Below are 57,671 nucleotides of genomic sequence, written 5' to 3'. Positions count from 1 at the left end.
TACAGTCCCTGTCCATGGCAGCCTGCCGACATTTTTCCTGCGCATCAGAAATGGCCTGCTGCCCGACAGGGAGCCAACGACTGAATGCTTCCACTGCTCCATCGTCAGCCGCTGGATCAGAAGCCAGCTTTTGCTCCGTCAGAAGGTGCTGGTGCCTCTGTCCCAGAAGCGTTTCTGCGGCTGCCTCGCGGGCAACAGCCTCTCCAAAAGCCTTCTCCACATCTGCCAGTTCATGGCATCTCAGGCGACGAAGAGCCTCAAGCGGCATCTGCCTCATTATCTTTTCTCCGATAGCGGTCAGGCTGCGGAAGCCATGATGGTTCCAAGCTGCTCAAAGGCCTCCAGGCACTTTGAGCGTTCATTTTTTCCCTGAGACAGAAACGCATCCAGTTGAGGCATCAGGCGAATAGCCTCATCCACGTCTTTCTCTGTCCCGGATTTGTAAGCACCCAGCCGGATCATATCGGCCATGCGTTCATAGGTTGCCATGATCGCCCGCGCTTGGCGGGTTAATCGGTTTTCTTCCGCCGAATTACATCCGGGAACAGCTCGGGACAGGGAGCGAAGAACGTCGATTGCCGGATACCGCCCCTGCTCTCCGATCTTCCGATCAAGAATGATATGACCATCGAGAATGCCGCGCACAGCATCAGCAACTGGCTCGTTATGGTCATCCCCCTCCACCAGGACCGTGAACAGAGCCGTAATCATGCCCTGTCCGGGATAGCCGGGGCCCGCCCTCTCCAGCAATTTCGGTAATTCGGCAAAAACAGAAGGTGGGTAACCCCGTGTCGCGGGGGGTTCTCCGGCTGACAAACCGATTTCTCGCAAAGCCATGCAATAGCGGGTTACGCTGTCCATCAGAAGCAGAACCGATTTGCTCTGATCACGAAAATACTCGGCGATGGCCATGGCAGAAACAGCTGCATCCCGGCGCATCAAGGGAGGCGTGTCCGATGTCGCAATGACAACGACGCTCCGTGCAAGCCCTTCCGGACCAAGGTCGTCTTCGATGAATTCCCGGACTTCCCGGCCTCGCTCTCCCACGAGTGCAATGACCGCGACATCAAAGTCCGCGCCTCGGGCCAGCATAGACAGCAGCGTTGATTTACCAACACCAGATCCTGCAAACAGGCCTAACCTTTGCCCGCGCCGACATGTTGTAAATGCATCAAGCGCCCTGACTCCCAGATCAATTCTGTCTCCAAGTCTGGCGCGTGTCGCAGCATTTGGAGGCGAACTGAGGACAGGCTGGCGAGTCAGAGCAGGAGTCAGGGGCCCCTTGCCGTCCATCGGTACACCAAGCGGATCAATAACACGCCCCAACCAGCTCTCATTCACGCCAAGAGAGGCACAGGACTGTCGACTTAGAGGAATTCGTGCCTGACAACCGGGGCCAATACCTTCAAGGCTTCCAAACGCCATCACTCTGGCTTGCGCATCATGAAACCCTACAACCTCTGACTGTATGGTGTTTCCAGAACGTGCATGAATTGCGATTCGATCCCCGATTGAAACGAGTCCTTCCAGACCACGGATTGTCACACACAGCCCTGTCACGTCCTGAACGGTTCCCACTGCACCGTCAGGTTGCAAATTAGCCACCTTCTCCAGAAGCTTCTCAAGGAAGCTTGGAGACGAGTGTTTCTGCTGCTTTTCCATGACTTCTAGCATCTTTAGAACGCTAAGCTGAAAGGGTTAACAAAAGCTGAAGCCCCATCGCCACATGACGGAATAATGAAAAATTTACGATTTTCCGTTTCTATCTATCGACATTTACAACCTTGGGTAGTAACCATTGCTTTACCAATCCTGGAGTTGAAAACATGCGTATCCTTCTTGTTGAGAGCGATCTTCAAGCCGCAGCGACCCTGTCCCAGATTCTGCGAACCGCGGCTTTCACCGTAGATCACACAGCCTCCGGCGAAGAAGCCATCGAGATGCTTCGTCATTACGATTACGATGTGATGGTTCTCGAACTTCTGCTGAACGACATCGAAGGATATGACGTCATTCGCCGGATACGCTCCTCCCGGATCACGACCCCCATTCTCGTTCTTTCTGCCCTGCTGCGCCCTCAGGCCAAGATCCGTGCATTTTCGATGGGTGCAGATGATTATATGGCCAAGCCCTACGACCCCGGTGAACTCATCGCTCGCCTTCAGGCTGTCATGCGTCGGTCCCGCGGGTTTGCTGAACCCTGTCTGCGAGTTGGAAATCTGGAACTCGATCTGAATGGCAAGAACGTCACCGTCGACGGAACGGCCCTGCATCTTACAGGCAAGGAATATGCCATTCTGGAACTTCTGATCATCCGTAAGGGGTCAGTACTGACGAAAGATGCCTTCCTGAACCACCTCTATGGCGGCATCGACGAGCCGGAAATGAAGATCATTGACGTCTTCATCTGCAAACTTCGCCGCAAACTGCAGAAAGCCGGAGCAGAAAACCTGATCGCAACAGTATGGGGGCGCGGCTACATTCTGCGCGACGAACCAGCGACCGAAACCGGCTCTGTTGTACCGGATCATCAGATACGTACGCCTCAGCCCGTCACAACATTCGCCTGAAAACAGCTTTCAGGATTGGTGCCATTCAGGCCGGATCGTTACCCCATGATCGACCGGCCCGTGCCCCTGCCCCAATCGGGGAGCATGTGACAGCGCCAGTCTGAGATATTGGCTTCCCCGCCGAACGGCAGAGTCCAAATCCATACCTTGTGCAATCCCAGTCGCAATTGCACTGGCCAGAGTGCATCCCGTTCCATGCGTATGGAGGGTTTTTAGTCTCTCGCCACGAAGAACAACTTCGTCTCCATCAGGAAACACTAGCAAATCCTCTAAGTCATCGCTCCGCAGATGCCCTCCTTTCAGGAGAACGGCCTGCGCACCCTGCTTCTGCAACTGATGCGCTGCAACACGCATTTCCTCCAGATCCGTAATGACCAGTCCGGTCATGACTTCAGCTTCAGGAATATTGGGTGTCACAACCAGAGCGCGAGGAAGTAGGCGGTTCATCACGGCATCCACTGCTTCCGCGTCCAGCAGAACCGAGCCGCTCGTAGACACCATGACAGGATCCAGAACCAGCGGCAGTTCTGAGCGAAGCGACAGTTCGTCTGCTACCGCATGAACGATTGCAGCATTGGCCAACATTCCTGTTTTGCAGCAATCCGCTCCCAGATCATCCAGAACAACCTGCATCTGCTGACGAACAAAGGCAGGCGAGACACCCTCGACCCCGAACACACCTAACGTGTTCTGAGCCGTCAAAGCTGTAATGGCACTCATGCCAAACCCACCCAGCGCCATGATGGTTTTGAGATCGGCCTGAATTCCGGCTCCCCCGCCCGAATCACTCCCAGCAACGGTCAGAACCCGACCGATCATCGTTTAATGTCCCGTAATGGCGCGGATCGCATCGCAAACATGATCCACGACTTCTACCACAAGAGTTTCCTCTTCCGCTTCCGCCATAACGCGGATCAAGGGCTCAGTTCCACTCGCGCGCAGAACCAGACGCCCCCGACCGGCAAGGCGTTCTTCGGCCCAGGATTTTGCAGCAGCCAGTTCTGGACTACTTAAAGGGCTGACACCCGAATAACGCACATTCTTCAGAAGCTGGGGAAAAGGCTCGAAAACCTTACAGATTTCACTGGCGGGCTTCTTGGTTTCGACCGACACAGCCAGAACCTGCAATGCTGCAATCAGGCCATCGCCTGTCGTGGCATAATCGGACAGCACCATATGCCCGGACTGCTCACCACCGAGATTTCCACCAATTTCGCGCATCCGCTCAACAACATAGCGATCACCAACGGCGGTCCGCTGGAGTTCCAGACCTACTTCTGAAAGTGCCTTCTCCAGGCCCATGTTGGACATGACGGTCGCCACAACAGTCGTGCTGCGGAGGCGATCATGCTGCTTCCAGAATTTGGCAATCAGACCGAGGATCTGGTCTCCATCGACCAGGGTACCGTTCTCATCGGCGATCAGTACGCGGTCGGCATCACCATCCAGGGCAATTCCGAAGTCTGCCTTGTGCTCCTTTACGGCCGCACAAAGCTGCTCTGGATGGGTTGAACCCACACCGTCATTGATGTTCAGTCCGTCTGGAGAACATCCAATTTTAATAACTTCCGCTCCCAGCTCCCACAGAGCCGTCGGCGCTACACGATAAGCCGAGCCATTCGCACAATCGAGAACGATCTTCAGGCCATCCAGACGCAATCCGCGAGGGAAAGAGGCCTTGGCATTCTCAATGTATCGCCCCGCTGCATCATTCAGACGCGAGGCCCTGCCGATCTGCTCTGGAGACGCCAGACGCCCGGACAGGTCCTCACCCATCAGCGTCTCAATCTCACCTTCAACGTCATCAGATAGCTTGAAGCCATCCGGCCCAAACAGCTTGATACCGTTGTCTGTGAAAGGGTTATGGGAGGCTGAGATCATGACACCGAGATCAGCCCGGAGGGAACGTGTCAGCATAGCGATGGCAGGTGTCGGCAACGGGCCAACAAGAATGACATCCATGCCCGCAGACAGGAACCCGGCCACAAGCGCACATTCAATCATGTAACCCGACAGACGTGTGTCCTTGCCCAGCACCACACTATGCCGACGGCTTGGATTGCGCATGAAGTACAGCCCGGCTGCCTGTCCGAGTTTCTGGGCAACTTCTACCGTCATCGGCGCGGTATTGGCTGTTCCCCTGATCCCGTCTGTCCCGAACAGTGCCCTCTTGCTGGCCATGGTCATGAAATCCTGCGTGTCTCGATAGATAAGAAAAAGGCGCGACACCGAGGGGAAAGCCCCCTCAATGACGCGCCTGATGGTGCGGTTAACGGTCTGATTAGCCTGCCTGCGGGGCCGGATCAAACGCGCCTGGACGCGTTGTTGGCACAGAAGCACGGCGATTATCGGGCAACTGCTCATCATCCGAAGCGCGCTCGATGGCTTCCCCGCGCATAATGCGACCAACATCGTCACCAGTCAGCGTCTCATACTCAAGAAGCGCTGCCGTCAGGCGATGCAGATCATCAATATGCGTCAGCAGCAGCTCGCGCGCCTGCTTATAAGCCGTGTCGATGAGTGCCTTGATCTCCGTGTCGATCTCACGAGCCGTCTGCTCGGACAGGTTCTTGTTCTGCGTCACAGAATGACCCAGGAACACTTCCTGACCGTTATCGCCGTAAGAGATCATACCGAGCTTGTCGCTCATGCCCCATTCGGTCACCATCCGACGTGCCAGATCAGTGGCACTCTTGATGTCACCAGACGCACCGGCACTCACCTCTTCCGGGCCAAAGATGATTTCTTCCGCCACACGACCGCCCATGGCGATCACCAGACGGGCAAGGCACCATTTCCGGCTGTAGGAAATATTATCCTTCTCCGGCAACGTCATAACCAGACCCAGAGCACGCCCACGCGGCACAATCGTTGCCTTGTGAATCGGATCGCTACCCGGCGTAAAGATGGCGCAGATGGCGTGACCGGACTCATGATAAGCCGTGGAACGCTTTTCATCCTCGGTCATGACCATGGAGCGGCGTTCCGCCCCCATCATCACCTTGTCCTTGGCTTCCTCGAACTGAGCCATACCAACCGTCCGGCGTCCCTGACGGGCCGACATCAGGGCAGCTTCATTCACAAGATTGGACAGATCCGCACCTGAGAAACCCGGCGTTCCGCGAGCAATGACCTTCGGGTCCACATCAGAAGACAGCGGCACCTTTTTCATGTGAACACGCAGGATCTTCTCACGACCCGCCACATCGGGGTTCGGAACCACAACCTGACGGTCAAAGCGACCTGGACGCAACAGAGCTGGATCCAGAACGTCCGGACGGTTTGTCGCAGCAATGAGGATCACGCCCTCGTTGCTTTCAAAACCATCCATCTCAACCAGCATCTGGTTCAGCGTCTGCTCGCGCTCATCATTGCCACCGCCGAGGCCAGCGCCACGATGGCGACCCACCGCGTCAATTTCATCGATGAAGATGATGCAAGGTGCAGCCTTCTTGCCCTGTTCGAACATGTCACGCACACGGGATGCACCGACACCGACGAACATCTCCACAAAATCCGAACCGGAAATCGTGAAGAACGGAACATTGGCTTCACCAGCAATCGCGCGAGCCAGAAGCGTCTTACCCGTACCCGGAGGCCCAACGAGGAGAGCACCTTTGGGGATCTTGCCGCCCAGCCGCGTGAACTTCTGCGGGTCTTTGAGGAATTCTACGATTTCCTCAAGCTCAGCCTTGGCTTCGTCGATACCCGCAACATCCTCGAACGTCACACGACCGGTTTTTTCCGTTAGCAGACGGGCCTTGGACTTGCCAAAGCCCATGGCACGGCCACCACCAGCCTGCATCTGGCGAAACACCATAAAGCACAGACCAACCAGCAGCAAAACCGGCAGGTAAGCCCCCACATAGCGCAGGATCGGGCTTTCGCCGCTATCCATTGGCTTGGCGGTGACTTCCACACCCGCACTCGTCAGACGCGCCGGAAGACCCGGATCAATCGGCGCATACGTCTCGAAAGATGTGCCGTTCGTCAGTGTACCGGAAACATTCTGCTCCTGGATCACAACTGAGCGAACCTGATGTTCATCCACATCATGAATGAAGTCGGAATAAGCGATCTGCTGGGCAGCGTGCTGGCTTCCACCGGGCTGGAAGGCGGTCAGCACTGCCATTCCGACCATGATGATGACCACCCAGATCGCAACGTTACGGCCTAAATTGTTCATCTCGTTCTCTGTCGTCCTTCAGACTGTCTAACCGATGCAGCGTGGCTTCACCGTCTCAAACAGACCGACGTCATAGTCTGCGTTGACTTCATAACATAGGCGGTCCTGCCCGTGTTCCTACCCCATAGGGGAAAGGAAAACGCATTTCAGGGCATTTTGGTGCGCTTTTCATGTCATTGAACCCCTTTCTCCCGTCACAGGCACTCCTCCTGCCCAGACAAAAGGGACTGTCCCAATGCCCTCGAGAACATCAGGCAAACCGATAACCTGTCCATTCCTCCACAGAGCCGGGAGCGTTCTCAAAGCCGACACAGGCAGACGCAGACGTCTGGCATCCAACTGGAAAGCTCCCTCTCCCAGAGCGCCAATCATGCCGTCAGCAGGAAGAGCGTCTGCAGCGCCGCGCCATCGACCATCCCATAGCGCTCCGGCTTTTGCCGCGACCAAGCCTTCGACTGCCCGCTCCTCACGGACGAGCATCACACCGTCTCCGAAACGCCCTACCGGACTCACCATGACGCCTCCCAGCGTCCCCTGCCCACGCGACACAAGAGCCTGAACCTGCTCCCGAGACGGACGATATCTCCGCCCGGACACCAGGCGGATCAACGCTGCAATCGTGCTGTCCTTTATCCCGTCAGGCCTTAGATGAACCCAGCCTGCCGAATGCCAGACTGCACTTTCCGCCAACACGCGCGCCAGTTTCCTGTCTTCGGAACACCGCAACATCTGTGCCGCGACCTGCCATTCCCGCGCTTGATTCCGCTGAGCCGGTGACAGATCCTGTCGCCAGCGAACACGCTCAAAGCGCCTGTTCTGATTGGAAGGATCTTCAATCCATGCAAGACCGGCCGCACGCAATGTCGCGCGTAGCCGCTCTGGCGCCAGCATGAGGCAAGGTCGGACAATTCTGATCCGTCCCCGAAGAGCCACAGCCTCCATCCCGGCCAACCCGCTCGGACCACTGCCAGCATTCTGGCGCATCCAGACTGTCTCATCCTGATCATGCAGATGGTGGGCAACCAGCAGATCAAGACACCCCGCCTCAACGCAGGCCTCTTCCAAAGCTTCAAAACGCGCATCCCGCGCACGCTCCTGAAGCCGCCCTTCAGGAAAAGGCGCCAGCTTTAAAACATGCGCGTCAATGCCCATCACCTGGAGGCGGCTGGCTGTCAGGCGTGCCTCAGCAGCAGATTCGACGCGTAAAGCATGATCTACAACAAAAGCCACAACATGGTGTCGCCACCGTTTTGCCAACCACGCCAAGGCGAGGGAATCGCCCCCACCGGAAACAGCCAGCCCGACAGGAGCCTCTGCAACGTCGGGCAACCAAGGCCCGACATTTTCCATCAAGGCGGAAAACTCGTCCGCCCCGACAGGACTGTTCAGATCAGTGACAGGCAGCACGTCCACGGAACGTCGCAGCGGCAGACTTCACTCGAGGAGTTGGGGTTGGAAACTCGTCCTTCAGCTTGTCGAGCGCCTGACAAGCGGAGTTTTTGTCGCCCATTGCCAGAAGAGAGGCTGCAACACCCAACAAAGAGTCCTGAGCCTTGGGGGACTTCGGAGCTTTGTTATAGGCATCGTAGTAAGCAACAGCCGACTCACGATACTGCTTCTGCCCCGCAAGAGACTGGGCTAGCAGGAACTGGGAATCCATTTTCCCGGAAGCGCTTTTGGCCGTCTTGATGGCAAAGCGCGCATTCGTTTCAGCGTCGTCGTATTTGCCAGCCTTCAGTGCGGCGTTCCCAAGCTTCAGAGCTTCAAGAGCAGTCTTCGGTGCGGCATCCCCGGCAGCAGGCGCGTCAGATTCAACAGCTTTTGCACTCGGCGCAGCAGATACTGCGGCCGCCGGTGCCCCGCCCCCGCCGTTCTGAGACGCAAACTGCATGTCTGAAATCTGTTTGGACAGATTAGCCTGCGTTTCCTTCTGCGCGTTGGTCAACTGATCCAGTTCTCCACGCATCTGGCGGTTCTGTTCTTCAAGAGCCGAAACACGCTCCAGAAGCTGAGCCACCATATTTCCGTCTGCACTGTTTCCAGACGATCCTCGTGATGCTGAAGAACTCGGCGCAGGCAAAGGCCCACTGTTCTGAATCTGCGAAACCTGCTGCCGCAAAGAGGCAATTTCATCCTGAAGAGCAATCGCCTCACGGGAAGAAATCCCCCCGCCATCCGATGCGTCCTGCGCCAGAGCCGGCAGGACAGGGCAAAGCACAGAAAACGCCGTTCCGAGCATCAGTGCGCGGAGGGGACGGGACAGGGCCATGCAAGATCTCCTGAAACAGTTCAGCGCCCGGCCAGGGCGCCCTCTCGCAGTCGCCGGCGAGCACGGCAGTAGAGACAGTCATAAAACAGAAACGGCCGGGGGATAAGCTCCCCCGGCCGTTCAAACTGTCAGTCCGTCAAACGGATGACCCGGGTTCAGCGAACCGAGGTGATCGCGTTACGGTTCTGAGCCCATGAGGCTTCGTCATCACCATCAGCGGTCGGACGATCCTTACCGTAGGAGATCGTCGTGATGCGGGAAGCGCTCACGCCCTTGGCGACCAGATAGTCGCGAGCAGCGTTTGCACGACGCTGGCCAAGAGCAATGTTGTACTCTTCCGTGCCGCGGTCATCGCAGTTACCAGCAATCTGGATGCTGACCTGCGGATACTTCGCGAGCCATGCAGCCTGCTTGTCCAGCGTCGCGCGGGCTTCTTCGGAGAGCTGGGAAACATTCAGCTCATAGAAGATACGATCGCCAACATTGGCAACCAGATCAGCTTCGCTGCCCGGCGTCGGGCCAGCTTCCTGCGTAGCTGCGCCAGCACCGGTGCTGTTGCCCGTATCGGTTTTGCCATCGGAGCAGGCTGCGAGAACGAGCGCCAGACCAAGCGCACCAAACACCTTGAACTTCATGTGTCTCAACCCTGAGAACGGTTCCGTATCAGGAACCGAAATGCGGCATAATGCCGCGTTGTTCCGGACCCACACCTTTCATTCGGAACCGCTCAAGAGTCGCGTTGCAACTCCCAGCATGCCCCCTGAAAAGCACTAGCCACTAGCGCCCATACTCATGACTTAAATCCGGGGTCAAGCATCCTGTGAGGCATACCCCAGACGCCGGAGAACGATTCTGATTCGAAACCAGAAAACGCAACATAAATGTCACAGCTCTTAAATACGAATGTGGCGGAATTCTGCCAGTTGCTTTGCTGGACATCCTTTAAGCTCTTTATCACCATGCAGATGACGCACATCAGCCCAGCGCCGAATGCGGGACAGAATTTTCCCATCTTCTGGTGTGGCTTCTTCGATTTACAGAACATGCGATGGAACCATGTTGCCCGTGACAAGCGATCCCGGCTCAATCGACTCCATTTGACGGTCTGTCATCCGTCTTGATCAGGTCTGTAAACCTGCTCTGCATACCGAGCTTCTGCTCAAGACATTCGCGAGGAAAAACCTCCACGTCAGAAACCTGTCTGACGTAGAGGAAGCCTGTTCAGCCGTTCAGCGGAGACCAGGCTGGATCAGACGCGCCAGTTGCCGTCCGGATTGGGCGCTCATTGAAGCCCGTGATGTCGATTGTCCCAATACCCGACGCAAAGCCCGCACCACCCGCGCCCGAAGCGCTCTGACGGCAGAAAGCCAGCACACGACCATTCGGGCAGAACGTCGGCGACTCAACCGTGAAGCCCTGCGTCAGGATACGCTCACCCGTGCCGTCCGGATTCATGACACCCAGCGAGAAGCCACCATGACCAATGCGGGTGAACGCAATCAGATCCCCACGTGGCGACCAGACCGGTGAGCCGTACTGACCGGAACCATAGGAGATCCGGCGCGCACCGCCACCTGAAGCACCCATGATGTAAAGCTGCGGGCTACCGCCACGATCGGAGTTGAAGACGATCTGGCTACCATCCGGGCTGAAGCACGGGCTGGTATCAATCGCGCCACCAGAGCTGGTGATCTGGTGCTTGCTGCGAGATCCAAGATCGACAACGAAGATGTCTGACCCACCCCCACGCGTGGCAGACAGAACAACTCGGCTGCCATCAGGCGAGAAACGCGGCGCGAATGAGATGCCATCGAACTCACCCAGCATCTGCTGCCGACCAGAGCCAAGGTCGAACAGATACACACGCGGGCGGTTGTTCGCGTAAGACATGAACGCGACCTGATCGCGTGCCGGGTTGAAGCGCGGCGTCAGCGTCAGCCACTGGCCACCAGTCAGCATACGGGAGTTGAACCCGTCCTGATCCATCAGCGCCAGACGCGTAATCTGATGACGACGTGGGCCTGTCCGGGCGATGTAAGCGATACGGGTATCGAAATACCCCTTCTCCCCCAGCATCCGCTCATAAATCACATCAGCAATGATGTGAGCGATACGACGCCAGTTGGACGGAGACGCCGTATAAGCCGTGCCCTGAAGCTGCTCACCAGCCACAACGTTCCACAGCCGCATCTCAACGCGCACACTGCCAGAACCGACTGCGCGCCCAGCTACAGCAGCACGGGCACCCTGCGCCTTGAGGGCACTGAAGTCGGGCGTGGAACCCGGAGGCACATCACCGCTCATGACTTTGAAGAGACCCGTGCTCTCCAGATCAGAAGAAATGACGCCAGAGATCTGCTCGCCCATCCCGGCACCGAAGCTCGGGATTACGATGGGGATCGGCGCCTGACGGGCCTGATCCACGGTAATTTCCGCCTCACCTCCACCAGATGCCGCGGCACCCTGTGCAAAAGCAGACAATGGCGTTGCCAGAAGGCCACCAGCCGCAGCCGTGGCACCAAGAACAGAACGGCGCGACAGCAGCGCGCTCAGAGCATCAGCTTCGGAATCGGAAATGAAGGTCATGATGATTCCTCTAGGGTTACGGCCTGAAGACAAAACGCAGCTGATGCGTCTGGCCTAGCAGGTTGGAAGGAATGGGCAGATGGGCACAGGTCGGGCTCAGCACTGCATCGCGCGCACGCTCCGCCAGCACACGATAGGATGGGTCTGACGCCATCTTCGCTGCTGTATCTGGAGCATACTTCACAAGACGTGCCTCACCCGTTGCATCCACCGTCACAATCAGATGCGCGACAAAGCTCGCATAGTTCCGCGCTTCCGTGTCTTCCGTGTAGCAACGACGCACGGAACCACCGATCGCTTTCTGATCGGCCATGGACAGGGACTTGGTAATATCCCCGTTGGGAACACCACCGCCATCCGGCGCTCCACCCTGCGGCGGATTGGCTTTCGCCTTGGGCGCATGCGTCTGCTTCTGGTCTGACCGGAAGCTGTCCAGCGTCGCCAGCAGGGAATGACTGTCCGCCTGCGTATTCTTGGACGCATTCGGCTGGGTCATATGCGAGAACTTCGGCGTATCCGGCAGCTTGTCAGCCTTCTGCGTCTGCGGGCTCGGCGGGGCCACCATCGTCGACTTGGTCGGCGGGGATGGCTTCGGCGGTGACGCAGGCACAGGCTCTGGCGACGGCTCCGTGATCTTGGGCGGAAGCTTCGTCGGCGGCAGAGGCTGAGGCTTGGTCTCAGGCGCTGGCGGAACCGGCTGCGGCGGCGGTGGAGGCGGAGGTGGTTCTTCCGTCGGCGCCTTCAGAGGAGGCGTCGGGGACGGAGGAGCTTCGTTCTTCACGGGCGCAGGCGCAGGTGCCGGCTTGGGAGCCGGATGGTCAGCCTTGATAGGATGAGTGGGAGGACCAGCCTCCTCGAACTCCATCTGCACCGCCGGAGGTTCCGGCGGCTCAGGAGGTTTCTCGAACGGGATCCGCACCACCAGGTACAGGATCAGTGCCGCATGGACACCAACCGAACCCAGCAGCGCGTTGCGAAAGCGACGCCTGTCCGAACGACGTGGACGCACCACTGGCGAAGTCCTTTACTGGCCGCTCTGAGGCTGCTGAGCGAGCAGCGCCACATGCGTAAAGCCGCCAGACGTGATCTGACCCATGACCTGCATCACGCGGCCATAGTCGATATGCGCATCGGCACGAACGAAGATCCGATGATTCGGATCATTCTGGGACTGGACCTTGAGCTGGTCCACAAGCTGTTCCGGCGTGATCGGATCTTCGCCCAGATACAGCGAACCGTCATTGCGCAGCGAAACCGTGATCGGCTTCGTATCAGCATTGACCGGACTGGCATCCGTTTTGGGCAGATCAACATTGACGCCACTGGTCATCATCGGCGCCGTCACCATGAAAATGATGAGCAGCACCAGCATGACGTCCACCAGCGGTGTGACGTTGATCTCGGATGCCGGACGCCGACGACGGCCCCCTGCGCGCCCTCCTCCTCCAGCGGACATCCCCATGGATCAGGCCTTCCCGCTGGTCGTCTCGTCCGCACGCTCTTCGGACTGGCGGGACAAGATGGCGGCGAATTCGGTTCCGAAAGCCTCCATACGGTCCGCAAACTTGTCCGTGGAGTTGCTGAGAACGTTATAGGCAACATAGGCGGGAATAGCCGTCACAAGGCCGATAGCCGTTGCGAACAGGGCTTCGGAAATACCCGGAGCCACGACGGAAAGATTGGTATTGTGCATGGCAGCGATCGAACCGAACGCATGCATGATACCCCAGACCGTACCGAACAGACCCACGAACGGTGCTACCGGACCAATCGTTGCCAGAAAGATCAGGCGACGGCCCAGACGATCATTCTCGCGGGAAACGGTAATATTGATGGCACGGTCGATACGGTCCCGCACGCCGCCGCGCGCAAGATCGATCCCAACGATCCGTGCCGAACGACGCCATTCGCCCATGGCAGCCCCAAACACGGCGGCCATAGGGTGCGTCGGACGGGCACCATCGGATTCGTAAAGGTCGTCCAGCGAACCGCCGGACCAGAAACGGTCTTCAAATTCCGTCGCTTCACGATTTACGCGACGCATCAGAATGATTTTTTCCGCGATGATCGCCCACACGCCTGCACTGCACAGGACGAGCCCGATCATGACCAGCTTTACGACGATGGACGCGTGCAGGAACAGGTCCAGAGGCGACAGACCGGCCGCACCGACCGCCCCAAGCGCACTCGAACTTACCTCATGATCCACTGTTCTCTCCTGTCCAGATCCTGTCCCTTACGGGTCAGGTCTCTCCATTGCACTTCGTGAGGAAACAGGAAAGTGGGTCAGACCTCTCCAGCCTCGAGTTTTCGAACAGCATCACACCAGCGAGGCGGAATTTTGGCAGGTTTCATTGTTTCTGCAGAAAGGCACGCCAGTTCCACATCAATGACAACGGCGGTTTCGTTATCCTTTGAGAAATTCCGCACCGTCTGCTGAAGTTTCAGCCGTGTCGGCGTCATAGCCTCCAGCGCAGTCTCAATTTCCATTTCATCATCGAGTCGCAACGGAGAGCGATACCGGATGCTGGCCTGTCGGACGACGAAGGCCAGACCAAAATCATTCAGAAGTTCCGTGACGGACGCCTCCGCATCCCGCATGGCCTCGCTGCGTGCACGTTCGGCAAAGCCGAGATAGCGCGCATGATAGACAATCCCCCCGGCATCCGTGTCTTCATAATAAACCCGGAACCGGATTTTATGCGTTGCCATCAGATCCTCCGCTCATGTGCCCGGCTTCAGGCCGTCGTATCGTCATCGAGCGCAGAAAGGAGATCTACCTGGCTCGCTGGCGGGTTCAGCCCCAGATGGCGCCACCCCGCTTCACCCAGCATGCGACCGCGTGCCGTCCGAAGCACCATGCCTTCCTGGATCAGGTAAGGCTCAATGACATCTTCCAGCGTATCACGAGCTTCCGCCAGACCGGCTGCGAGCGTTTCAACACCCACCGGGCCGCCATGATGGTGTTCCGCAATCCGCACCAGATAGCGCCGGTCCATCGCATCCAGACCGCGCTCATCAACTTCAAGACGGGACAGCGCCGCATCCGCCGTGGCGCGATCAATGATTGGCTTCTTCGCCACCAAAGCAAAATCGCGCACCCGACGCAGAAGACGCCCGGCAATACGCGGTGTCCCGCGGGAACGACGAGCAATTTCCTCCGCGCCATCGTCATTCAGATGCACACCGAGCTTGGTCGCTCCCCGAGAGACGATGGCCCGCAGTTCATCTGGTGTATAAAAAACAAGTCGCAGAGGAATGCCGAAGCGATCCCGCAAAGGCGTGGCCAGCAGACCGGCACGCGTCGTCGCGGCAACAAGCGTGAATGGCGCAAGATCAATCCGGACAGATCGAGCCGCTGGCCCTTCCCCGATAATCAGATCGAGCTGAAAATCCTCCATCGCAGGATAAAGAATTTCCTCAATCGCAGGCTGAAGCCGATGGATTTCGTCAATGAACAGCACATCGCGTGGCTGGAGATTCGTCAGGATCGCCGCCAGATCCCCTGCCCGTTGAATAACCGGCCCAGACGTTGCCCGGAAACCAACACCCAGTTCACGAGACACAATCTGCGCCAGCGTTGTCTTGCCCAGACCCGGAGGGCCATGCAGCAAAACGTGATCCAAAGCTTCACCACGAGCCTTGGCAGCCTCGATAAAGATGGCAAGATTTTCCCGGCTGGCTTTCTGGCCCGTAAAATCAGCAAGGCTCTCCGGCCTTAATCCGCTCTCTGCAATATCTTCCGGCAGACGAGCCGGGTCCGTTTCCCGAAATTCGCTCATCGGGCCAGTTCCTTCAGGCAAAGACGGATGGCCAGATCAAGGCTGGCATTCTCGTTTTCAGCCAGAACACGACTCAGCACCGGCCATGCTTCGGTCCGACGGAAGCCGAGACCCGCCAGCGCCAGCAGCGCATCGTTTTCAACGCTTGGTCCGGTCACGATCCCCGGCATTGGTGCAGTAGCCCCGCCACCCGGCATCTTGGCAACCTTGTTGCGCAGTTCACTCAGAATACGGTCTGCAAGGCGCGGGCCGACACCAGCAGCCCGCGTCAAAGACCCACGGTCTCCGGCATTGATGGCCAGTAGAATTTCACCTGGCGAGTTGGCCGATAAAATGGTCAGGGCAACCTTAGCGCCCACGCCCTGAACCGTCGTCAGCAGACGGAACCACTCGCGCTCATCAGCGGTCCCGAACCCGTACAGCAGGATCGCATCTTCCCGGACGACTGTTTCAATCAGCAGACGTGCCACTTCAGGCGGATGCGGAACATTTCCCAGCGTGCGCGTCGAGGCGGACACCACATAGCCGACGCCATTGACGTCCACGATGCAGCGCTCGCCTTCAACCTGCCCGACAAGACCCGTCAATTGTCCGATCATGCCATTCGCTTCCCAAGAGCCACATGCGCCGCACTGGCTCGATGATGCGCGTGGCAGATCGCCACGGCCAGAGCATCGGAGGCATCTGCTTTATGAATAGCCACGCCGGGTAGCAGACGCTTCACCATCATCGTAACCTGCTCTTTCGTCGCCGCCCCGGTGCCGACCACGGATTTCTTGACCATCATGGCCCCATATTCCGCGACGGGCAGCCCTTCATAGGCAGGCGTCAGAAGAGCCACACCACGAGCATAACCAAGCTTGAGCGTCGAAGAACCGTTGCGGTTTACGTAAGTTTCCTCAACCGCAGCTTCAGCGGGAGCATACTCACGGATCAGAGTCTGGAGCTTCCCATGCAGCTCACAGAGCCGCAGGGGAACCGATTCCTGGCCATCCGTTGCGATTACACCGGAAGCCACATGCTTCAGGCGGTTGCCATCCACATCAATAATCCCCCAACCCATGAAACGCAGGCCGGGGTCTATGCCCATCAGACGGATCAAGCGGCGAGCGCCTGAGCCACGTCATCCGGAAGGTCGAAGTTGGCATAAACAGCCTGAACGTCGTCGTTGTCTTCCAGAACGTCGATCAGCTTCAGAACCGTCCGGGCCTTTTCCTCATCCAGCGAAACGCTGTTTTCCGGGCGCCAGTCCAGCTTTGCGGACTGCGGCTCGCCAAAGCGGCTTTCAAGGGCGTCACGAACCGCGAAGAAATTTTCCATCTCGCAAGTGATCTCGTGACCTTCCTCGGTCAGCACAGCATTGTCAGCACCTGCCTCAATGGCGGCTTCGAGCATCTCGTCTTCGGACGCGGCATCGACCGGATAGGTCACGACACCCAGACGCTGGAACATGAAGGACACCGAGTTCGATTCACCCAGCGAACCGCCATGCTTGGAGAACGCAGCGCGGACTTCTCCAGCCGTACGGTTGCGATTGTCCGTCAGGCCTTCGACAATGATCGCCACGCCAGCCGGGCCGTAGCCCTCGTAACGGACTTCCACATAATCTTCGCCGCCGGCAGCACCGGAGGCCTTCTTGATGGCGCGCTCGACGTTGTCCTTTGGCATGTTCGCTTCACGTGCGGCCGTAACAGCAGCACGAAGGCGCGGGTTGGATGCCGGGTCCGGCAGACCGGATCGCGCGGCAACCGTGATTTCACGCAGGATCTTGGCAAACTGCTTGGCGCGCTTGGCATCCTGCGCGCCCTTGCGATGCATGATGTTCTTAAATTGCGAATGACCGGCCATCGGTCGCTCCTTCCTCTACGGGTGTCAGAGGCTCAGGCGAGCCTGCCATGACAGTGTTTGAACTTATGGCCCGATCCGCACGGGCAAAGCGCATTGCGCGGGGTTTCTTCATACCACCGGTGAAGCGTAGCTGCATCTGGCTCTTCCACCGAACCCTGCGCAGCAAACTGCGACTGCGGGGCGGCAAAGCTCATAACCGGCTGCGAAGCCTGCTCAAGAGATGCCGGAGCAGACGGCGGAGCCTCGAACGTCTCATGCTGGGCGGATGTATCCACAACCGGATAAGGCGGCGGCTCGCTCACGGCCTGAATGCGGCACATGGTCTGCGTCACGCGCATCCGCATGTCATCCAGCATGGCCGTGAACATCTGGAAAGCTTCCTGCTTGTACTCGTTCAGCGGATCACGCTGACCATAAGCACGCAGGCCAATGCCCTGACGCAGCTGGTCCAGCCCATGCAGATGCTCTTTCCACACAGCATCGAACGTCGTGAGCACAACCTGCTTCTCAATCATGCGCATGAGTTCAGGACCCATGTTCGCCGTCCGGGCGGCCTGAGCCTTCTGGGCTTCGGCTTCCACACGCTCGATCACGCCTTCTGCATCCATGCCATCTTCCTTTGCCCATTCGGCAATCGGAAGATCGAGGTTCAGAATATCAGTCAGGCTCTTGGAAAGGCCCGCTGTATCCCACGCTTCGGCAAAAGACTTCTCGGGGATATGGGCATGAACCAGATCCTCGATGGTGTGCAAACGCAGTTCTGCGATCACGCCAGACAGATCTTCAGACGACATGTACTCCTTGCGCTGGGAATAGACTTCCTTGCGCTGGTCATTCATGACGTCGTCGTATTTCAGCGTGTTCTTGCGCATGTCGAAGTTGCGGGCTTCAACGCGCTTCTGAGCCTTTTCGACGGCCTTGTTCAGCCAGGGGTGAACAATCGCCTCCCCTTCCTTCAGGCCCATCTTCTGCATCATAGCGCCCATACGGTCGCCAGAGAAAATGCGGATCAGATCGTCTTCAAGTGACAGGAAGAAACGGGAATTTCCCGGATCACCCTGACGTCCCGAACGGCCACGCAGCTGGTTATCAACACGACGGCTCTCATGACGCTCCGTCCCGATGACATACAGACCACCGGATTCATGAACCGCGCCATGGTTGACTTCAACCGTCTTGCGGATTTCTTCGGCAATACGCTCGCGCTCGGCTTCATCCTCGATACCATCCGTATAGGCATGGATGAGCATCTCGATGTTGCCACCAAGTTTGATGTCCGTGCCACGGCCAGCCATGTTCGTGGCGATCGTGATGGCTCCCGGCGCACCAGCCTGCGCAATGATGCTGGCTTCTTTTTCATGATGCCGGGCATTGAGCACGTTATGCTTGATGTTTCGTCCCGCCAAAATACTGGAGAGATACTCACTCTTCTCAATGGACGTCGTGCCCACAAGAATCGGCTGACCCTTGGCCGTAATTTCCTGAATCAGATCGGCAACGGCGTTAAATTTCTCGCCCGCTGTCAAATAAACTTCATCATCCGTATCAATCCGCTTCACCTGACGGTTCGTCGGAATTTCCACAACCGTCAGATTGTAGATTTCCGCGAACTCGTCGGCCTCGGTCATGGCCGTACCAGTCATGCCGGACAGCTTCGGATACAGGCGGAAGTAATTCTGGAACGTTATAGAGGCGAGCGTCTGGTTTTCCTGTTGGATCTCGACGTGCTCTTTCGCTTCCAGCGCCTGATGCAGACCATCCGAATAACGGCGGCCATCCATCATACGGCCGGTGAATTCATCAATGATGATCACCTTGCCATCACGGACGATGTAATCAACGTCCCGCGTGAACAGCGTATAGGCCCGCAAAGATTGCTGAACGTGATGCACCACAGCCACGTTATGGATGTCGTACAGACCGCCTTCCTGCAGAACCCCGGCTTCATTCAGAAGCTCTTCAATCCGGTGCGAGCCAGCTTCGGTCAGCGTCACGCTGCGCTGCTTCTCATCCTTGTCGAAGGTTTCGGGTTCCAGCACCAGCTTCGCCACGACCGCATCAACCGTCCGGTAAAGCTCTGAACTATCGTCGGCGGGACCGGAAATGATCAGCGGTGTCCGGGCTTCGTCGATCAGGATGCTGTCCACCTCATCCACGATGGCGTGGTTGAACGGACGCTGCACCATATCGGCGAGCGAATATTTCATATTGTCGCGCAAATAGTCGAAACCAAACTCGTTGTTCGTTCCATAGGTAATATCTGCGGCATAGGCTTCACGACGCTCTTCATCCGCCAGATTGGGGATAATCACGCCTGTCGTCAGACCAAGGAAGCTGTAAAGAACAGACATTTCCTCAGCATCACGACGGGCCAGATAGTCGTTCACCGTCACGACATGCACGCCCTTGCCGGACAGCGCGTTCAGGTAAACGGCCAGCGTCGCGACAAGGGTTTTACCCTCACCAGTCCGCATTTCAGCAATCCGACCATCATGCAGAACCATTGCGCCGATCAATTGCACATCGAAATGGCGCTTACCCAGCACACGCTTCGACGCTTCACGGCAGACGGCAAAGGCTTCCGGCAGCATCGCATCCAGCGTTTCGCCTTTGGCGACGCGTTCTTTGAACTCTACCGTCTTGTGCTGAAGCTGCTCGTCACTGAGCGCCTGAACTGTGGGCTCCAGAGCGTTGATCTCGGGCACACGGCGCTGATACGCCTTGAGCGAACGATCATTGGCGGAACCGAAGAGGGCGCGTGCGAGGCGTGCGAACATGCTGAACCTTGAGATGCCGAGCACCCGATCAGAAGCTCTTTCCATCAGCGGAAAGACCTCCCAAACCGGGCAATCACGATTTTCACGTCACGTGGAGATAGGACCCGCGTGCCCACGGGTCAATGGAGAGGCACCCGGGAGGTCCACTAAAATGCCCATTTCCGGAGTGTGACGGAATGGTAAGGGGCCGTGCTCTTGCAGGGTTGAGCGCGCTTTGTCATGGTGCTGCCCATTCGTTTTCCTCCTTCTTTATGGTCCGAGGTATTTTCATGCGGCTTTCCCGCTCCACTCTCGCCTGTGCAGCACTTCTGGCTGGCACGTCGGTTTCAGCTCCTCTTGCTTTCGCGGCTCCTGCTGCCCCGGCTGCTGCTCCAGCACCGGCCGCTGCACCTGCCCCAAAGCCGGACATGGTGATCGCAACCGTTAATGGCGAAAAGATTACCCTCGGTGATGTTCAGCAGGCTGCTGGCAACCTGCCGCCGCAGGCCCGTCAGCTTCAGCCGTCCATGCTGATCCCGCTGCTGGTCAACCAGCTCGTCGATCAGAAGGCGATCCAGATCGCTGCTGGCAAGGAAGGTCTGACCAACAAGCCGGAAGTCAAGGCTGCCATGCAGAACGCTGCCAACAGCGCCCTGCAGAATGCCTATCTGGAAGAGAAGGTCGCTCCGCTCGTGACCGATGCGGCTCTGCACGACTACTACCAGACGCACTACGCCAACCAGAAGCCTGAGCAGGAAGTTCATGCTCGCCACATCCTCGTGGAGACGGAAGCACAGGCCAAGGACATCATTGCCCAGCTCAACAAGGGTGCTGACTTCGCGAAGCTTGCTGGCCAGCTGTCCAAGGACAAGGGTTCCGCTGGTGCAAACGGTGGCGATCTTGGCTGGTTCAAGAAGGGTGACATGCTGCCGGCTTTCTCTGAGGCCGCGTTCGCCATGAAGCCGAACACGATCTCCCAGACGCCGGTGCACACGCAGTACGGCTACCATGTGATCCAGGTTCTGGGCACGCGGACCGCTCCGATCCCGAGCTTCGACCAGATCCACGATCAGGTTCGTCAGGAACTGATCCGTGACAAGGTTCGCCAGATCGTTCAGCAGGCTGAATCTCAGGTGAAGGTTGTTCACTTCGACGCACAGGGCAAGCCGGTCGCTGATGCCCCGGCTGCAGCTCCAGCCAAGAAGTAAGACCATGGGAAAGCCGATCGCTGTGTCTCCGCTGTCCCGTCCCCTTCCGGACCTTTCAACGGTTGCCGGCGTACGGCTTTCCGCCGTTGCCGCGGGCGTCCGCTATCAGGGCCGAACGGACCTGATGCTGGCGGAATTTGCCCCCGGCACGGTTGTTGCAGGCGTTTACACGCGTAACGCCTGCCCTGGCGCACCCATCCTGTGGTGCCGTCAGGCTCAGACAACCCCTTATGCCCGCGCTCTTCTGGTCAACGCCGGAAACGCCAACGTCTTCACCGGACGTGCAGGCATTCAAGCCTGCGAAGACTGTGCTGATGCTGTCAGCGCCATGTTCGACTGCCCGCCGCAGGACGTGTTCCTCGCCTCAACAGGCGTTATTGGCGAGAAACTTCCCCAGCAGCGCATTATTGACGCCCTTCCCGCCGCTCAGGCTGGACTGGACGAGAACAACTGGGAACAGGCTGCCCGCGCCATTATGACGACGGACACCTTCCCGAAGGCTGCCCGCCGTGACGTGACCATCAACGGAACACCCGTTCGCCTTCAGGGCATCGCCAAGGGCTCCGGCATGGTCGCCCCAGACATGGCCACGATGCTGGCTTACGTCGCGACCGACGCCAAAATTCCGCAGAACATTCTCCAGTCCCTGCTGTCAGCCGGTTGCGCCAAGAGCTTCAACGCCATCACGGTCGATTCGGATACGTCCACATCCGACATGCTGGTGTTGTTCGCTACGGGTCTTGCAGACAACGAACCTGTGACCGGCCCACACGATCCCGCTCTCGCCGAATTTACCGAAGCCCTGAACGACCTGCTTCTGGAGCTTGCCATTCTCGTCGTCCGTGACGGCGAAGGCGCAACGAAGCAGATCCGCGTGGATGTCACAGGGGCTGATTCCGATGTGTCCGCCCACCGCATCGCCCTCTCGATTGCCAACTCGCCTCTGGTCAAAACGGCTATCGCTGGCGAAGACGCAAACTGGGGCCGCGTGGTGATGGCTGTAGGCAAAAGCGGCGAACCCGCAGATCGGGACCGCCTCTCTGTCGCCATGGGGGGCACCTGGATCGCACGTGAAGGTGGCGTTGTCGAAAACTACGACGAAGCCCCTGTTGTGGCTCACATGAAGGGTCAGGACATCGAAATCACCGTCGATCTCGGACTGGGTGACGGACAGGCCCGCGTGTGGACCTGTGACCTCACGCATGGCTACATCGACATCAACGGGTCCTATCGCAGCTAAAACGCTCAACACGAGAGCGGGAGCAGGGCTTGTGCAGCCCTTCCGCTCCCGTTAGCACAGTGATCGGCCCAATTGGCGGGCGCCCGGTAAGAGGAAACTGTCCATGTCTGCTGCAACTCGTGTCGTTGTTCTCGGTGGCGGAGTCGGAGGTCTGGAGGCCGCGACGGCCCTTGGTCGCCGCAGCAACATTTCCCTGACACTCGTTGATCGCAGCCCGGTCCATTACTGGAAGCCATCCCTGCATGAATTTGCAGCCGGCACGATGCAGCACGACGGCAACTGCATTCCCTTTACGGAAACTGCCGCAAAATTCGGTTTCAACTTCATTCAGAGCGTTCCCACAGCCGTTGATCGCACAGCCCAAACGGTCACGCTCGAGAACGGCTCGACTCTCCCATACGATTATCTTGTCGTAGCCCTTGGATCGCGCGCCAACGATTTTGGTATTCCCGGAATTGTCGAGCATTGCCGTTTCATCGACAGCCTCAATGACGCGGACACGCTGTATTCCGAGTTCCGCAAGGCGCTTCAGACGGCCCGCGCAGCCGGTCAGAAACTGAGCCTCGGTATTGTCGGTGGTGGCGCTACAGGCGTGCAGCTTGCTGCTGAGCTCTGCAAGGCCATTGATGAAGCTCCTGGTTTGGGTGTCTCTGTTCGCAAGAACGGAATGGATGCGGTTCTGATCGAAACCGGCCCGCGTATTCTTCCCGCATTTCCTGAAGCCGTCTCCGAAGCCGCTGCGGCACAACTGGAAAAGCTGGGCATTTCCGTTCGCACGGGAGCGATGGTCGTTGGAGCCGATGAAAACGGCTTCAACCTGAAATCGGGCGAGCAGATCCCTGCAACGCTCCGCATCTGGGCAGCCGGTGTTCGCGCTTCTGATGCAACAACACTGTTCGATGGACTTGAGCGTGGTCGTGCAGGACAGCTTGGCGTGACCCAGACCCTCCAGACCACCGAAGACCCCAAGATTTTTGCTATTGGGGACTGTGCCCGCATCGATGCGGCTCCTGTCGCTCCTACAGCACAGGCAGCCCGTCAGCAGGGTCAGTATATCGGTCGTGTACTGCCACAGGTTATCGCCGGGCAGACACCCGCTCCGTTCGTTTACAATGATCGCGGCGCTGTCGTGGCACTTGGTGATTACAATGGCTGGGGTATGCTGGATGCCAACCGCAGCTTTGGCGGTGGCTTGCTCTCCGGTCTTTTTGCCCGGCTGATCCATGAAGGACTGTACCGCCAGCATCAGGCTGGTATCGTAGGTCTGGCGAAAACAGCGTCCACGACGGTTCGGGAACATCTCTCGCCCGTCAAACCAGACCTCGGAGCCTGAACCAGCCCGGCAGGCGTAATTGTCGGGCATGGCATCACCAAGTGAGCAGACATGACCGACACACCTCTGCCTTCAGCCCTCGACCAGACCGTGCAGCGGGTCGAAACCATCCTTGAGGAAAAAGGCTTCAAGTTCCTGCAAGCGGACACAATGCGTCCGCTGCTTGAACATGAGGGTTTGACGGACTGGGATACGTTTGCCTCAAGCTGGAACGATCTTGGCCTTGATCTCTACATGGCCGATGGGGGACGTTACCGGCGCCGACGTTATGCGACGTTTTCCGTCAGTAATGGTCTCATTACCCGCAAGCCCCATCAGCCGCACTATCAGAGCCGGGATCACAACCTGCTGAATGGCGGGATCGAGCGCTGGTTTGGTGCGATTGAAGACAATATCGCTTCTCACCCCGCAATGCTTGCCGCGATCCGGACTATTAGCCGATTCGCCGATGCCCTGACGCCTTGCCAGGAAAAGCCGGAGACCTGGCACACGGAGGTTCACCAGTTCCGCATCGAAGCCAATCCTGACAGCGAAGGGCGCCCAACTCCGGAAGGGATGCACCGTGACGGCGTTGACTGGGTTCTGGTTCTGATGATCGGACGGCACAATGTCGAACAGGGCGTGACGACCATTCATGACAACCAGAAAGACCTTCTGGGGTCTTTCACCCTGACCGAACCGCTCGACGCCGCCATTGTGGATGATCATCGTGTCTATCACGGCGTCACGGCTGTCACACCGCAGAACCCCAACGAGCCAGCCTATCGGGACGTTCTGGTCATCACGCTTCGACACGAATAACGTTCGAATCTTTCAAAGCTGGGAATCTGTCATGGATCGTCCGGCTTAATTCCGTGTTAAGAATCATATTATGACGATCCAGCAGATTCTTTCCCGCACCCGGCCTCGCCATCTGGCGCTGCTGGCAGTCTCCTCCCTCGCGATTGCCGCCACGGTAAGCGCCGCGACAACGCATCATCGGGCAAAGCACCATACGCAGCACTCTTCTGCTGCGCTAGCAGGCCCAGCCCCCGTCATTCTGTCCGCCCACCCTGGCACACAGCTTGATATCGATGCCCGCAAGCTGAATTCCGATGATTTGGAAGATGCCGCCAAGCATCACGACCACCCGGTTGTGCTGGTCGGCTCTGCGCCCCTGTCGTCTGGCAAGAATGACGAAGCCCTGTTCGTTCAGCTTCAGTCAGCCCGTCTCTGCGGGTCTGCAGGCTGCACGACGTCTGTCTATCTGCGTCATAACGATAGCTGGAACACCGTTCTGGATTCAGTGAACGGTGATATTTCCGTTCTCCCGACGCGCCATAAAGGCATGCATGACCTGCTGGTCGGCAAAAATGACAAGTGGATCTGGGACGGCAACGAATATCAGGACACGCTGAGTGCACCACCCATGCCCAAGATGAACGGATCGAACTGACAATTTTTCAGGGAAATCTGGAGCGGGTGAAGGGAATCGAACCCTCGTATGCAGCTTGGGAAGCTGCCGTTCTACCATTGAACTACACCCGCAATGTCGTCGCTTATATCCTCCCCTCCGCCCCTCTGCAATCCATGCCGAGGGGTGTTGACGCAAAACCACTCCTCGTTTCATAGTCTTGCCCGTCAGGCGGCCCTAAAGACCGTTTGGCCCTCGTGATTTGAGCGGCCGGCTTGCGGCGAGGATAAATAATTGCGCTAAAGAGGCCCTGCGGTTTTCCACCTACGGTTTCCCCAGGACTTCCACGGCCCGCCACATGCTTTTCACCTAAGCGGTGAAAACCTTTGGAGGGACTGATCTTATGTCTTCAGAAAACTGGCGCACAGCCACGCGTCTCCTGCACGACGCCCCGAACCGTACCGAGTTCGGTGAAACGTCCGAAGCGCTCTTTCTGACATCCGGCTTCGTTTATGACAGCGCCGAGCAGGCTGCCGCCACTTTCACGGGCGATGTCGAGCATTTCCAGTATTCGCGTTTCGGCAATCCGACGGTGGACACACTTCAGGAACGCCTTGCGCTTCTGGAAGGTGCAGACGCCTGTATCGCCACGTCTACAGGCATGGGTGCCGTCTCGTCAGCTCTGCTGGCGCATGTCAAAACCGGTGAGCGCGTCGTTGCCTCTCGTGCGATCTTTGGCTCCTGCTACTGGATCGTCACGGTACTTCTGCCGCGCTACGGCATCGAGACCGAACTGGTCGACGGCGACGATTACGACGCCTGGGAAAAGGCTCTTTCGCGCCCAACCGCAGCCGTTCTGATCGAAAGCCCGTCAAACCCGATGCTGGATGTTCTTGATATCCAGCGTATTGCGGACCTCGCCCACAAGGCGGGTGCCCTGCTGATGGTGGACAACGTCTTCGCCTCCCCGATCGGTCAGTCCCCGCTCAAGCTGGGTGCAGACGTCGTTCTGTATTCCTGTACCAAGCATATCGATGGTCAGGGACGCGTTCTGGGCGGTGCTGTTCTGGGCAACGACAAATGGATCAAGGAGACGCTCCAGCCGTTCACCCGGAACACGGGTAACGCCCTGTCTCCGTTCAATGCCTGGGTGCTTCTCAAGGGCCTTGAAACCCTCAAGCTTCGAACCGAAGCCATGGCACGCAATGCGGCTGCCGTTGCCGATGCGCTGGCGGCACTTCCGGGCGTCGTAAACGTCCGTTATCCGGGCCGTGCCGACCATCCCCAGCATGACCTTGCCCAGAAGCAGATGAATAACGGTGGCTCTCTGGTGGCCTTTGAAGTCGAGAACGGCAAGGCCGGAGCCTTTGCCTGCCTCAACGCTTTCGGTCTGATTGCAATTTCCAACAATCTTGGTGATGCCCGCAGCCTCGCGACCCATCCGGCCACAACGACCCATATGCGCGTCAGTGAAGAAGAACGGGCACGTCTGGGCATTACGGATGGCGTGATCCGTCTGTCCGTCGGACTTGAAGACGCAGCCGACCTGATTGCAGACGTCACGGCCGGTGCTGCCGCGGCTCACGCTGCAAAATAAGTTTCCTGACAAAAATGCGGGATGACATTAGAATGGCCTCATGCCTGACAAGTCATCCCATCCTCACCTCCTGTCGGACCCGGAAACGGCGCTGGCCGAAGCCATGGATAATGCGCCCCGTTTCAGCCAGATAACAGACGACGTGACCGTCACGGTCCGGACGTTCTGGCTGGACGACCAATCCCATCCGGAAGACCACCGCTTTGCGTGGGCCTACCATATTTGCATCGAAAATGGCCGGAAGGAGACCTTCCAGCTCATTTCCCGCAGTTGGGAAATCGTGGACGGGCTTGGGCGTATCGAACACGTTCATGGCGATGGAGTGGTGGGAGAACAGCCTATCATTCCGGCGAAAGACCAGTTCGACTACACGTCAGGCGCCATGCTCACGACGCCGGGTGGCTTCATGCGGGGCACGTATCATATGCTTGAACCCGTCTCCGGACAGCGTTTCGACGTGCAGATTCCCACATTCAGCCTCGACAGCCCTCATGGCGAAGGACTTCTGCACTGATGCGGCCTGACGCGCGGGCTTGACGTTCAGCCCCCCACGGCCCATTCCTGCGCCCATGCGTATCGCCGCCCTTCTTCTCGCCGCCGGTCGTGGTCGGCGATTTGCCGCCGCTTCACCCGAGGGTGAAGGTTCCTGCAAGCAGTTCCGGATGCTACGGGGCAAACCCGTCATCCGCCGCGCTGCAGAAGCTCTCCTGCCACATGTGGATGTGCTTCTGCCGGTTGGAGACGATCCCCTGCTGGCTGAGAGCCTTGCCGGGCTGAATGTTCTTCCGCCGGTTGCGGGCGGCGCAGAACGTCACGACAGCGTGCGAAACGGGCTGGAAACACTCGCTAACCTGCCGGAACCACCGGACCTTGTGCTGGTTCATGATGGCGCCCGTCCCTGCGTCCCGGCAGAAGTGGTTCAGAACGTCATTGAGGCGCTAAAGACCCATGCAGGCGTCATTCCCGCCGTTGCGGTCAGCGATACCATCAAGAAAGTCCGGGACGGCATCATCATCGACACAGTCCCGCGTGAAAACCTGTGGCGCGCACAGACGCCGCAGGGCTTCCATTTCCCGACCCTGCTCGACCTGCATCGCACTCATCGCGATGCCCGCACCGACGATGCAGCCCTGCTTGAACAGGGTGGCCATCCGGTCGCGATCGTTCAGGGATCGGACAACAATATCAAACTGACAGTTGCGGAGGATCTGATGCGTCTTGAAGGTGTAATCGACGGCAACCTGCTGCCCCGCGTCGGGCTTGGCTACGACGTTCACGCATTCGAGGAAGGCCGCAAGCTGATCCTCTGCGGGATTGAAATTCCGCACACAAAGGGCCTCGCTGGCCATTCGGACGCCGATGTCGGCATCCACACGCTTTGTGATGCCATTTATGGTGCACTGGCTGAGGGTGACATTGGCCGCCACTTCCCGCCGACAGACAACGAGTGGAAGGACATGGATTCGGCCCGTTTCCTCGTCCATGCCGGTGAGCGCATTCGTGCCCGTGGTGGCTTCCTCGTGAACGCGGACATTACGCTAATCTGCGAGCGCCCCAAGATCGGCCCGCATGCCCAGGCCATGCAGGAGCGTCTGGCAGAACTGCTTCAGGTCAATGTCAGCCGCATTTCCGTGAAAGCCACAACATCCGAGCGTCTGGGCTTCACGGGCCGTGAAGAAGGAATTGCGGCCACGGCTACTGTCAGCATCATGGTACCGGACAACGGAGACGCCTGAGCGTCTTCAGTTATTTCTGTTTTGAAGAGAGCCCGCTTCCCCGTGGAAGTGGGCTTTTTTTATGCCCTCACACTCAGGAGGACATGTCAGACAAATAAACTGCGAGGCTACGGGCGCCTCAGCCGTGAATAGCGCAGACAACAACAATAATCGGCGTTGCTGCCAGAAGTAGCCATGCTCCCATAGAACACTTCGCTACAAGGCGTGTACCCATGTGGCGCATGGGGCGACTGACGGATACCGACATATCTTCCTCGACTCTGACGTTACAGGACAGATCGGAAATTGCGTCATAACTTCCCTCAGAAGCCAGTCACTAATCATCTCGTTCTGTCACAGCGCCAGATGCGCCCCGAATATGGCAACATCATGCCTCACACGGAAAATTCAGCCCTCTCGCGCAAAACCAAGAAACGTCAGGGCCTCAGCCGTGTCCTGCTCCCGTGTCATCATGACGCGGAACAGCTCATCGTCCCGGCCCCAGACTTCAAGCTGGCGGCGCTCATCGGCGTTGGCAACGGAGATGGCCTCCTCTTTGCTGATCATCCCGGAAACAAGGGCCAGAGCAAGAAGAAGGCTTCCAAAGCTCTGCGTCAGGACACCCAGCACCGCCAGTTCGGCCTCATTCTGTTGGGCTAGAAGGCGCTCCAGCCCCGTAATGTAATCGCCTGACTGCGTGATCGGCATCAGACCGGCTGTAACAATTGGTCGGATACCTTCCTTGGCGAGCCATTCCAAAACACGCTCTACGGTCGAGTCGGGCTTCTCTTTGCGATAGCAGAGACCATCATCGAGTCCATGGCGGAGCAGCGTTTCCTGGGCCTCGACCAGATCGGGGCGAATCCGTTCGATCATGGTGCCTGCGATGCGGGTCAGAGGCAGCTGCTCTGGCGTGAATGCCTCATTGTCCGGGATACGACTCCATTCGGCGACCAGCGCCTGCCCCAATGACCGTGAAAGAACAGCCAGTACGGTGCCTTGCGGCAACCGGATTGGAAGACCGTCCAGTTCCGGCCCGAACAGACCGTCCTGCTCCCCGAGTGTCACGCTTTTCCAGAAACGCTTGCGACTGCTCAATGGAGGACTCCCAATGCACGCAGGATGTCGCCTGCCTTGTTATGATGATGAGGTTGCTCGGAAACAGGTGGTCCCGCCTGCCCTTCGCGGGCAGCAGCCAGCGCGGATGTGCAGGGATCTGCGACCGGGCCATCCCCGATCGACAGCTGGAACCGCCCGTTTCCATCCCGATCCTGCTGGGCCTGAGGCTCAGAAATGGTTCCCGTGACGATCACCGGCGTTGAGGCTCCAGCGCCTTCGAAATCAAGGCTTGGAACCAGATGCAGCGTCATCTCCTGTGAGCCGAGATGAACCTCGCCATGTCCCTGTGTCGAAAAGCGCCCCGATTGCAAACCAATCGTGTCCAACGTGGCGACATCTTCCGCAAACGTCATGTGCAGCCCCAGACAGCGGAGCGGGCGCGCACCGCTGCCCAGCAGAGAACCTGCCCCTGACCCGGCAATCCGTCCCAGAATCTGGCTGTCCACCTTTCCGTCCACCATGGAAACTCCCAGATGGCCGGTCAGGGACTGACGGAGTGTCTCCAGCGTTTCACCCTGCCCCCTGACATCCCCTGCGATCTGAACCGGTCCCTGAAGCAGCAGAGGCAGCTTCAGGCTGTCCTCCAGCAATCCGACCGGCAGCACCAGAGGTTGGAACGTGAAATGTGCCGTGACTGGCCGCTTCGAGGCATCAAGATCGACCTGACCGGACAAGGTCAGCCCCTGTCCCTGCCCCGAAATCGGGTCAAGACGCAGATGGCCGTCGGACACTGTCAGGTGGGTCGCAAGATTGGTGTAATCGTGGCTGTAGAAGACGACCCGGTCCAGCGTCAGGTGGAGATCAAGATCCTGCGCCCGCAAACGCTTGACCCATGCTGGTACCATGACCTGCGGGCCAGCGGACGCCTCCGGCGCAGCAGGCACGGCAGATTGGTCCTGTGTCTGTACAGGATGGGTGGCGACAGTCTTTGCTGCCTCTGTCGGTAACGGGACGGCAGGAGATTGCGGAGACACAGGAACAGATTTTCGGTCCTGCTCTGCCTGGGTCTGGGCAATCCAGAGACCACGGATGGCATCCAGATCAAGCTGCGTAGCATGGAGATGGCCGTTCAGCAGGGGCGTTGTATCGTCCCCTGTCAGAAGATGCAGCGCGCCATCCACATCCACTTCGTGGCTCTTGAACGCAAATCCGTCCAGCGTTGCTTCGCTCAGGCCCTTGCTGTCCAGCGTCCCCTGAAGAGACACATCATGCAGCACTGTCTTGGGTAGATGCAGGGTCCGGGCACCACCTTGCACGCCAAAATGGCTTGCCTCCGCACCAAGCGTTCCGGAGATCGTAACCCGGGCTTCATCCTGCGCGTTAACCGGCGGCGCCTTTTCAGTCCCACTGACAGCCGCAGTCAGAGACAGCGGAAGCGAGCGCAGTTCAGCCTCAACGGGAACTGTGGTCTGCCCATGATCGCGCCAGGCATGAACCGCCTGTTCCAGCGTTCCGGCCTTCCCCGCCAGACGCCAGCCCATGTCGCGCCAGACCACATCTGCTGCGACTGAAAGCGGCGCTGTCGGTGCGTCAGCATCAAGGCGCAGGTTGCTGATTGTTGCGCCTCGGACAGTTAGCCCAGCGGCATGAAGGTGCATCCGCCCTGGAACAAGGCTCTGGAGCAGAGCCTGCCCCTTATCCGCCCAGTCCGCATCCGTCAGTTCTCCGGCATCGCCCTGAACAGAAAATTCGCCTCCCAGACCACGCACATCCGGCAGATTGGCATGTGGGAACAGACGATGCGCGTCCTGCAGGTTTGGCCACTCGCCCTGAGCGGTCAATGCCAGACCGCGCAGATGGGGAACATCATGAATCTGGCCATCCACGTTCAGCCAGTCCCGCTTTGCATCCGTGCCGAGCGTCGACCCTAGACTGAACGTCCATGGCTTTGACGCGGAGCGCAGCAGCGACAGATCACCTACATGACCCTGAAGCGTGAAGGGTGTTGGGCCATGGCTTCCTTGCAGATTAATCCATGGACTGGGACTACGAAGCCCGGCGAGATCCATCGTTCCGATCAGGAAAGATCCGCTCATGCCTTTCAGGTCGTCCCGCCATTGGACGCTGCTGTTCGTCAGATGCAGGGCATCCAGCGACAGGTTCCAGTGAACCTGAACGCGCTCCCCAATATGCCTGCGGACAGGAAGCGGAGCATTTTCATCGCTACTGCCAGTCTGGACAGTTCGGTTGAGAGACCAGTTGGCCCTGCCGTCCCGATCACGCTCCAGCGAAAGTGTGGCGCCATCAACGACAAAGTCCTGAAAACGGACCTCCCGATGCAGAAGCGCCAGAACCGAAAGCCCCGCATGAACGGTTCTGGCCTGGAAAACAGGCTTCTGCCCCGGACGCTGCAGAACAAGGTTCCGGGCTTCAAAGGACGGCCATGGCAGGATCTGGATGGATGATCCCTCAACGGCCATGGACAGGCCCGTCTCTTTCTTCAGGGCGTCAGCCACACGCTGGCGCAGCACATCCTGGTCGATCAGTTCATGTGCGGCAATGCTGGCGCCCACAAAGGCAACGATGACCCCGATGAGCGCGCCAGTGAGTTTCCTCATTATTTTGCAGGCCCTTTATTTCCCTTGATTCGCTTGGGTGCCGGTGTCTCCCCGGGCACAAACCCAAGCGAACGGAACGTCTCACGCATATGCGGCGGCAACGGGGCCGTGACGATCAGGCGCCCTCCGGCCGGATGCGGAATATCGAGCTGGCGGGCATGGAGATGCAGCCGGTCGATGAACCCTTCCGGATGGGCGGCCTTCCCGCCATAGCGTGGATCACCCACGATGGGCGTGCCGAGGGATTCGCAGTGGACACGAAGCTGATGCGTACGCCCCGTCAGCGGAGACAGGGCCAGCCAGGAAAACTTCTTTCCGGCCGCATCAATCGTCTCGTACTCGCTCTTGGCCGACACGGCATCTTCTTCCCCACGGGATGCAGCGACCACGAGAGCCGCTCCCCCTGCACCGATCTTGGCGAGCGGCTGGTCAATAATGCCGGAAGCCTGCGCCGGACGGCCTACGACAATCGCCCAGTACGTTTTGCCGACATCACGCCCGCGGAAGGCGGCTGCCAGTTTGGCGGCCACGCCCGGCGTGCGGGCAATCAGTAGGATACCGGACGTGTCACGGTCGATACGATGCACAAGGCGCGGACGGTCTCCGTCTTCCTTGCGCAGACCGTCGAGCATCATGTCCACATGTTTGGTGATGCCGGGGCCACCCTGCGTGGCGAGACCGGATGGCTTGTCCAGAACCAGAAGATGATCGTCCTGATAGATCACCATCTTTTCGATTTCGCGCACCAGCATTGGATCTGGCGGGGGAAGCGGTGCGGGCTGGCTTATATCCGGCAATGGCGGAATGCGGACGCTCTGCCCCGGTGCGAGACGGGAGTTGGTCTGCACACGTCCCCCGTCGACGCGGACTTGCCCTGTCCGGCACAGCTTCTGAAGCGCGCCCTGCGTGAGATTGGGGTAGTGACGACGGAACCAGCGGTCGAGGCGCAGATCGGCTTCGTCTTCGGTGACAATACGGTTGGAAACTTTCATGGCTCGCGGGATGCCCTTTTGGCGGCCCGTATGTCCAGAAGTTTTCTGATACGGCCCTCGTAACCCCGGTCTGTCGGCTGATAGAGCGAGACCCGCTCCATGCCCTCCGGGAAATAGTTTTGACCCGAAAAGGCGTCTTCGGAGTCATGATCGTATTCATAGCCCTTGCCGTACCCGATGTCTTTCATCAGGGCCGTCGGGGCGTTGAGAATATGGGACGGCGGCATCAGGCTCCCGGTTTCCCGAGCCAGCTTTCTCGCCGCCTTATAGGCCATGTAAACGGCATTGGACTTCGGGGCCGTCGCCAGATGAACGACGACCTGCGCCAGAGCCAATTCTCCTTCCGGAGAGCCAAGCCGTTCGTAAGTCTGCCATGCCGCGACGGCCATTGGCAGGGCATTCGGGTCCGCCTGCCCAACATCTTCCGCCGCAAAGCGCGTCAGACGCCGGGAGATATAGCGTGGATCTTCGCCCCCTTCGAGCATACGGGCGAACCAGTACAGCCCCGCATCCGGGTCACTGCCACGAAGGGATTTATGTAGTGCGGAAATGAGATTGTAGTGCTCTTCGCGGTCCCGGTCGTACAGCACCGCCCGGCGGGACAGAAGCGCTGCCAGATCCTTCGGCGTGAGCGCCCGGTTCGGGTCCAGCACGACGAGCTGTTCCACCATATTCAGAAGATAGCGCCCGTCCCCGTCCGCCATGGCCCGCAGGCTGGCACGCGCTTCACGATCCAATGGCAGGCGATGACCGACTTCTTCTTCCGCCCGGCGCAGAAGGGCTTCCAGGCTGGCGTCGTCCAAGCGGTTCAGCACCAGAACCTGACATCGGGACAAAAGAGCTGCATTCAAGGCGAAAGATGGGTTCTCCGTTGTTGCACCGACAAGCACGACCGTGCCGCGCTCGACATAGGGCAGGAATCCATCCTGCTGAGCGCGGTTGAAACGATGGATTTCGTCTACGAACAGTAGAGTTCCGCGACCCGTTGCTTCCTGTCTTTTATCCGCCTCATCAAAGGCCTTCCGTAACTCTGCCACCCCAGAGAAGACAGCAGAAATCTGGGAGTAGAAAAGATTGGCTTTCCCGGCCAGCAGGCGCGCAATCGTCGTCTTGCCGCATCCCGGCCCTCCCCAGAGGATCAGGCTGGAGAGCGTGCCTCGTGCGAGCATCCGCGTCAGAGTGCCTTCGGGACCAAGAAGATGATCCTGCCCCCGGACCTCTTCGAGTGTTTTTGGACGCAAACGGTCTGCCAGTGGCTGTGTCCGCGATGGCGCGCGGGCTGGCATTCTGGGAGCTTCGATTGGACGAGACGGCTGGACAGGGCGCGAGGGTTGCGCCTCACGTCGTGGGGACACTTCCCTGCCGCTGGGGCCGGGCGTCGTCCCGAACAGATCCGTCATGTCCGTCATGGCTGCCTCCTGATACGGGAACGATCATAGAACTCCCGTCCCTATTTCGGAACCACTGCGCCCCGAAGGAAGAGGCTTATTCCATAATCTTCCGCAGAACGCCCGGAAGCAGCATGGATAGCGGATTGACCGTCATCTGAGGCTGGCCAACGGTACCCTTGACGTCAAAGGTCGCCGCAAGCAGTCCGCCACCCTTCTCAGGCGCCAGAATATGCCCCACCCCCGGCAGCTTGCCCGGAAGCGCATTCAGGCCGAACAGTGGCACAATGGTGCCGTGCAGATCCACAACAGACGTATCGAGATCAACCGGCCCTTCGACCGTTGCGCCAAGAGCCTGATTGCCGATTGTCCCGTCATGCAGGGTCAGTTTCCGCCCTTCAAGACTGAGTTTCGTTGAGACGCGCTTCACCTGAAACCGGTCCATATGGCTCTGACTCCAGTGAAGCGGGGACAGATCCGAAATAGCCGTCAGTGTGAACGGAGGCTGGAGGAACTCGAAGGGACCAATATCCAGATGCCCGCGGAATGGGGGGAGGCCGAGACCAAGTCCCGATGAGCCAGCTTTGCCGCGCAGGAAGTTTCCATCCAGATGCGCAACCCCGCCACCAATCCGGTCATACAGACCCAGTTCTTTCAGCAGAATACCAAGATTGTCCACATCCAGCACGAATGGCTGCTGCTGCCCGGTATCCGCCAGCACAGCCCGCACACGAGAAGGCGCATCCAGGGCAAACCGGCCTGAAACAAGCGCGCCGTGACGGAGTTCCAGATGGGACACAACACCACCGACCATGCCTTTGGGCCCGAAATAGACACGAGGCGCCCGAACATCGATAGACCAGCCCTGATCCACATTGTCAGGCGTGCTGGGGCTTCCAGCTTCCCGTGTTGCAGCTTCTCTTGCGTCGTGCACGGCCTTGCGGGTCGCGGGATCAAACAACGGTGCCAGATCCAGCGGGTCCGCATCCAGAGCAATATGCACCGGGTCAGACGGCTGGTCTGGCAGCATGATCCGGGCACTTCCGGCGCTCCGGCCCAGCCGGAAACCTTCAATGACAATACCGTTCAGCTTGCCGTTCTGCGTCACGCCCCGACCAGCAATGGCCAGCGTTTTGCCATGGGCCTGCAAACCGTCCAAGGCCACCATATCGTGGCCCTGCAACGCAATATGCCCTGTTGCAACAGCCGCTTCACCTACCGGTTTGGTCCAGACCGGCACCGTAATTCCCGCCTGCTCCATATCAAGCGACAGGGCAAGGTCAGCGAGAGAGCTGGCATGTTCGATGTAATGCGCGGACAACGTGGCATGTCCGGTGAAAAGCCCTGCCGGAACCAGATGCGCTTTTACGGCAGACAGCGGATCGAGGAACGCTTTTGCCTGAATGTCCTGTAAAACCCGTTCCGGAGCGCCTTTCCGGAAATTCTCATTCACAACGACATGAACGGGAATCCCCCTCAGACGTCCATCTCCAGTAAGAGCCAGTCCACTTTCGGTTGCGGAAAGCGTGCCGGATGCCTCATCAACGGCATGCCCCATCAACACGTTCCCCAGATGCACACTGGCAAAGGAGGCCTTGGCCTGGACGTGCATGTCCTCATCCTGAACATGCGCCGTCAGCGGCAACGTAAGCCGGGCAGACGCATCGACAGATCCTGAAGGGTCCGTAAATGGTAGGGGGTGCTTGGAAAGCAGGTGCAACCTCGGGTGGGACAGAATATCTCTGAACGCTGGCAGGGAACCTTTCAGATGGGCTCTGATATCCCCCGTCGTCGGGCCTTTTTCGTAGAGATTTCCTAGCCGGACTTCCCCATCCGCAACTTTGATCGGCCCGCTCTCGGTCGCTTGTGTTCCATGCTGGAAACGCACAACCAGGGTATCGAATCCGTCAAATCCCAGCGTAGCGTCCAGCCCCGTCGCTGGAGCAATCGGACGGAGCCAATGAACTGTCAGATCATCGCCCAGCAGTTGCCCGTCCATACTGGTGGGCAGGACATGCTTGAAGCCGTTATTCGAATGAATATGCGTGCGAACCTGCAGATCATGCCCGCGGCCAGTCGTAATATTGGCGACGATCCATTTCCGGCCACCTTTAATCAGACCGGTAGGCCAGACATTTCCAAGAGTGGCAAAATCAAAACCATCCAAGGCAGCCGTAGCGTCACCGTCCAGCACCTTTGGATGTTTGAGGTCATCCACCGTCAGGGCTGCCGTCGCCTGAAGATGCGTCAGTGCTCCATGAGTATCGGCAAGCACCAACGTCAGGGTTGGCACGGCAAAAGAGGCGGGTCCCTTTGTCCCCGGCGATGTCATGTGAAGATTGATCTGGGCCTCACCACCACGCAGATCAATCGGCTCATCATTGCCCTGCCGGACATGCCCACTGCCAAGCATCAGGTGCAGCGCCAGACTGGAAGGAAGTTCGCCCATCCCATGGGGTACTACCTGCATGTCAGCAGCAAGAGTGAGCGGAACGTCCCAGTTCGCCAGCCCCTTGCTGAAAACACTCAATCCCTCTGGACGGAAAGACGTGGACGTCAGGTGCCATTCGCCCATCCGGGGAGATCTCTGACCACCTTTTGCCGTCAGAACCGTCTGGAACGATCCCACACGCACGGAACTGGTCCACCAGCCGTTCCAGAGATAATCCTTGGACGCAGCCGCAACTTTCAGGCGTTGGCCGTGAGCTTCAATCGGCCCCAGCAGCAGGGACTGACCATCCGGCAAACCTAAAAGCGTTATCGACACATTCCGCAGATCGACTGCAGCCAGACGGTCCATCTGGGTCGGAACACCACGTCCGCCATGTTTTTGAGACGGGAGATCAAGGTCAATGTCCCCATTGGCTTGTCGACGCAGCACGAGGGAAACATCCTGAAGCCGCAGCCGACGCGGGGCAATAATACCGTGAAGCAAAGGCGCAAGCGCCAGGACGGTATCGGCTTCTCCGGCTGTTTCAGCAATCGTGCCATCCAGGCGCGTCACCGTGAGACCGCGCGCCTCCAGCATCAGTCCTGCAGAAATTCCACCAGAACTTGGCTGCCACTGAACACGAAGTCTGGACCATGCCAGGCGTCCTGCGGGATGACCGGGTTTCTTGCCTGCCACCACGGGAATTGGCTCGATCAGGCGGGAAATGGGGGTGACGTCTACGGGGCCGTGCGCCAGCTTCCACAACAGCAGGGTTCCAGCCGCTCCGGCAACTGCGACAGGAGCGGTCAGCACAAGGCAGACCCAACGTGCAACGCTCAGGTGTCGCGGAAGGCAGAACGGTCCAGGTGAATAAGGATCAGGCAGGGCCATGTCTGTATGCCGGCTGACGTCCGGCGTTCTCCCTGTCTGTGGAAAGGATGGCGGAAGGGCAGTTCAGGCCCCGCTGGTCATATCCCGGAAAGCCTCAGCCACCAGTGCGGTATGATCGGCAGGTTTCACTTTGCGCCAGATATGGCGGATGACACCGTTCCCATCCACAAGAAAGGAACTGCGCTCCATGCCCATATAGGTCCGCCCGTACATGGATTTCTCAACCCATGTGCCATAAGCCCCGGCGACAGCGTGATCCTCATCGGAGGCCAGCGGAAATGTGAGAGCATATTTTTTGGCGAAACGGTCGATTTTCGCAACCGGGTCCGGGCTGACGCCAATGATTGTCAGCCCCTCGCTGTCGAAGGACGGCAGATTTTCCTGAAGGGAACAGGCCTGCGTTGTGCAGCCGGGCGTATCTGCCTTGGGATAGAAATACAGCAGATACGGTTTGCCCTTCAGCGTTTCGCTGCTGACGGCACCGCCCCCCGAAACGGGAAGCGAAAACGCTGGAGCACGGTCACCCGGCTGAAGAGCATGATCTGTCATAGGCACCATGATTGCCTGACACCCTTCGCCCGATCAAGGCGGACGAAGGGCAATAATGCCTCAGTATTGCGGATAAACCACAACAGGCGGTGGTGGCGGAGCGTAAACGACCGGCGGTGGTGGCGCATAAACGACACGAGGCGGCGGAGCATAGACAACCGGCGGCGGAGGCGGACCATAGGACTGACCCAACATGGCACCCCCTACAGCGCCGATTGCAAGGCCGCCAAGAATTCCACCAATCACGGCACCGCTGTTTCCGTGATGACCACCGTGATGCCAGCCCGGTCCAGGACCATAATAGCCACGTCCTGGGCCACCATATCCGGGACCGCCATAACCACCATGCCAATGTGCTTCAGCAGTGGGAACAACGGCATTCGGGGCAACTACTGCCGTGCCGATCAGCAGGGGTGCAGCCAGAAGAACTGCACGGGTGATGCGACGCATGGCAAATCTCCTCATTACGTCAGACGGGGCAGTCCCGAAGAATGGTTCCACCCGTCCTGTGAGAAGAAATCTGCCATAGGAAAATGGCAGGAAAAGGCAACAATCATGGCAGATTTTTCTCAAATCATGACGGCCATGGCGGGTATTTTTCAGTGTTTGGGATCAATCCGGTGATAGCCTTCAGGAGGATCAAACAGATCATCCGCCTGCCCCGCCCGACTGACAGACGCTGCCTGCACAACAAGCCGTCCGCCTTGGGTTGCGCCCAATAACAGACCATCCGTCGTGTAACAGAAATCCGTGGGGAGTTTGTTCGTATCGACGCTTTCCCAGATCATGCAGGCCTCGCCCGCAATTGTGGCAGGACCAACCTGTTTCCACGTTCCGGGAGCAGGCGTACCGGGAGCGGAAAACGAATCGCCGGGCGCTTCAGTCACGGTCGCACTTTTTGCGGTCGTATCCAGCACCATCAGCCGATGGGTCCGGTAATCCGTCAGCATGACCGTTGCCGCCCCTTCGGGGTCCACACGCTGTCGCCAGAGCTTTGCGCTCCAACGCATCCGCTGATGAAGATGCTGCCCGTTCGGGCCCACCATGACATAATCAATATCTGCATCATGCATTGGCGTGACGTAAGGCGCTGTATCCGCGGCATACGTCGTCTGAGCGCCAAGAAGCAGCCCTGCCAGTACAGCGAGCCCCCGAAAACCGCACCGCATCAGTTCTGGCCACCATTGGATGGGCCACTCGGAGGCTGATCAGGGGTAGAGACCGTTCCATCGCCTGCCGAATCATTGGAGACGGACGGCTGACTTGCGTCTTCAGGAGACACCGGTGGAACAACGGGAGCCGACGTCTCGGCAGGTGTGCCCTGTGCGGCAATATGGCCGGGCGCCTGCACAGCCGAGTCGCCTGCCGCGCCACCTTCAGGAACAGGGGCAGGCGTAGGGGACGTGGACTGGCTGCCACCAGCGGAAGAATGATGGGGGGACGTACGAGGCGTGATTTCCTGGAACCCTGCCGGCGGCTCGAATGTCGCTGTCGGCAGATCTCCGTAAGCGACGTTCGTGGCCTGAATAGAGCCTTCTGCTCCATCCGCATCCACACCGTTCTCGGACAGGATCACGCCATCCTCCGTCACGCAGGCGCTGGCCTTGCCATGGGCCGTCTGGATATCCCATCGCCCACACGGGACTCCGGCAATCGTGGCCTGACCTGCCTTGGTGTATTTCATTCCGAGATCCAGCATGAACGGATTATGCAATCCGTGCTGGGGCCGGATATGGGCGTAGAGCTTCCGCTCCAGCATGACGAGCGTCACAACCTGCTTGGGGCGATCAAGAATCGTAATGCCGCGCCCATCTGCGGAATCAATTCGCAGCAGATCTCCCGAACCGGAAAAATAAACCTTCACATCCCCGCCAGCCCCCTGCATCCCCGGAGCGGACAGATGATATGTGACAGTGACATCCCGCGCCGGAGACAGTCTCGGATGGTCATCGGCGTAGGCTGCTGCGCCGCTGCCTGCACAAAAAAGCAGACTTGCGAGAAAAGCAGACCGATGCCGCCGAAAGAGTGAAATCATCAGGACTCTCCTGGATGTGGGCGTAAAGACGCGATGTCATCGCGCAGGGCGTGCAGACTGAAATCGTCAGGCCAGACGGCGCGGACAGTCAAAGCCTGGTTGAGCAGAACCAGATAGTCCGCAGCAGGAATACCAATACCGCCCAGTGTTGTCAGATGAGGTGTCGTGTACTGCGTATCCAGAAGGCGATAGCCTCCCTGACGCAATCCTGCAACGAGATGGACCAGCGCAATCTTGGAAACATCCCGCTGCCGGGAGAACATGCTTTCCCCGAAAAATACGCCCCCCAGCGCCACACCGTACAACCCGCCGACCAGCCTCTCGCCGTCCCAGACCTCAATGGAATGAGCATGGTTTCGCTGATGCAGGACGCCATAGAGGGCGCAGATGCGAGGACTGATCCAGGTCTCTTCCCGGCCGGGCGCCAGTTCGGCACAGGCCAGCATGACGTCTCCAAAAGCCCGATCTGCCGTGACCTGAAACTTGCCGGACCGGATGGTGCGCATCAGCTTGCGCGGTACCACCATGCCGTCCAGTGGAAGAATTCCGCGTTCCTCCGGAAAGTACCAGTTCAGTTCATCACTGTCCCGGTCAGGAGCCATCGGGAAAATACCGGACGCATAGGCATCAAGCAGGCTTTCCGGTGTGACGTCAGACATGCCGTCGGTGCTCTCGATCCTGCATAAGGGAAATGTTGGCCTCTCTGTCTGTCGGCATGATACACAGATCCTCGACCTTCATGGAGAGCCGCCTTGCCACTCGCCTTTGTCTACATGATCTTTCTCATACCGCTGGCGCTCCTGCGCCTGCTGCTTCCTGAAGCACATGGCCTGCTGATGGCGCTTGTCAAAATCTGCCTTGCAGGAATTGTCTTCTGGGGACTTCTGGACTTCTGGCGCCTGCGTCCCAGCAAGGGCTAGGCCTTCAAATCAGGCCCAGAAGAACAAGGAACAATCCGACAATTGATCCACCCCAGATGAGACTGCGCACTGCTCCCCAGCCAAACGCATAGGCTGGGACGTAGAGCAGACGTCCGAAGAAATAGAGCCCTGCACCCCAGGCAACCAGAGCGCCATCCTTTCCGGCAACATGGGCCAGAAGAACTGCCCCAATGAAAATCGGGAGTGTTTCCTGAAGGTTGGCCTGTGCGCGGCGCATCCGAGCAGCGAGGCCGGTATAATGTGGTGTCTCACCATCCCGGTTTCCGGTGGCCCACTGAACGCCGTCCTGACGCCGACAGGCGCCCGAGGTGAGAAACAGGTGCGCAACGGCCAGAACGAGCGTCCAGCCCAGCCAGACAAGACTCATCGACATACTGTTTCTCCGGTTTCAGCCCCCTGCAAACTCAGGAGAAGGACTCAGACGTTGCTCCGGATCGCAGATCCATGGCTGCTTCATGAACGGCCCGGCCATGCGTCCGTTCCAGACGGCGGATCGTAAAATGTGCCCGGGCAAGCGCACGGTAATGGGCAAGGAACGCCGAATTGAGCGACGCACCACAGAGCGCACCGGCAACCGGCACCATCTGAAGGGCAAACTTCCGCGACAGGCCAATGCCATAATGAGACGCCACTTCGGAAATCAGCATCACGACCGGGCGTCCTCGTAACAGAGCGCGGGCCGAGAAGAATCCGAGTTCGCCATCCTCGTCTTCCTGACGGGCCGGAAAGGTCTTGAGCGCGAAGACTTCCAGACAGGCCCGGCGCGTCTCTTCATCACGCAGGTCCTCGCCCTCCTCGCGGGCAATGCGGCCGATCTCACGCATGATGGTCAACGTCGTGAACCCGACATCCGGGGCCAGGCCGAATACTCCGCCAAAACCACCGACAGCGCCCGAGATGGCTACAGCCGCCTGTCCGGCATTCTCCCGCCACATATCGCGCTTGAGCGGAACGTCGTTTTTAATCCCGACGATCGCAACATTGAACGCCTGTTCAATGGCGACTTCCGCGGTCTTCTGCATTTTTTCCTGAAGACCCGGCGCAAGACCAAGTCCCTTCATCCCGAGTCGCGCAGCCTGTCCGACAGCACCACCCATCAGATCAGCCAGACGGACGAGGACGCCGCGCCCCTGCTCGACGCGTGCCAGCACGGACTGAAGCTGGGCCAGGGACTCCCCGTCCAGCGCCAGTGATGCAAATTCGCTGGTCGGAAGCTGCGAGCCATTCTCTACGGTCATGACGATCAAAACTCCTGTTCGTAAGACCCGAAACCGTTTACCCGATAGCAGGTTTCATATCGCATCACGAAAGCCCCCTGCTTGACGGGTGCCACGGCCGGGTGTGGAGAAGGACATATGATGAAAACATTTTCCCGCTGGATCCTGTCTGCCCCACTGGCGGTCAGTCTCCTCGCGACAGTGGCCACGCCGGCGCTGTCCGCTCCACATCATGCCCATCGTAGCCACAGTACGGCCGATCTGCCACAGATCCCGCCCTCGACGGCGCATCAGCTGAACAATCAGCCTGACAAGGTTCTGACGCCCGCACAGCAGGTTGCCCTGCCGGACGGCGGTGCACCGCCCCCGCCGCATGGCTACACGACAGTTGAAGACTCGGAAGAGAGACTCGCGAACTACAGCGGGGAAGTGAGAACTCATCTGCCGGTCGGGATGCCGGGCACCAATGCCGAGCAGAAAACCAACGGCGCAAACAATTTGCCGTCCCATTTCAGCATTTTCGGGATGCCGGTGAAGTTCAATGCTCCCGTTACAGCCCCTTATCATAGCGAAGACCTGCCGCTGACCTATGCCGGACATCCGTCCAACGGGCAGACGAATATTCTGGTCAACGGCGACGCCTCAGACATTCATTGAGGTCAGCGCCCTTTTACCCAGTCTCCGATTTTCGTCAGGTAGCGGAACTCCGGTTCCGTGACCGGCGCAACGGAGAGGCGGGACTGCTTCAGCAACGCCATGTTTTCCAGTTCAGGGTCAGCCTTGATCTGCGCGAGCGTAACGGGCTTTGCAAAAGCGCCATTTGCTTTCACGTCCACACAGACCCAGCGCGGATCCTCCGCAGTCGGGTCCGGATATGCTTCCTTCACGACGTCCACGACACCCACAATCTGCTTTTCACTCACAGAATGGTAGAAAAGCGCCAGATCACCGATCTTCATGGCGGCCAGATTATTGCGGGCCTGATAGTTGCGAACGCCTGTCCAGGGTTCCACCCCGTTGTGAACCTGTTCGCTCCACGAAAAGGCTTCGGGTTCAGATTTTATCAGCCAGTACGCCACGTCATTCTCCTGCGAAAAGTTCCCCTTTCGCGCTCATTTCCGTGAAACGTGATAACAGTCATAGGAACAATGGGACAATGCACCTCTTCCGATTGTGAGGGGTTCGGACTATTTCATGTAGAAATATTTCGCGGAGTTTGAGAGTTCCCGTGCGCCCTACGCCTAATCTGCTCCATCGTTATGCCAATCCGGGGCAGTTCCTGCGTCTGGCCCGTGCGCTTCAGCCATGGCTGTCCACCGGCGCGATCATCTTCCTGACGGTCGGGATCGTGTGGGGTCTGTTCTTCGCCCCTGCGGACTGGCAACAGGGCGAGACGGTCCGGATCATGTATGTGCATGTTCCCATGGCCTGGCTTGCCTCGTCCTGTTACCTCGGCCTGGCCATCTGCGGCCTGCTGTCGCTGGTCTGGCGCCATCCGTTGGCCGATCTGGCCGCCATCGAGATTGGCCCGGTCGGAGCCTGCGCTGCTGCATTATGTCTCATTACCGGCTCCCTTTGGGGTCAACCGATGTGGGGCACATGGTGGGTCTGGGATGCGCGCCTGACCTCCGTTCTGGTGCTATTTTTCCTGTATCTGGGCCATATCGCCCTGATCCGCGCTTTCGATGAGCCTGCCCGCGGGCAACGCGCCGCCGCCATTCTGGCGCTGGCTGGTGCGATTGACCTGCCGATCATCAAGTTCAGTGTGCAGTGGTGGAACACCCTGCATCAGCCGGACAGCATCACGCTGACAGGAGCTCCCACCATGTCCATGACGATGCTCTGGCCGCTCCTCATCACGACCATCGGCTTCACGCTTGGTGTTGCCGCAGTCATTTTCGCCCGGCTGAGTGCCGCAATCCACGAGAGCCGAACCCGTCAGCTTATGGCCCGGTCCCGGCTCAACCGTTCGGACAGGTCCGCAGCATGATGCACCTTCCCAATCACTGGCCCTATATTGCCGCCGCTTATGGTCTGACCATTGGCTGTTCGCTGGTTCTCGGCATTGGTGCGGCCCTGCGCCTGCGCCGCGCCAAAACCCGGCTGGCCGCTGTCGAAAGCCAGCTTCGCCACCGTGAAAGCTCCGCATCATGACCCGCAAGACACGTCGTCTCTGGATTGTCATCGCCTGCCTCGCCTGCATCAGTTCTGCTGCGGCTCTTACGCTGCGGGCGTTCTCATCCAATATCGTGTTCTTCATGGCTCCCTCGCAGGTCAAAGCGAACCCGCCATCTCCGGACCGGACCATCCGTCTGGGCGGCATGGTGATGGCGGGCTCCCTGCATCGCATTACGGAAAATGGGGCTCCGGTGAACTCCTTTAACGTCACCGATGGCCAGGCTGCCGTGGAAGTGCATTACACGGGCATCCTTCCGGACCTGTTCCGCGAAGGTCAGAGCGTCGTTGCTCTTGGAACCGTCCAGAAAGACGGTGGTTTCACGGCCAGCGAAGTTCTCGCCAAGCATGATGAAACCTACATGCCCAAGGAAGTGGCCGACGAACTGAAACGCACGGGCAAGTGGGACCCGCGCTTCGGCAAGGCGCCTGACGCTGCCAGCTGGGACACCATGACCGCCAAGAAAGCCGGAGGCTGAACACCATAATGTTCGGACCAGAACAGGGCCATTTCGCCCTGGCCCTCGCCTGTGTTCTCGCACTCATCCAGTTTGTTGTTCCCCTCTGGGGCGCTCACAAGCGCAATGCCCGCCTAGTGGCGCTGGCTCCGTTTCTGGCGGTGTCGCAGCTTCTCGCTCTGGCGATCTCATTCTTCAGTCTGATCATGTGCGCCGTGCATGATGACTTCTCGGTTCAGAACGTCGCTGCAAACTCCGCCGCGTCCAAGCCGCTGCTTTATAAAATCACGGGCGTCTGGGGCAACCATGAAGGGTCCGTTCTGCTCTGGACCCTGATCCTTGGCGTCTGCGGCGCGGCTGTCGCCGCATTCGGGCGAAATCTTCCGGATATCCTGCGCGGGCGCGTTCTTGCGGTCCTCGGGGGTGTTTCAGCTGGTTTCCAGCTTTTCTGCCTTCTGACCTCCAATCCGTTCGACCGCGTTTTTCCGGCTCCAATGGATGGTCAGGGCATGAACCCTCTGCTTCAGGACCCCGGCCTCGCATTCCATCCCCCCATTCTCTACACCGGCTATGTCGGCTTTGCCGTCCCGTTCGCGTTTGCCGTCGCAGCCCTGCTTGAAGGACGTGTTGATGCCGCATGGGGACGCTGGGTCCGTCCATGGGCCGTCGCAGCCTGGTGCTTCCTGACCTGCGGTATCGCGCTGGGCTCCTGGTGGTCTTATTATGTGCTGGGCTGGGGTGGTTACTGGTTCTGGGACCCGGTGGAAAACGCGTCTCTTATCCCATGGCTAACGGGCACCGCCCTTGTTCACTCCGCCATCGTCGTGGAAAAGCGCGAGGGTCTGAAGATCTGGACCGTTCTGCTGGCGATCGCGACGTTCTCTTTCTCCCTCTCCGGAACCTTCCTCGTCCGTTCAGGCATCCTGAACTCCGTTCATGCCTTCGCGAATGATCCGGCCCGTGGTGTGTTCATTCTCGGCCTTCTGGCGCTGGTTATCGGAGGGTCGCTCGCTCTCTTCGCATGGCGCGCACCGTCCCTGACCTCAGGCGGCCTGTTCTCACCTGTGTCCCGCGAAGGCTCGCTGGTGCTGAACAACATTCTGCTGTGTTCCATCTGCGCCGTTGTTGTGACGGGCACGATGTACCCGCCCTTCATGCAGCTTCTGGCAGGCCGTACCATTTCTGTCGGCAAGCCGTTTTTTGATGCCGCCACCATCCCCCTGACGATCCCGCTCCTTCTGGCCATGGGCGTCGGCACGGCTCTGCCCTGGAAGCGCGCACAACTGGCGCGCACGTTCTCACACCTGTTCGTGGCGGCCATTATTGCTGCTGTCGGGCTCGTGCTGTGCTTCTGGAAATTCTCTGGGGCACTCCCGATCGCTTGTGGTGCATTGGCCATCTGGGTCATGGCAGCGTCCGTCACGGATATCCTGCGCCGCGTCGGACTAGGTCATTCCAGCATGGGCGAGATGCTCGCCCGCGCCCGGAACCTCCCGCGATCCAGTTGGGGGGCGGCTCTGGCTCATATTGGTGCGGGCATCACCGTTCTGGGTCTGTGCGGCATGTCCAGTGCCCAGCATGCGATTGTGGAAATCCATGTTGGTGAGACCCGCAGCCTTGCGGGAGATGACTGGACGCTTCTAAACGTGCACGATTATGCAGGTCCGAATTATCGCGCCATGCAGGCCGATATCGCCATCCGTCACAACGGCAGACTGATTACGACGCTGCATCCGGAAAAACGCGATTTTACCACGCAGAACCAGACCACAACGGAAGTCGCCATTCATACGAACTTCATTACGGACCTCTATGGTGTGGTGGGCGACCGACACGGAACGGGCGCGGATGCGACCTATGTGCTACGTCTGCACCGTAACCCGCTGGCTCCATGGATGTGGCTTGGCGGGCTGGTCATGGCGATTGGTGGGGCCTTCTCCCTATCAGACCGTCGCCTGCGCGTCGGCGCTCCGAAAAGGGCGGCCACACGGAACATGGCCCAGGCCTGAGGAGAGACACGCATGAACTCAACACGACGGGGCTTGTTGACGGCCCTTCCGATTGTGGGTGCCGGCGTTCTGGGTGTCGGCTTCTGGAAAATGCTTCAAGGTATGGAAAGTGGCGGCTTTGACCCTCGGGCTGTGAAAAACCCGAATGTCGGACGCCCCATTCCGCAGTTTGCCATGCCGGGTCTTCCTGGTCTGGGAGACGGCTTTACGGACAAGGAACTCAGGGCGGAAACACGCCCGGTTCTGGTCAATTTCTTTGCGTCCTGGTGCATTCCGTGTGTTCAGGAAATGCCCGGCCTCCGCTCCATTTCACGGAACATGCCCATCTGGGGCATCGCCTATGAAGACAAGCCAGAAAATGCGAGCGCCTTCGTTCAACGTGATGGGACGCCTTATGCCCGTGTCGCATCAGATCGCCATGGCCGTGTTGCGATTGACTGGGGTGTGACAGGAGTTCCGGAGAGCTTTCTCATCGCGCCGGGGGGCCGAATCCTCTGGCATGGAAGCGCCGCGCTCGATCCGCAGATTTATGAAGCGGAAATCCGCCCGCGACTGGCAGGCCTGTGATGAAACGTCTTTCTGCGCTGCTTCTGGCCACAACACTTGTTGGGGGTGGCATTGCCTTTGCCGTCGATGATCCGGCGGAAATGCTTCCCAATCCCGTACAGGAAAAGCGGGCCGAAGCGATTGGCGCTCATCTCCGTTGTCTTGTCTGCCAGAACGAAAGCATTGAAGACAGCAGCGCGCCTTTGGCTCGTGATCTTCGGAAAGTGGTGCGGGAGCAGGTCGCGTCCGGAAAGTCGGATCAGCAGATTATGGACTGGATGACGGAACGCTACGGCGAGTTCATCCGGCTGGCGCCTCAGTTTTCATGGTCAACCGCCCTGCTCTGGCTGATGCCGGCACTGGCGCTGGTGGCCGGTCTTGTTATTGCCTGGCGTGCGACGAGACGCCGCGTTGTCACGCCTGCGCCGCTCACGGATGAAGAGCGCGCGCGTCTGGATGCCCTGTCGGGCCGGGAGTAAGTCTTGTTCTGGTTGGGAATCCTGATTGTTGCAGGCGTTGCCCTGTTACCGGCCCTCTATGGCCTGCGCCGTCTCCGCCGTCGGGTGGATGCGCGTGACTCTGCCCTCACACTCTATCGTGGTCAGCTTGCGGAACTCGACCGGGACCGGGATCTTGGTCTCGTCAGTGGCGATGAATATGGCGCCGCGCGGATTGAAATCCAGCGCAGACTGCTCGCCGCCGATGAGTCATCTGCCGCCCCGGACCTGAATGAGGGAGCCTCCCGCTCCAAGCGGTTCCTGCCAGTACTGGCTGTTGGTTTCGGAATCCCGCTCGCTGCGTTCTGCCTTTATATCGTGAATGGCCATCCTTCTCTGCCCCCGCAGCCTCTGAGTGCGCGGCAGGTCAAGCCGGATGCGAAGGCCATGGCAATGATCCAGAAGCTTCAGGCACAGGTTTCCACGATTCCGAAGGACAATCCGACCTACGAGACCGGTCATGTCCTGCTCGGTCAGATCGAGGCACGGGCGGGTCTGACTTCTGAAGCGATTGCCGACTGGAAGGTCGCGCTGGATACTCATTTCACGCCAGAGCTTGCAATCCAGCTCGCAGAACTCCAGACCCAGAAGGACGGACACATTTCTGCGAACAGTCTTGATCTGTATCGCCGTGCCCTGGCGGCGGCCCCGGCTGATGCGCAATGGCGCATGGCTGTGGAAGCGCGGATCGCCGTGGGTGAACATGAGGAGAATAACGGCCAATGATGGAACCAGCGTCCAGCGCCGTCACAATCTGCCCGGTCTGCCGGGAAAAGATCCGCTCGACTGCGGAGCGTTGCCCGAACTGCGGGGCCGAGCGGCATTTCGGCCCACGCCTGATTGAGTCTGGCATCTGCGCCTTTGCGGGCATGGTGATTCTAGCAGCCATTTCCAGACTGCTGATCCCGATGTCTTTGTGGACGATCGTTTTTGCCGTCGCAGGCCTCTGCGCGGGGTTCCTGTTTTCTCACAACCGCTTCGGCGGTGATCGCTGGCTGGGCCAATAAGAACCTGACCTGCGCGTTTCAGGCGAGCAGGTCATGACTTCTCATACGCACCATCCCTGAACATTCCCGGTTCGATCCAAACCGGTTTTCCCGTTTCCTCTCTTGAGGTAGGGTCCGCGCAGGCATGAAACCCCCGTCCTGCAGGAAAGCGCCAGACCGCATGAGCCGTATTGAAACCGATGGCATGGGCCAGATCGAGGTTGCTGATGATGTTCTTTGGGGCGCTCAGACGCAGCGCTCCCTGAAATATTTCAGCATCGGACGCGAGCTGATGCCGCGCGAAATGATCGAAGCCTATGCGATCATGAAGCGGGCCTGCGCCACAGCCAATGCGGCCAGTGGACGACTTTCGCAGGATCGGGCGGCCCTGATCCACACGGTCTGCGATGAAATCACAAGCGGCCAGCATGACCGCATGTTCCCGCTCCATGTGTGGATGACGGGCTCTGGCACGCAGTTCAACATGAACGTCAATGAAGTCATTGCGAACCGAGCCAGCCAACTGACGGGAAATGCACTTGGCAGCAAAACACCGCTGCATCCGAACGATCATGTGAACATGGCGCAGTCCACCAACTGCAACTTCCCGACCGCCATGCATGTCGCGGCAGCACTGGGCGTTGATCGCCGCCTGATTCCGGCTTTGACCAAACTGCGGGATGCCATCGCTGCCAAAGCTGAAGAATGGAAGGATCTGGTCAAGGTTGGCCGGACCCATCTTCAGGATGCCGTTCCCATCACACTGGGTCAGGAATGGCAAGGTTACGCCGGGATGCTGACAGACAATATTGCGCGGCTTGAGGCTGCCCGGGATGATCTTTTCCCGCTGGCTCTGGGCGGCACGGCATTGGGCACCGGCGTCAATACCGATCCCGGATTCGATACCCGCGCCTGCACCGAGATCGCACGCCTCACTGGTCTTGATTTTACGGCTGGCGAGAACAAATTCGCCTTGCAGGGTGCGCATGATGCGTTGGTGCATCTGTCCGGCTGTCTGCGGACAACCGCTGGCAGCCTGTTCAAGATCGCCAATGACATCCGCCTGCTCGCGTGTGGGCCACGCGCGGGCTTTGGTGAGTTGCTCTTGCCTGAAAACGAGCCAGGCTCTTCCATCATGCCGGGCAAGATCAACCCGACGCAGGCGGAAGCACTCTCCATGCTGGCGCTTCAGATTATGAGCAATGATGTTGCCGTTGGCCTCGGCGGAGCGTCCGGTATGATCGACATGAATGTGTACAAGCCATTGATGATCCACAATATCATGCAGGGCATTACACTTCTCCATGATGGCTCCGAGAACTTCCGCCAGCATCTTGTGGAGGGCACCCGCGCCAATGAAGCACGCATCAAGCAGGCCTTGGATCAATCCCTTGTTCTGGTGACAGCCCTGTCTCCTGCCATCGGTTATGACAAAGCCGCGCAGGTGGCACATCATGCGATGGAGAAGGATCTCAGTCCGAAGGACGCAGCACTGGAACTCGGGTTCATGACGGCGGAAGACTATGATCGTGTTGCTGATCCGCGCCTGATGCTATCTCCCAACATCAAACCAACCCAATCCTGAGTTGCTAATCTGATCCTGCATGACGAAAACTTCATGCAGGATCGGTAGCCGTAACGAAACGGGACTGGTAGCGACAGTCTGATCCTGTAATCCTTCTTTCGGAGATGACAGACAGATGATGTCCCGTCGTGCGCTGCTGCTCGCCCTGTCCCTTCTTTCCCCTGTATCCGCCCTGCCTGCCATGGCAGACGATGCCGCCAAGACGCCCACGCCCAAAACGGACGCAGCCAAGACCACGGATAACTTTACCGGTGAAGCCGCCCTGCTCCCGACTGATTCCGTGACGAAACATCATCTGAATGGCATCGCCTACACAGCCCATGCTGGCACGCTGACGCTGCGCGGCCCGGACGGAAAACCCACCGCCCGCATGTTCTATGTGGCTTACACCAAAGACGGTGCGACGGATGCCAAGCGCCCGGTCTCCTACTTCTTCAACGGTGGCCCTGGTGCTGCAACGGCCTATCTGAATCTGGGCGCTGCGGGACCGGTTGCCCTGACGATGCCCACCAAGGACGCAACGGACGGCACCCATGCGACGCTGGGCGATAATCCGGATAGCTGGCTTCCGTTTACGGACATGGTGTTCTTTGACGCCGTCGGCACGGGCTATTCCCGCCCGCTCGACACGGCGAAGGCTGGAGATCAGTTCTATGGCGTGAAGCAGGATGCCAGCACGTTTGCGAAGGCGATCCAGCTCTGGACCGCCAAGAACAGCCGTCAGGCCTCCCCTCATTATCTGGTGGGTGAAAGCTATGGCGGTATCCGGTCCATTCAGGTCGCCAATGCCCTTCAGATGGAACAGGGTATTCTGCTGAATGGTGTGGTCATGCTGTCTCCAGCGATCGAAATGCCTTTGCTGGATACAGACGAAAACCCGCTGTCCGCTGCCCTCATGATCCCCAGCCTTATTGCGGCGCATGAAAGCCCGAATGTCACACCGCAGTCTGCGGATGCGGCTTACGAATGGGCCATGGGTACTTATCTGAGCAAGGTCGCGGGCAAGCTGCCAAGTGGTGATGAGGGCAAGGCGTTCTACGCGGAAATATCCCGCCGCACCGGTCTGCCGGAAGACGTCGTGACCCGCCAGCATGGTGTTCCGGCGATCGGCTCGCATGACGTCATGTCCCGCGATGGCAAGCTGCATGGTCTTTACGACTACACCCAGACGATTGCCGACCCCTCCGCTGATGGGCTGGACGAGAGCCCCGATCCGACGCTGTTCGGCTTTGGCCGCGCTTACGGTAATGCGTTCTCGGGTTATGCAGCCAATGATCTTGGGTTCCAGACGCCGCTGACCTACGATCTGCTGTCCTTCAAGGTGAACAGCAGTTGGAAGTGGAGTGAAGGCGGTCCTGCACCGGTTCATCAGATTCCGGTTCTGAACCGTCTTCTGGCGCTCGATCCGGGGCTGCGGGTGTTCGTCGCCAACGGTTATTATGACCTCGCCTGCCCGTTCGGAACGGCCCGTTGGATGAAGGATCATCTAACGGTTGGAGCAGATCGCGTGTCCCTGCATCTCTATCAGGGTGGCCACATGCTCTACACGCGCCCGGCAAGCCGTCATGCACTGTCTCTGGATGTCGCATCCTGGATGCAGCAGGATGCCATTCAACACTGAGTTAAATTGACAAGCAGCGGGAGAAAACCCTAAGGTTCACGATATATTCCTTCCAGCTTCCTCAGCCTGGAAGGCGGATCGTAACCTGCGTCTTCTCCTGCCGATCATCATGAATGGGCTGCCCATCAGGGCGATTGTTGCACTACAGCTGAGAGGACTGTTCAGACTTTGACTTCGTCTTCAAAAACGCCTCAGCTGGGGCAGCCTCTTTCAGAAGCATTGCTGACAGCGTGCGACCGCGAACCCATCCATCGTCCGGACGCGATACAGGCATATGGACTTCTCCTGATTGCCGATGCCAGCACGCTGACCGTTCTGGGCGGTGCAGGCGATCTTGAAACACGCTTATCAACAGAGTGGCTGGGTCGCCCTCTCCCGGACCTACTGGGTCTACGGTCTGAACACTTTCACAGCTTCACGTCGGCATCCTTCAGCGATGCCCGGATTTCAGGCCTCCAGGGTGAGACATTCAGTATTCTGATGCACTCTTCGGATGGAAAGCTTCTGGTAGAGCTGGAGCCGATTCAGGAAACCCGTCTACTGACGTGGGAAATTTTTGGCCACATTGATGCCACGGCAGACCGCTTCGAGCGGTGTCCGGATGTTGCGGAAGTCTGCCGCCAGGGCGCCAAGGTCTTCAGAAAACTGACCGGCTTTGACCGGGTCATGGTCTATCGTTTCCAGGAAGATGGTTCCGGATGTGTCGTCGGGGAGCATCGCAACGAGATTTTCCCATCGCTACTGAACCATCACTTTCCAGCAAGTGATATTCCCCGTCAGGCGCGGGCGCTCTATCTGCGCAACCGTATCCGCGTCATCCCGAATGTCCATTACGAGGCAGCCGTCATCCGACCTGCTGAAGCCGGTCTTTCAGGGATTGATCTGAGCGATGTGCAGCTTCGGAGCATTTCGCCCGTTCACCTGCAATACATGGCCAATATGGGCGTGGCAGCGTCAGCCTCCATCTCGCTTGTTGTAGATGGCGTGCTGTGGGGCATGATCACCTGTCACAACGCAATGCCCCGCATCCTTTCCGAAGACATTCGCGCCGCCTGCCGCACACTGGCTGGCGTCATGTCCCGGCAGCTGCGCAACAAGGAGGAACTGGTCACCTACCAGGAACGTCTGCGTCTCCGGAACGCGACGGAATTTGCTACCTCGCATTTTGATGCCGCTGCATCCGTTGAGACCAATCTGCGCCATTTCGCCTCCGAACTTCGAAGTCTGTTCCCCTGCGATGGCTTTGCGGTCATTGGAACGCAGGATGTAACAGCATGTGGAGTGACACCCGCCAAGGCTGACCTGCTCGCCATCCGCGACTGGCTCAGACTGGGCAGCAATGGAGGGATTTTCTGCAGTTCTTCCTTGGGCAAAGACTATCCTCCGGCAGAGAACTGGCCAACTCTTTCGGCTGGCATTATCGCCATTGCTCTGCCTTTCCGCTCTCCCCTGACGTTAATCTGGAGCCGCGTGGAAATTGTTCAGGTCATTGAGTGGGCAGGGAATCCTCATAAAGGCACACCAGACCAGGACGGCATTCTGCACCCGCGCAAGTCCTTTGCTTCATGGCAGCAAACTGTCTGCGGCCAGTCCCAACGCTGGAATACCGAACAAAAACAGGCGGCACGCCGTCTGCGCAGGATCCTGATTGCCGATTACCAGACTCATCAGCTTCGTGAACTGAACGCCACGTTGACCGCAACGGTGCAAGAGCGGGAAAGCCTCTTGCAACAGAAGGATTTCCTGATCCGCGAGGTCAACCACCGCGTACAGAATTCGCTTCAGATGGTTGCATCCTTTCTGAAGCTACAGGCCCGCACCTCGACGAATGAGGAAACCACCCAGGCCCTGTCTGAAGCCCAGCACCGGATTGCCGCCATCGGCCTGGTTCACAGGCGTCTGTATCGGGGCGATCATGTGGGTGTGGTTGATCTAAGCCGCTATCTTGAAGAACTGATACAGGAACTCTGCTCCTCCCTGGGCGAAGCGTGGGAAAAGCACCTTCGCATTTTTCTTGTTCCCGTTACAATGTCGGCTGATCGCGCAATCAATGTGGGTCTTGTTCTGACGGAACTGGTCATTAACGCCAGCAAATATGCTTATCGTGGCGACGCAGGCCCGCTGCATATCACCCTTTCGGAAACAGGCGATCGGCTGATCCTGACAGTGTCCGATCAGGGGTGTCACGACATTGATATGAATGGAAACGGCTTTGGTACGCGTATGATGAAAGCCGTTGTCAGCAGCCTGTCCGGCACTCTGACCTACACGCTTCTTCATCCGGGCCTGGAAGCTGTCATGTCCGTACCGCTTGATACACATTCAACCGGGAATCATAACGAAACCCCGGACGAACTGTATTCGTGAGACGGAGTATCGCATGAACAGGAAGATCAACGATGCGGATTAAAGGAATTCCGCTCTTTCTGTCATGAGCCCGGACCCAACCACGCTGCTCGCATACAGCACGGTTCTTTTCCTTATTTTCGGCCTTTATTTCACTGCTGCTGAACTGGCCCATGGCAAAACCAGAAAAGCATTCTGGTATTCCAGCCCTTTTCTGGCAGCGTCAGTTTCGGGATTTTTCTTTACCAGCCCCTTTCTCATCCCCGGCCTGTGGGGCCTGCGTATTGGCGCAGTTTTCATGACATTAGCGTATGGTCTCGGCTGGCAGGCCATACGCACCATGCTGGGTCGTCGGACGTGCCTGAAAGCAGTCTTGATTGTTTGTGTGGTGTCTTTGGCCATTTCCGCCAACGCTGCATCAAGCGGAACCCGACACGTTGTCAGTTCAATTGTCCGCATGCTTTTCATCACAGGGTTTCATTTTCAGGCAGCCCGGGATCTTCTTTGCTCTACGGAAAAGCAGACATCAGCCGAACGGCTCTTATGCAGAATCATTGCCTTCTACACGCTCGTTTACGGCGCACTTACCCTTTCAACACCTTTTCTTCCCGAACCCCTCGGTAGCCAGCCTTCAACGGTCTGGGCCATTATCCTGTATAATTTTCTGGTCATCATCGAGGGTATTGTCATCGCTCTGGCAATGATTGCCATTCCCCGGGAACGATTAGCCGCAGAGCACCATCTTCTGACACTTCAGGACCCACTAACACACGCAGGTAACCGTCGGGCCATGGACCTGTGGATGGAACAGAACACAGACTCTTCTCGTCCCTATGTACTGTTTCTTATGGACATTGACCATTTCAAAACCATTAACGACCACCATGGCCATACGACAGGGGATCAGGTCATTATTGCCGCCGTCAGGGCCAGTCAGAAGGTTTTACCCCAGGAGGCCAAGTTTTTCCGTATTGGCGGAGAAGAGTTCGCTGCTCTCTTTCCCTTCACCAGCATCTCCCATGCCTTGGAGCTTGCTCACCGCCTGAAGAAAACTTTCACACAGGATGCCAAAAATATTGGAGAGAGAGGTATTGAAGCCACGCTGAGTATTGGCGCAGATATTCGATATTCGTCAAAAACGCTTTGGTCAGATGTCTGGCAGAAAGCAGATGCCGCACTCTACGCTGCGAAGGGGACTGGCCGAGATGCCGTTGTTCTGAGAGCGAACGATACAATCACGTCACCGCCCTTTGCAGTGGAAACAAAAAAAGCGTCGCCCCATAGTGGGTAAACGCTTTTTTTAATGTACCCGGAGGCAGGCTTAGTCAGGAAACCAGATTGCCTTCCTTGTCCACCAACTGAATGGGGTAATCACCTGTAAAGCAGGCATCGCAATAACGCCCTGCCCCTTCAGCACGGCTTTCATGCCCCAACGCACGGTACAACCCGTCAAAACTGATGAAAGCGAGGCTGTCGACACCGATAGCCGCCGCCATTTCTTCCATTGTATGAGTTGCCGCCATCAACTTGCTCTCTTCCGGTGTATCAATACCGTAAAAGCAGGCATGACGTGTCGGCGGGGACGTAATGCGCATATGCACTTCGGTTGCACCTGCCGCACGGACCATATCCACGATCTTGCGGGACGTCGTGCCACGAACGATCGAATCATCCACCAGAATAACGCGACGACCAGCCAGAACAGGGCGATTGGCGGAGTGCTTCATTTTCACACCGAGATTCCGGATCTGATCCGTCGGCTCGATGAAGGTTCGACCTACATAGTGATTGCGGATAATGCCCAGTTCGAACGGAATACCGCTCTCAGCCGCATATCCAATCGCGGAAGGCACCCCGGAGTCCGGCACCGGAACCACAACATCTGCTTCAACCGCAGTCTCACGCGCCAGCTCTGCCCCGATGCGCTTACGCGCCTCGTAAACAGGCTGTCCCTCAAGCACGGAATCCGGACGAGCAAAGTAGATGTATTCGAAGACGCAGAAGCGTCCCCCCTGATCCCCGAAAGGCCTTAGGGACCGCAGCCCATCAGAATTGATGACCACGATTTCACCCGGCTCGATGTCGCGGACGTAATCTGCTCCAATAATATCGAGAGCACAGGTCTCACTGGACAGAACCCAGCCACCATTTCCGCCTTCATGGCCAGGAATACGCCCCAGAACCAGCGGACGCACACCCAACGGATCACGCATGCCGATCAGGCCGTCATCCGGGGTCAGAGTGATCAGGGAGTAAGCTCCCTTCACCTGCTTGACGGCATCGATGAAGCGATCGAGCACGGTGGAATACAGGGAAATGGCGATCAGGTGGATGAAGACTTCCGTATCCGTCAGGGAATGGAAGATACAACCCCGCTTGACCAACGCCTGCTTCAGCGTAGCTGAATTGGTCAGGTTGCCGTTGTGGGCAACCGCCAAACCGCCGAATTCGTAGTCAGCATAAAGCGGCTGCACGTTCCGAACATGCGTTCCGCCCGTTGTGGCGTAACGGTTATGACCAATAGCGACGCTACCCGGAAGGGTCGCCATAACACGGCTGTCACCAAACACATCCCCAACAAGGCCAAGACCTTTATGCTGATGAAACCGTTCGCCATCGAAACTGACGATACCGGCAGCTTCCTGGCCACGGTGCTGAAGAGCGTGGAGACCAAGTGCCGTTAGGGCAGACGCATCAGGAACGCCCCAGACGCCGAAAACGCCACATTCCTCGTAAGGACGGTTAAGAGTATCGGAGGCAGTCATGCAGTTCGGCCTTTCCGGACTGGGTTCACAACGACGCGTCATGGCCGCTTGCGGGCGGAGATGCAAGATGTGGTTGCAA

57 protein-coding genes, 1 tRNA gene and 1 riboswitch (2 of these 59 cut by a window edge) are annotated in these 57,671 nt (G+C 58.4%); of the genes, 23 read left to right on the top strand and 35 right to left on the bottom strand.

All coding sequences use genetic code 11. The annotated features are described in order from the left end of the window. Together J4P41_RS01105 and fliI are read right to left on the bottom strand one after the other, a co-directional pair. Positions 1-277, bottom strand: partial view of a flagellar export protein FliJ gene (locus J4P41_RS01105; RefSeq protein WP_426065807.1) — the 5' portion only. The gene continues 149 nt to the left of window position 1, outside the view; only the first 277 of its 426 coding nucleotides appear in the window; it begins with the start codon at positions 275-277; its stop codon lies off the left edge, out of view. Positions 278-297: 20 nt separating this feature from the next. Next, positions 298-1,662, bottom strand: a complete 1,365-nt coding sequence (gene fliI, locus J4P41_RS01100) for a flagellar protein export ATPase FliI (RefSeq protein WP_426065806.1) — start codon at positions 1,660-1,662, stop codon at positions 298-300. Positions 1,663-1,826: 164 nt separating this feature from the next. Here fliI and J4P41_RS01095 point away from each other — a divergent pair, with 164 nt between their 5' ends. Continuing rightward, entirely contained in the window at positions 1,827-2,570 is a 744-nt protein-coding gene (locus J4P41_RS01095; protein ID WP_023944908.1) for a response regulator transcription factor, read from the top strand. A 9-nt stretch (positions 2,571-2,579) separates the two neighbouring features. Here the strand turns inward: J4P41_RS01095 and thiD are convergent, their stop codons facing one another. The 16 genes from thiD to secA all read right to left on the bottom strand — a co-directional run bounded on the left by thiD (position 2,580) and on the right by secA (position 20,018). Then, a complete protein-coding gene (thiD, locus tag J4P41_RS01090) occupies positions 2,580-3,389 on the bottom strand; it encodes a bifunctional hydroxymethylpyrimidine kinase/phosphomethylpyrimidine kinase (protein ID WP_426065805.1) in 810 nt (269 codons plus the stop codon). 3 nt (positions 3,390-3,392) lie between these two features. After that, a complete protein-coding gene (gene glmM, locus J4P41_RS01085) occupies positions 3,393-4,751 on the bottom strand; it encodes a phosphoglucosamine mutase (RefSeq protein ID WP_426065804.1) in 1,359 nt (452 codons plus the stop codon). A gap of 100 nt (positions 4,752-4,851) precedes the next feature. Then, positions 4,852-6,756, bottom strand: a complete 1,905-nt coding sequence (ftsH, locus tag J4P41_RS01080; RefSeq protein ID WP_426065803.1) for an ATP-dependent zinc metalloprotease FtsH — start codon at positions 6,754-6,756, stop codon at positions 4,852-4,854. Between the two features lie 168 nt (positions 6,757-6,924). Further along, positions 6,925-8,169 carry a tRNA lysidine(34) synthetase TilS gene (gene tilS, locus J4P41_RS01075; protein ID WP_426065802.1) on the bottom strand — a complete coding sequence of 415 codons (1,245 nt, stop codon included), beginning with the start codon at positions 8,167-8,169 and terminating at the stop codon, positions 6,925-6,927. Further along, positions 8,147-9,025: a tetratricopeptide repeat protein gene (locus J4P41_RS01070; RefSeq protein WP_426065801.1), complete on the bottom strand. Its 879-nt coding sequence runs from the start codon at positions 9,023-9,025 to the stop codon at positions 8,147-8,149. Before J4P41_RS01070 ends, tilS begins: the two co-directional genes overlap by 23 nt. A 155-nt stretch (positions 9,026-9,180) precedes the next feature. Next, complete coding sequence (gene pal / locus J4P41_RS01065) at positions 9,181-9,660, bottom strand: peptidoglycan-associated lipoprotein Pal (protein WP_010501078.1); 480 nt, start codon at positions 9,658-9,660, stop codon at positions 9,181-9,183. Between the two features lie 586 nt (positions 9,661-10,246). Beyond that, the gene (tolB, locus tag J4P41_RS01060) at positions 10,247-11,611 is read right to left on the bottom strand and encodes a Tol-Pal system beta propeller repeat protein TolB (protein WP_061932602.1); all 1,365 of its coding nucleotides are present in this window, start codon (positions 11,609-11,611) and stop codon (positions 10,247-10,249) included. 16 nt (positions 11,612-11,627) lie between these two features. Further along, positions 11,628-12,623 carry a hypothetical protein gene (locus tag J4P41_RS01055; RefSeq protein WP_023944900.1) on the bottom strand — a complete coding sequence of 332 codons (996 nt, stop codon included), beginning with the start codon at positions 12,621-12,623 and terminating at the stop codon, positions 11,628-11,630. Between the two features lie 12 nt (positions 12,624-12,635). Further along, positions 12,636-13,073, bottom strand: coding sequence for a protein TolR (gene tolR, locus J4P41_RS01050; protein ID WP_010501072.1), 438 nt, complete (start codon positions 13,071-13,073; stop codon positions 12,636-12,638). 3 nt (positions 13,074-13,076) lie between these two features. Beyond that, the gene (gene tolQ / locus J4P41_RS01045) at positions 13,077-13,820 is read right to left on the bottom strand and encodes a protein TolQ (protein ID WP_010501071.1); all 744 of its coding nucleotides are present in this window, start codon (positions 13,818-13,820) and stop codon (positions 13,077-13,079) included. 77 nt (positions 13,821-13,897) lie between these two features. Beyond that, positions 13,898-14,323: a tol-pal system-associated acyl-CoA thioesterase gene (ybgC, locus tag J4P41_RS01040; protein WP_426065800.1), complete on the bottom strand. Its 426-nt coding sequence runs from the start codon at positions 14,321-14,323 to the stop codon at positions 13,898-13,900. Between the two features lie 26 nt (positions 14,324-14,349). Next, positions 14,350-15,393, bottom strand: a complete 1,044-nt coding sequence (gene ruvB, locus J4P41_RS01035) for a Holliday junction branch migration DNA helicase RuvB (protein WP_015072339.1) — start codon at positions 15,391-15,393, stop codon at positions 14,350-14,352. After that, positions 15,390-15,992 (bottom strand): Holliday junction branch migration protein RuvA, encoded by a 603-nt coding sequence (gene ruvA, locus J4P41_RS01030; protein WP_426065799.1) that lies wholly within the window; start codon positions 15,990-15,992, stop codon positions 15,390-15,392. The genes ruvB and ruvA overlap by 4 nt, the downstream gene beginning before the upstream one ends. Continuing rightward, the gene (gene ruvC / locus J4P41_RS01025) at positions 15,989-16,495 is read right to left on the bottom strand and encodes a crossover junction endodeoxyribonuclease RuvC (RefSeq protein ID WP_426065798.1); all 507 of its coding nucleotides are present in this window, start codon (positions 16,493-16,495) and stop codon (positions 15,989-15,991) included. The genes ruvA and ruvC overlap by 4 nt, the downstream gene beginning before the upstream one ends. Next, positions 16,492-17,241, bottom strand: a complete 750-nt coding sequence (locus tag J4P41_RS01020) for a YebC/PmpR family DNA-binding transcriptional regulator (protein ID WP_007282575.1) — start codon at positions 17,239-17,241, stop codon at positions 16,492-16,494. The genes ruvC and J4P41_RS01020 overlap by 4 nt, the downstream gene beginning before the upstream one ends. A gap of 32 nt (positions 17,242-17,273) precedes the next feature. Then, positions 17,274-20,018, bottom strand: coding sequence for a preprotein translocase subunit SecA (gene secA, locus J4P41_RS01015; RefSeq protein ID WP_426065905.1), 2,745 nt, complete (start codon positions 20,016-20,018; stop codon positions 17,274-17,276). A 269-nt stretch (positions 20,019-20,287) separates the two neighbouring features. Here secA and J4P41_RS01010 point away from each other — a divergent pair, with 269 nt between their 5' ends. From J4P41_RS01010 to J4P41_RS00990, 5 genes are all read left to right on the top strand, one after another. Continuing rightward, on the top strand, positions 20,288-21,205 hold the full coding sequence (locus tag J4P41_RS01010) for a peptidylprolyl isomerase (protein ID WP_234930809.1): 918 nt from the start codon (positions 20,288-20,290) through the stop codon (positions 21,203-21,205). A gap of 4 nt (positions 21,206-21,209) precedes the next feature. Next, positions 21,210-22,445: a bifunctional glutamate N-acetyltransferase/amino-acid acetyltransferase ArgJ gene (gene argJ / locus J4P41_RS01005; protein WP_062024437.1), complete on the top strand. Its 1,236-nt coding sequence runs from the start codon at positions 21,210-21,212 to the stop codon at positions 22,443-22,445. A gap of 103 nt (positions 22,446-22,548) precedes the next feature. Next, positions 22,549-23,778, top strand: coding sequence for an NAD(P)/FAD-dependent oxidoreductase (locus J4P41_RS01000; protein ID WP_426065797.1), 1,230 nt, complete (start codon positions 22,549-22,551; stop codon positions 23,776-23,778). 51 nt (positions 23,779-23,829) lie between these two features. Further along, positions 23,830-24,579 (top strand): 2OG-Fe dioxygenase family protein, encoded by a 750-nt coding sequence (locus J4P41_RS00995; protein WP_426065796.1) that lies wholly within the window; start codon positions 23,830-23,832, stop codon positions 24,577-24,579. A 70-nt stretch (positions 24,580-24,649) separates the two neighbouring features. Continuing rightward, on the top strand, positions 24,650-25,213 hold the full coding sequence (locus J4P41_RS00990; protein ID WP_426065795.1) for a hypothetical protein: 564 nt from the start codon (positions 24,650-24,652) through the stop codon (positions 25,211-25,213). An 18-nt stretch (positions 25,214-25,231) separates the two neighbouring features. Here the strand turns inward: J4P41_RS00990 and J4P41_RS00985 are convergent. After that, positions 25,232-25,305, bottom strand: a tRNA-Gly gene (locus tag J4P41_RS00985). A gap of 110 nt (positions 25,306-25,415) precedes the next feature. Then, positions 25,416-25,495, top strand: a riboswitch (SAM riboswitch). Positions 25,496-25,574: 79 nt separating this feature from the next. On the opposite strand from J4P41_RS00985, the gene metZ reads away from it, so the two are divergent. From metZ to J4P41_RS00970, 3 genes are read left to right on the top strand one after another with little or no spacing between them, the layout of a single operon-like run. Next, positions 25,575-26,768: an O-succinylhomoserine sulfhydrylase gene (metZ, locus tag J4P41_RS00980; RefSeq protein ID WP_426065794.1), complete on the top strand. Its 1,194-nt coding sequence runs from the start codon at positions 25,575-25,577 to the stop codon at positions 26,766-26,768. Positions 26,769-26,808: 40 nt separating this feature from the next. Continuing rightward, the gene (gene apaG / locus J4P41_RS00975) at positions 26,809-27,282 is read left to right on the top strand and encodes a Co2+/Mg2+ efflux protein ApaG (protein WP_010501050.1); all 474 of its coding nucleotides are present in this window, start codon (positions 26,809-26,811) and stop codon (positions 27,280-27,282) included. Between the two features lie 55 nt (positions 27,283-27,337). After that, on the top strand, positions 27,338-28,504 hold the full coding sequence (locus J4P41_RS00970) for a bifunctional 2-C-methyl-D-erythritol 4-phosphate cytidylyltransferase/2-C-methyl-D-erythritol 2,4-cyclodiphosphate synthase (RefSeq protein ID WP_426065904.1): 1,167 nt from the start codon (positions 27,338-27,340) through the stop codon (positions 28,502-28,504). Positions 28,505-28,622: 118 nt separating this feature from the next. Here the strand turns inward: J4P41_RS00970 and J4P41_RS00965 are convergent, their stop codons facing one another. The 11 genes from J4P41_RS00965 to aat form a co-directional block, all read right to left on the bottom strand. Further along, complete coding sequence (locus J4P41_RS00965; protein WP_015072348.1) at positions 28,623-28,751, bottom strand: hypothetical protein; 129 nt, start codon at positions 28,749-28,751, stop codon at positions 28,623-28,625. 140 nt (positions 28,752-28,891) lie between these two features. Further along, positions 28,892-29,581 (bottom strand): ATP12 family protein, encoded by a 690-nt coding sequence (locus tag J4P41_RS00960; protein WP_426065793.1) that lies wholly within the window; start codon positions 29,579-29,581, stop codon positions 28,892-28,894. Next, the gene (locus J4P41_RS00955) at positions 29,578-32,160 is read right to left on the bottom strand and encodes an AsmA family protein (RefSeq protein ID WP_426065792.1); all 2,583 of its coding nucleotides are present in this window, start codon (positions 32,158-32,160) and stop codon (positions 29,578-29,580) included. The genes J4P41_RS00960 and J4P41_RS00955 overlap by 4 nt, the downstream gene beginning before the upstream one ends. Further along, positions 32,160-33,152 (bottom strand): RluA family pseudouridine synthase, encoded by a 993-nt coding sequence (locus tag J4P41_RS00950; protein WP_023944883.1) that lies wholly within the window; start codon positions 33,150-33,152, stop codon positions 32,160-32,162. Before J4P41_RS00950 ends, J4P41_RS00955 begins: the two co-directional genes overlap by 1 nt. Continuing rightward, entirely contained in the window at positions 33,149-34,561 is a 1,413-nt protein-coding gene (locus J4P41_RS00945; protein WP_426065791.1) for a replication-associated recombination protein A, read from the bottom strand. The genes J4P41_RS00950 and J4P41_RS00945 overlap by 4 nt, the downstream gene beginning before the upstream one ends. 76 nt (positions 34,562-34,637) lie before the next feature. Further along, entirely contained in the window at positions 34,638-37,862 is a 3,225-nt protein-coding gene (locus tag J4P41_RS00940) for an AsmA-like C-terminal region-containing protein (RefSeq protein ID WP_426065790.1), read from the bottom strand. A gap of 63 nt (positions 37,863-37,925) precedes the next feature. Further along, positions 37,926-38,411, bottom strand: coding sequence for a thioredoxin-dependent thiol peroxidase (bcp, locus tag J4P41_RS00935; RefSeq protein WP_426065789.1), 486 nt, complete (start codon positions 38,409-38,411; stop codon positions 37,926-37,928). Positions 38,412-38,471: 60 nt separating this feature from the next. Beyond that, positions 38,472-38,861 (bottom strand): hypothetical protein, encoded by a 390-nt coding sequence (locus tag J4P41_RS00930; protein WP_010501033.1) that lies wholly within the window; start codon positions 38,859-38,861, stop codon positions 38,472-38,474. A gap of 149 nt (positions 38,862-39,010) precedes the next feature. After that, the gene (locus J4P41_RS00925) at positions 39,011-39,580 is read right to left on the bottom strand and encodes a hypothetical protein (protein ID WP_415515145.1); all 570 of its coding nucleotides are present in this window, start codon (positions 39,578-39,580) and stop codon (positions 39,011-39,013) included. Beyond that, positions 39,580-40,446, bottom strand: coding sequence for a hypothetical protein (locus J4P41_RS00920; RefSeq protein ID WP_426065788.1), 867 nt, complete (start codon positions 40,444-40,446; stop codon positions 39,580-39,582). Before J4P41_RS00920 ends, J4P41_RS00925 begins: the two co-directional genes overlap by 1 nt. After that, positions 40,446-41,105 carry a leucyl/phenylalanyl-tRNA--protein transferase gene (gene aat, locus J4P41_RS00915; protein ID WP_426065787.1) on the bottom strand — a complete coding sequence of 220 codons (660 nt, stop codon included), beginning with the start codon at positions 41,103-41,105 and terminating at the stop codon, positions 40,446-40,448. Before aat ends, J4P41_RS00920 begins: the two co-directional genes overlap by 1 nt. A 93-nt stretch (positions 41,106-41,198) precedes the next feature. Between aat and J4P41_RS00910 the strand changes: the two genes are divergently transcribed. Next, entirely contained in the window at positions 41,199-41,366 is a 168-nt protein-coding gene (locus tag J4P41_RS00910; protein ID WP_156315464.1) for a hypothetical protein, read from the top strand. Between the two features lie 4 nt (positions 41,367-41,370). Here J4P41_RS00910 and J4P41_RS00905 read toward each other — a convergent pair whose 3' ends face one another. Together J4P41_RS00905 and J4P41_RS00900 are read right to left on the bottom strand one after the other, a co-directional pair. Beyond that, positions 41,371-41,760, bottom strand: coding sequence for an MAPEG family protein (locus J4P41_RS00905; RefSeq protein WP_426065786.1), 390 nt, complete (start codon positions 41,758-41,760; stop codon positions 41,371-41,373). A 31-nt stretch (positions 41,761-41,791) separates the two neighbouring features. After that, on the bottom strand, positions 41,792-42,625 hold the full coding sequence (locus J4P41_RS00900) for an EcsC family protein (protein WP_062024467.1): 834 nt from the start codon (positions 42,623-42,625) through the stop codon (positions 41,792-41,794). Positions 42,626-42,742: 117 nt separating this feature from the next. Between J4P41_RS00900 and J4P41_RS00895 the strand changes: the two genes are divergently transcribed. Further along, complete coding sequence (locus J4P41_RS00895) at positions 42,743-43,261, top strand: hypothetical protein (RefSeq protein ID WP_010501020.1); 519 nt, start codon at positions 42,743-42,745, stop codon at positions 43,259-43,261. A gap of 2 nt (positions 43,262-43,263) precedes the next feature. Here the strand turns inward: J4P41_RS00895 and J4P41_RS00890 are convergent, their stop codons facing one another. Beyond that, the gene (locus tag J4P41_RS00890) at positions 43,264-43,683 is read right to left on the bottom strand and encodes an EVE domain-containing protein (RefSeq protein WP_282857384.1); all 420 of its coding nucleotides are present in this window, start codon (positions 43,681-43,683) and stop codon (positions 43,264-43,266) included. A 149-nt stretch (positions 43,684-43,832) separates the two neighbouring features. Here J4P41_RS00890 and ccmC point away from each other — a divergent pair, with 149 nt between their 5' ends. The 12 genes from ccmC to J4P41_RS00830 all read left to right on the top strand — a co-directional run bounded on the left by ccmC (position 43,833) and on the right by J4P41_RS00830 (position 56,118). Further along, positions 43,833-44,594, top strand: coding sequence for a heme ABC transporter permease CcmC (gene ccmC, locus J4P41_RS00885; protein ID WP_007282604.1), 762 nt, complete (start codon positions 43,833-43,835; stop codon positions 44,592-44,594). Beyond that, positions 44,591-44,758, top strand: coding sequence for a hypothetical protein (locus J4P41_RS00880; RefSeq protein ID WP_007282605.1), 168 nt, complete (start codon positions 44,591-44,593; stop codon positions 44,756-44,758). Before ccmC ends, J4P41_RS00880 begins: the two co-directional genes overlap by 4 nt. Further along, positions 44,755-45,258, top strand: a complete 504-nt coding sequence (gene ccmE / locus J4P41_RS00875; protein WP_010501009.1) for a cytochrome c maturation protein CcmE — start codon at positions 44,755-44,757, stop codon at positions 45,256-45,258. Before J4P41_RS00880 ends, ccmE begins: the two co-directional genes overlap by 4 nt. Before the next feature lie 8 nt (positions 45,259-45,266). Then, on the top strand, positions 45,267-47,246 hold the full coding sequence (locus tag J4P41_RS00870) for a heme lyase CcmF/NrfE family subunit (RefSeq protein WP_426065785.1): 1,980 nt from the start codon (positions 45,267-45,269) through the stop codon (positions 47,244-47,246). A gap of 12 nt (positions 47,247-47,258) precedes the next feature. Then, positions 47,259-47,813 carry a DsbE family thiol:disulfide interchange protein gene (locus tag J4P41_RS00865; protein WP_426065784.1) on the top strand — a complete coding sequence of 185 codons (555 nt, stop codon included), beginning with the start codon at positions 47,259-47,261 and terminating at the stop codon, positions 47,811-47,813. Continuing rightward, positions 47,813-48,271: a cytochrome c-type biogenesis protein gene (locus J4P41_RS00860; protein WP_010501003.1), complete on the top strand. Its 459-nt coding sequence runs from the start codon at positions 47,813-47,815 to the stop codon at positions 48,269-48,271. Before J4P41_RS00865 ends, J4P41_RS00860 begins: the two co-directional genes overlap by 1 nt. A 3-nt stretch (positions 48,272-48,274) precedes the next feature. After that, positions 48,275-49,015 (top strand): c-type cytochrome biogenesis protein CcmI, encoded by a 741-nt coding sequence (ccmI, locus tag J4P41_RS00855; protein WP_061932638.1) that lies wholly within the window; start codon positions 48,275-48,277, stop codon positions 49,013-49,015. Beyond that, positions 49,012-49,296: a hypothetical protein gene (locus tag J4P41_RS00850; RefSeq protein WP_010501000.1), complete on the top strand. Its 285-nt coding sequence runs from the start codon at positions 49,012-49,014 to the stop codon at positions 49,294-49,296. Before ccmI ends, J4P41_RS00850 begins: the two co-directional genes overlap by 4 nt. A gap of 160 nt (positions 49,297-49,456) precedes the next feature. Beyond that, complete coding sequence (locus J4P41_RS00845; protein WP_426065783.1) at positions 49,457-50,860, top strand: class II fumarate hydratase; 1,404 nt, start codon at positions 49,457-49,459, stop codon at positions 50,858-50,860. Between the two features lie 115 nt (positions 50,861-50,975). Continuing rightward, positions 50,976-52,481 (top strand): S10 family peptidase, encoded by a 1,506-nt coding sequence (locus tag J4P41_RS00840; protein WP_211567568.1) that lies wholly within the window; start codon positions 50,976-50,978, stop codon positions 52,479-52,481. A 168-nt stretch (positions 52,482-52,649) separates the two neighbouring features. Continuing rightward, the gene (locus J4P41_RS00835; protein ID WP_426065782.1) at positions 52,650-54,848 is read left to right on the top strand and encodes a histidine kinase dimerization/phosphoacceptor domain -containing protein; all 2,199 of its coding nucleotides are present in this window, start codon (positions 52,650-52,652) and stop codon (positions 54,846-54,848) included. A 64-nt stretch (positions 54,849-54,912) separates the two neighbouring features. Next, entirely contained in the window at positions 54,913-56,118 is a 1,206-nt protein-coding gene (locus J4P41_RS00830) for a diguanylate cyclase domain-containing protein (protein WP_426065781.1), read from the top strand. 34 nt (positions 56,119-56,152) lie between these two features. Here the strand turns inward: J4P41_RS00830 and purF are convergent, their stop codons facing one another. Continuing rightward, positions 56,153-57,592, bottom strand: coding sequence for an amidophosphoribosyltransferase (gene purF, locus J4P41_RS00825; protein ID WP_010500995.1), 1,440 nt, complete (start codon positions 57,590-57,592; stop codon positions 56,153-56,155). Between the two features lie 25 nt (positions 57,593-57,617). Further along, positions 57,618-57,671, bottom strand: partial view of a CvpA family protein gene (locus tag J4P41_RS00820; protein ID WP_426065780.1) — the 3' portion only. Its footprint extends 510 nt past the window's final position; the window shows 54 of its 564 coding nt (coding positions 511-564); its start codon lies off the right edge, out of view — the gene reads right to left on this strand; its stop codon occupies positions 57,618-57,620.

It is taken from the genome of Gluconobacter sp. NFX36, assembly GCF_049887835.1.
Classification (GTDB): domain Bacteria; phylum Pseudomonadota; class Alphaproteobacteria; order Acetobacterales; family Acetobacteraceae; genus Gluconobacter; species Gluconobacter japonicus_A.
This window is presented reverse-complemented; position numbering and strand designations above follow the sequence as displayed.

Coding starts and splice junctions, on each gene's coding strand:
- J4P41_RS00860 (WP_010501003.1), top strand. CDS start 47,813: ATGAAACGTCTTTCTGCGCTGCTTCTGGCCACAACACTTGTTGGGGGT.
- J4P41_RS00995 (WP_426065796.1), top strand. CDS start 23,830: ATGACCGACACACCTCTGCCTTCAGCCCTCGACCAGACCGTGCAGCGG.
- metZ (WP_426065794.1), top strand. CDS start 25,575: ATGTCTTCAGAAAACTGGCGCACAGCCACGCGTCTCCTGCACGACGCC.
- J4P41_RS00970 (WP_426065904.1), top strand. CDS start 27,338: ATGCGTATCGCCGCCCTTCTTCTCGCCGCCGGTCGTGGTCGGCGATTT.
- purF (WP_010500995.1), bottom strand. CDS start 57,592: ATGACTGCCTCCGATACTCTTAACCGTCCTTACGAGGAATGTGGCGTT.
- ruvA (WP_426065799.1), bottom strand. CDS start 15,992: ATGATCGGACAATTGACGGGTCTTGTCGGGCAGGTTGAAGGCGAGCGC.
- argJ (WP_062024437.1), top strand. CDS start 21,210: ATGGGAAAGCCGATCGCTGTGTCTCCGCTGTCCCGTCCCCTTCCGGAC.
- glmM (WP_426065804.1), bottom strand. CDS start 4,751: ATGGCCAGCAAGAGGGCACTGTTCGGGACAGACGGGATCAGGGGAACA.
- J4P41_RS00830 (WP_426065781.1), top strand. CDS start 54,913: ATGAGCCCGGACCCAACCACGCTGCTCGCATACAGCACGGTTCTTTTC.
- J4P41_RS00920 (WP_426065788.1), bottom strand. CDS start 40,446: ATGATTTCACTCTTTCGGCGGCATCGGTCTGCTTTTCTCGCAAGTCTG.
- J4P41_RS00990 (WP_426065795.1), top strand. CDS start 24,650: ATGACGATCCAGCAGATTCTTTCCCGCACCCGGCCTCGCCATCTGGCG.
- J4P41_RS01020 (WP_007282575.1), bottom strand. CDS start 17,241: ATGGCCGGTCATTCGCAATTTAAGAACATCATGCATCGCAAGGGCGCG.
- ftsH (WP_426065803.1), bottom strand. CDS start 6,756: ATGAACAATTTAGGCCGTAACGTTGCGATCTGGGTGGTCATCATCATG.
- J4P41_RS00895 (WP_010501020.1), top strand. CDS start 42,743: ATGATGAAAACATTTTCCCGCTGGATCCTGTCTGCCCCACTGGCGGTC.
- J4P41_RS00850 (WP_010501000.1), top strand. CDS start 49,012: ATGATGGAACCAGCGTCCAGCGCCGTCACAATCTGCCCGGTCTGCCGG.
- tolB (WP_061932602.1), bottom strand. CDS start 11,611: ATGACCTTCATTTCCGATTCCGAAGCTGATGCTCTGAGCGCGCTGCTG.
- J4P41_RS00870 (WP_426065785.1), top strand. CDS start 45,267: ATGTTCGGACCAGAACAGGGCCATTTCGCCCTGGCCCTCGCCTGTGTT.
- J4P41_RS01010 (WP_234930809.1), top strand. CDS start 20,288: ATGCGGCTTTCCCGCTCCACTCTCGCCTGTGCAGCACTTCTGGCTGGC.
- J4P41_RS00905 (WP_426065786.1), bottom strand. CDS start 41,760: ATGTCGATGAGTCTTGTCTGGCTGGGCTGGACGCTCGTTCTGGCCGTT.
- J4P41_RS00940 (WP_426065790.1), bottom strand. CDS start 37,862: ATGGCCCTGCCTGATCCTTATTCACCTGGACCGTTCTGCCTTCCGCGA.
- secA (WP_426065905.1), bottom strand. CDS start 20,018: ATGTTCGCACGCCTCGCACGCGCCCTCTTCGGTTCCGCCAATGATCGT.
- ruvB (WP_015072339.1), bottom strand. CDS start 15,393: ATGAGCGAATTTCGGGAAACGGACCCGGCTCGTCTGCCGGAAGATATT.
- J4P41_RS00950 (WP_023944883.1), bottom strand. CDS start 33,152: ATGAAAGTTTCCAACCGTATTGTCACCGAAGACGAAGCCGATCTGCGC.
- pal (WP_010501078.1), bottom strand. CDS start 9,660: ATGAAGTTCAAGGTGTTTGGTGCGCTTGGTCTGGCGCTCGTTCTCGCA.
- J4P41_RS00845 (WP_426065783.1), top strand. CDS start 49,457: ATGAGCCGTATTGAAACCGATGGCATGGGCCAGATCGAGGTTGCTGAT.
- J4P41_RS00900 (WP_062024467.1), bottom strand. CDS start 42,625: ATGACCGTAGAGAATGGCTCGCAGCTTCCGACCAGCGAATTTGCATCA.
- J4P41_RS00925 (WP_415515145.1), bottom strand. CDS start 39,580: ATGCGGTGCGGTTTTCGGGGGCTCGCTGTACTGGCAGGGCTGCTTCTT.
- J4P41_RS00955 (WP_426065792.1), bottom strand. CDS start 32,160: ATGAGGAAACTCACTGGCGCGCTCATCGGGGTCATCGTTGCCTTTGTG.
- J4P41_RS00965 (WP_015072348.1), bottom strand. CDS start 28,751: ATGTCGGTATCCGTCAGTCGCCCCATGCGCCACATGGGTACACGCCTT.
- ybgC (WP_426065800.1), bottom strand. CDS start 14,323: ATGGCAACGCATAAAATCCGGTTCCGGGTTTATTATGAAGACACGGAT.
- J4P41_RS01070 (WP_426065801.1), bottom strand. CDS start 9,025: ATGGCCCTGTCCCGTCCCCTCCGCGCACTGATGCTCGGAACGGCGTTT.
- apaG (WP_010501050.1), top strand. CDS start 26,809: ATGCCTGACAAGTCATCCCATCCTCACCTCCTGTCGGACCCGGAAACG.
- J4P41_RS00930 (WP_010501033.1), bottom strand. CDS start 38,861: ATGCGTCGCATCACCCGTGCAGTTCTTCTGGCTGCACCCCTGCTGATC.
- aat (WP_426065787.1), bottom strand. CDS start 41,105: ATGTCTGACGTCACACCGGAAAGCCTGCTTGATGCCTATGCGTCCGGT.
- bcp (WP_426065789.1), bottom strand. CDS start 38,411: ATGACAGATCATGCTCTTCAGCCGGGTGACCGTGCTCCAGCGTTTTCG.
- J4P41_RS00880 (WP_007282605.1), top strand. CDS start 44,591: ATGATGCACCTTCCCAATCACTGGCCCTATATTGCCGCCGCTTATGGT.
- J4P41_RS01000 (WP_426065797.1), top strand. CDS start 22,549: ATGTCTGCTGCAACTCGTGTCGTTGTTCTCGGTGGCGGAGTCGGAGGT.
- ccmE (WP_010501009.1), top strand. CDS start 44,755: ATGACCCGCAAGACACGTCGTCTCTGGATTGTCATCGCCTGCCTCGCC.
- J4P41_RS01095 (WP_023944908.1), top strand. CDS start 1,827: ATGCGTATCCTTCTTGTTGAGAGCGATCTTCAAGCCGCAGCGACCCTG.
- J4P41_RS00945 (WP_426065791.1), bottom strand. CDS start 34,561: ATGACGGACATGACGGATCTGTTCGGGACGACGCCCGGCCCCAGCGGC.
- fliI (WP_426065806.1), bottom strand. CDS start 1,662: ATGGAAAAGCAGCAGAAACACTCGTCTCCAAGCTTCCTTGAGAAGCTT.
- J4P41_RS00840 (WP_211567568.1), top strand. CDS start 50,976: ATGATGTCCCGTCGTGCGCTGCTGCTCGCCCTGTCCCTTCTTTCCCCT.
- thiD (WP_426065805.1), bottom strand. CDS start 3,389: ATGATCGGTCGGGTTCTGACCGTTGCTGGGAGTGATTCGGGCGGGGGA.
- J4P41_RS00865 (WP_426065784.1), top strand. CDS start 47,259: ATGAACTCAACACGACGGGGCTTGTTGACGGCCCTTCCGATTGTGGGT.
- tolR (WP_010501072.1), bottom strand. CDS start 13,073: ATGGGGATGTCCGCTGGAGGAGGAGGGCGCGCAGGGGGCCGTCGTCGG.